Origin of the sequence: Nocardia sp. NPDC049190 (assembly GCF_040648115.1) — a bacterium.
GTDB lineage: Bacteria > Actinomycetota > Actinomycetes > Mycobacteriales > Mycobacteriaceae > Nocardia.
Genome location: NZ_JBEZDE010000040.1, coordinates 1 through 51,691, shown reverse-complemented (window position 1 = coordinate 51,691; position 51,691 = coordinate 1). Strand labels below are relative to the sequence as shown.

Sequence of the window (51,691 nt, the reverse complement as noted above, 5' to 3'; positions counted from 1 at the left end):
GTCGCGTTCGAGCTGCGTGGCGGTGTGGACGCGGGCAAGAAGTTCGTCGACGGATTAGCCCTGCACAGCCATGTGGCTAACATCGGGGATGTGCGCTCGTTGGTGATCCACCCGGCCTCGACCACTCATTCCCAGCTGACTCCGGAACAACAGTTCGCCGCCGGTGTCACGCCGGGCCTGGTTCGACTCGCCGTCGGCATCGAGGGAATCGACGATATTCTCGGCGATCTGCGTGCGGGTTTCGCCGCGGCAGCTTCCTGACGCGTCGACACCCCGGGGCGCCGCTTCGTCCCGGGGCATCGGCGATGCTCGAATACTCTGCGGGGATCGCGTGCCGAACAGCGGGACGAAATCCCGTTTCGAGCGGATTTTCATGATTTCGGGTCGAAAGACCGGCGCAGAAACAGTTGCGGCGTTATCGCCGTTCCACACACGGACCGGTAGTCGAATCGGGCGAACCGAGCCGATCGAAAAGAAATTCAACTTTCGCGCATCCAGAAGACGTCCCGGACCGAACCAGAAGGTAAGCATATGCCCGCTCCTGAATGAGGTGGTAAGTCCATGGACCAACAAACACCCGAAACGCCAGCACACCCTTTCTTTCGCCGGACGGCCTCCCTCGTCGTCGCCAGCGCGATCCCGCTGTCGATCCTCGGCACAGCTACTGCTGTGGCGACTCCGCTGGTGCCGGAGATTTCCGTCCAGAATCCCTTCGCACCGGTCCCTGCCATCGCTGCGGTGGCCCCGGTCGCAGACCCCGCCTCCCCCGGCGCTGTTCCCGCCGACCCAGGTGCGGTACCGCCTGACGTCGCTCCCCCCGCACCGGTGTCCACCGGCCGCAACGACTCGAGCACCAACCGGCCGATGCCGGACCCGAACGTGCTGGCTCCTGTCCTCCCGGAGCGTCTGCACATGCCCAACCCCGCCGCCCCCGCGCCCTCGGTCGCACCGATCGAGGCGCCCCCCGGCACGCTGCGCATCGGTTCCGTCGTGGTCGGACGTCCGGACTTTCTGCCGCCTGAGATGGGTAAACAGTTCAACGACGCAGTGGCCGGCACAGAAGCGGGTATCGCGCAGTCCTTGGACTCGGCAGGCTTCGAGCCCTCCCGCTCCGATCGCATCGCCGCGGACCTCCTCGGTTCGACCACCATCGGTGCCTCGGTGGGCGCTCTCGTGGCGGCCCCGGTCGCCTCGATCGGAGCGGTCATCGGCGGGATCAGCGGCGCCATCGCCGGCATTCCGATGTTTCCGACGGGAACGGTAGTGACAACCATATTCGGCGCCGCCATCGGTTACGCGTTCGTCGCATGGCCGGCCATGGCTGTCGGTGCGGCGATCGGTGCGGCGGCCGGCCTCGCCCAAGGGCTGCTCATGCCGCCCACCATCGCGGCGCCGTAGCCGAATTGCCCCGCCGACGCTCCGCGAAACAGGATTCGGATACGCGGAGTCGATGACGTTGGGATCGATGTCATAGCCCGCACGATTTACCCAGGCAGACCCGGTTTCAGCCGGGTCTGCCGGTTTGCTGCGAGCACCCACATGTTTGGCCCCACCGTAACGGGCTATGGCGAAGGTGACCGGCTGGATATGGCAGGCCGGTCACCGCACACGGAGGTTGTTACATGAGTACAGTCGACAAGGCGAAAAACAAGGCCCAAAATCTCGCGGGCAAGACCAAGGAAAAGCTCGGCGAGGCGACCGGCGACCGGGACCAGAAGAACAAGGGTCGGTCCGATCAGGTCAAGTCCGACGTCAAGGACGCGGGCGAGAAGGTCAAGGACGCCTTCCGACACTGACCCGAGCGCATCTGCGAGCGGATGGCCACACCACGTGGTCATCCGCTTATACGGTCCGATTATCCATCCCCGTCCGGCGCCGACGCGCCCTTGCTCAGTTCGTCGACCACCGCGAGCGTCGCGAACACCTGCGCTTGAGCCTGGAGCGCGTGCACCCGCGCCCAGCGCGCCGCGCTCGCCTCGGCGCCGCGGTCACTCAAAAAGCCGGTCGAAGTATCCCCGACACCGCGCTGAGCGTCCCTCATCGCCTGCTCGGCATCCGCCGCCAACTCGGCGGCCCGCTGTCTGTTGGTCTTCATCGTCCAACCCTATGCCGCCTCGTCGGATCGGCAACGCCGTCGACGTCGCGCTCGGTGATGCGGTGTGCCGCCGACGCATCGCCAGGTAGACACATCCCGACCAGAGCTTTCGGCGCGGCCGCCCACTCACGAAGAGTGTTGCGAGCCTTCGTCACCCTGCGCGCATCGCACGGAGCGAAAACGCCGTCGGCGGCGATGCCCGCCGCGCGGCCCAATGCCACCGCACGCGGTAGATGCCGCCGCTGGCTGACGATGATCGCGCGATCGATGCCGAACATCCGTCTCGCTCGCAGACATGTCGCTCGCGTCGACAAGCCGGCCCCGTCCGCGCGAATAAGCCTCGGATCGACGCCGTGCCGCACGAGATAGCGAGTCATGGAGTCGATTTCATCGCCGGAGGCACCGCCCGCGTCGCCGGACACCAGAATTTCGCTGACCCGGCCCGCGCGCATCAGTTCGATCGCGACATCGAGCCGCCCGCGCAGGTAGGCCATCGGTGAACCGTCCTGGCCGACCCGTGCTCCTGGCACGATCACCACCGGGGCGTAAGGCGCATCCGCTACGGCGAATCGGTGCCCCGCGGACAACATCCACAACCACCCATTCGATCCGACCACCGCAAGAACCGATACCAGCACGCCCCTCCGAACGAGCACTCGCAGTCGACGTGCCTTACCACCGGCCACGCCACCCTCCCATCGGTCTCAGTCCGTTGTGCCCAGGCCCGGGCAAGCACCACGCCGCATCGACAGTACGCGGGAAGGGCGGTCAGCCGGACTCTTCGACGCGCCACAGTTCACTCGGCCACCAGACCGGTCGCCCGATCAGGCTGAACAACGCCGGGACGACCACGGTGCGGACAACGAATGTGTCCAGCAGGATGCCGAGACCGACCACGATGCCGATCTGGGTGAGGGTGATCAGTGGCAGCACGCCGAGCACGCAGAAAACCGCCGCCAACACCACCCCGGCGCTGGTGATCACGGCACCGGTCGCCGACACCGCCCGGACCATCCCCCGGGTGGTGCCGTGCCGTGGGGTCTCCTCGCGCGCCCTGGTGACCAGGAAGATCGTGTAGTCGACGCCGAGCGCGACCAGGAACAGGAAGGCGAACAGCGGAACGCTGATGTCCAGCGCGGGAAATCCGACCATGTACTCGCTGATCCAGCTGCCCAGACCGAGCGCGGCCACGGCGCTCAGGACGGTGACCGCGACCAGCACCAGCGCGCCCGGCACCGCCCGCAACAACACGAGCAGCACGACGAGCACCACGAGCAGGACCAAGGGGATGATCACCGTCCGGTCCCGGCTCGCGGCGGACTGGATGTCCAGCGCCTGAGCGTCGGTGCCGCCGACGAGCGCGTCGGCTTCCGGCACCGCATCGACCGCGGCGCGCAGCGCTGCGATCGTGTCGAAAGCCTCCGCGGAAGCCGGTGGCGCATCGAGCACGACCGACCACCGGGCGAGCCCAGTCGGCGAGATCCCGGTCCGCCACGTCTGCGCCAGACCCGCGGTCCGGCCAAACGCTGCCTCGATCTGCGGGGCCGAACCGCTGCGCGCGAGCACGATGGTCGGATCCGAGGCGCCGGATGAGAAATGTTGTGCGAGCGTGTCGAATCCCTCCACCGACTCGGCACGGACGCGGAACTGGTCGATCTGCGAAAGACCGATCTGCGCCGTCGACAGACCGGCCGCACACACGACCAACAACGCGATCGCGCACCCCGCGACCATCGCGGGCCTACGCACAACCCAGCCGGCGACAGCGTGCCAGATCCCCTCGTTCATCGTGTCGTGGCCGTTCGCGTCCGGCACGAACGGCCAGAACACGTTCCGCCCGCACAGCGCGAGCGCGACCGGCAGCGCCAGGAGGACGAACACGACCGCTACCAGCAGACCCGCCGCTGCCATCGCGCCGAGGCTGCGGGTGTTGGGCAGCGCGGCGAGCAGCAGCACGAGCAGTGCGGCGACCACTGTCACGTTGCTTGCCAGAATCGCCGGCCCCGCCCGCCGCACCGCCTGCCGCAACGCCGCTCGGTGATCGGCGTCCCGGTGCAGCTCATCGCGATAGCGCGACACCAGCAGCAGCGCATAGTTGGTTCCCGCGCCGAACACCAGCACGCTCGTGATGCCGGCGGTCGATCCGTCGAAAGTCAGTGTGGTCATCTTCGCCAGGCCGGTTCCCACGCCGGTGGCCACCCGGTCTGCCGCGCCGACCACCGCGAGCGGCACCAGCCACAGAACGGGAGAACGATAGGTCGCGATCAGCAGCACAGCGACCACTGCCGCCGTCACCGCGAGCAGAGTGACGTTGGCGCCGGAGAACGAATCGGCGATATCGGCTCCGAACGCGGGACCCCCGGTCACCTGCAGGATCAGCCCGTCGGGCAGCCCCTCGTCCGTCGAAGCACGGATGTCCTCGACGCGGTCGGTCAGCGCGAATCCGCTCAACTCGGCGTCCACCGGCACCTGACCGATCGCGGCCTGCTGATCCGGAGACGTCAGGATGGGTCCCGCGGACGGCTGTCCCGTCGCGCGCATGATCGCCGCGGCCATGGCGGCCCGATCGTCATCGCCCAGATCACCGCCATCCGCGCGGGTGACCACTACGATCGCGGCGGTCGAGCCCGCGTCCGGGAACTCGCCGAGCATCTGCTCGACCCGCGCCGACGGCGCCGACGGCGGCAGCGAATCGGGCGCCTGCCCCGCCGCGGTGTTCTCGCCGACAGCGCCGATCAGCCCGGCCGACGCGGCAATGATCACCAGTAGCAGCACCCACGACCTTCGAGCGGTCACCAGCGACGCGTACCGGTCCCAAGGATTCACCCGGCAACTCTCTCAGACTCTCCCGGTGGGACGGCGGACCTGCCGCGCGCCGGCCGGTCCTCGCGGCCGGAATGTCGCGCCGCCCACCACGGCCTTGTCGCCGTTGCCCGGGGCGACGCGCAAGCGGCCGACGGTGCGGCCGGCGTGTCAGTCTCGTAAAGCTTGCTCGCGCAACGATTTCAGCGTTCTGGACAGGATGCGCGAGACCTGCATCTGCGAGCAGCCGATCCGCTGGGCGATCTGCTCCTGAGACATCGAATCGAAGAAGCGCATGACCAGCACCTGTTTCTCCCGTTCCGGCAGCGCGGCCAGCAACGGTTTCACCGCCATATAGTTCTCCACCGTGCCGAAGTCGGGGTCTTCGGCGCCGAGCGTGTCCAGCAAGGAGGAGCCGCCGGATCCGGTGTCGTCGACGTCGGGCGCGGCATCGATCGAGGAGGTCTGATAGGCGTTGCGGGCGATCAGCGCCTGGGTCACCTCGTTCAGGTCGGCGCCGAGCTCCTCGGCGATCTCCCTGGCCCGGGGCATACGACCGAGCCGCTGCGACAGAATCTCCACCGTGGGGGCGATCGTGGACTGGATTTCTTTGAGCCGCCGCGGGACTCGCACCGACCACGCGTAGTCGCGGAAATGTCGCCGTACCTCGCCCATGATGGTCGGCACGGCAAACGACAGAAAGGTCGCACCGTGTTCGGGATCGAACCGGTCGACCGCGGCGATCATGCCGACCCGCGCGATCTGCAGCAGATCCTCGAAGCTTTCCCCACGACCGCTGAACTTCCGTGCGATGTGCTCGGCCAGCGGCAGGCACCGGTCGATCAGCTCCGCGCGCACCGCCTCCCGGGTCGAATCGTCCTCGGCCAACGCCGCCAGCTCAGCGAACAACGGCTCGATATTGTCGTAGCTGTCTCCCCTGCCCGACCTCCGCCTGGGATTGGGCTCGCTACCCATCGGCGCCGCCGCGGACCCAGCGGAAGTCGACGACGGTCGGGTAGCCGCCCGCGGCGGCGTCGTAGTCACCGCGTGCGGTGGCGACGGAATCGGTCAAGGTCGACACGATGTGCCAGCCGAAACTGGTCTCATCCGGGGTAGCATCCGACACCGCGATCGAGGAGATCCGCACGTCCACCGCCTCGGCGTCGAGGGTGAACGCACAGTCGATCTCGGACCCGTCCACGGCGTCGAGCACCAGCGCGCTGGCGACCTCGTCCAGAGCGAGCCGGATGTCGGTCACTTCGTCGATGCCGAAATCAGCCATGAGCGTGACGGTTTCCGCCAAGGCACGCAACATCGCCAACTGCTCCGACTCCGCAGGCACCCGCACGCTGATCGTCCCGGTCCGCGTCGTAGCGGGAGGAGTCACCTCACCCTTGCTCATGCACCGCTCCCAGTAGTAGCACCGTCCGTCGGAGCGACCAGCCTACGCCTCCTGGCTCGCCACCCCGAGAGGACATGGCCTGGAGCGAGCATCTTGTCCCGCGGGCCGCGGATCCGGTCGATCACAGCGCTTCTTGGTTCACATCGGCGAAGTCAGCTCGAGCTGGATACCGTCCGGATCGGAGAACGACAGGATGGCGATGCCGAAATCCGCCATCTCGGTGATCTCGCCGTGCTCGACACCGGCCTCGGACAGTCGCGACGCCGCCGCGACAAGGTCGTCGCGAGACGCGACCGCGAAGCTGAGATGGTCCAGCCCGACACGCTCGGAATCGAAGCTGTCCGTCGCGGGCGCCACCGGGCGCAGGCCGAGCAGCATCCCGTTGGCGTGGAACACCACCCCGCCGAAGAGCTGCATCGGGTCGGCGCGCACCACCGGGTCATCTGGGCTGCCACTCGATTCGGCGGCGATCGGGAACCCGAGGATGTCCCGGTAGAAGGCTCTGGACCGAACGATGTCGGTCACGGTCAACCGAATGTGGTGAGTACCGGTTGTTTCGATCACTGTCACGAAAAACTCCCCAGATGCAGACGATACGACGGGTCTGGTTCGGTCGCGCCCGGGCCTCGATACGGGTTCCGAGCCGCCTCGGATGAGAGTAGGGCAGATCGCCGCCATAACAGAGTGTCGCAAACGACATATTCGGTACTATTTCCGACATGGATGTCGCGGTTTTCGTCGTCGACGGCGTTGCCGACTTCGGATTGGCCGCCGTGCTGGAGACTTTCAACACCGCCAACTGCGTGCGGTCCGAACTTGTCGGCCCCCCAGAGCCGTGGCAGATCCGAACCGTTTCGTTCGGCGACTCCGTGCGCACGGGCAACGGGTATGCCGTGCCGACGACGCCGCTCGACGAAATCACCGAAGAATTCGAGCTGATGATCGTGCCCGCGGTGAATGTCGTTGTCGCCGAGACGCTGATCGAACTCGTCTCCGCACCGGCCAGCCGCCCGATGCTCGACCGCCTCGTCGCGGCGCACAGCCGAGGGGTGCACCTGGCCGCCGCCTGCACCGGAACGTTCTTCCTCGCCGAGGCGGGGGTGCTGGACGGCTCACCCGCGACTACCAGCTGGTGGCTCGGCCCGAGTTTTCGCCGCCGATACCCCCACGTCGCACTGGACGAGGGCCGGACGCTGTGCCGCGGCCGCGGCATCACCACCGCGGGCGCCGCGCTGTCGCACATGGATCTCGCCCTGTCGCTGATCGCCACGACCAGTCCCGCGCTGGCCGAGCGCGCCATGTGCTACCTGGCGGTCGGTTCGGGCAGGCTCCAGCGCGATTTCATCATCCCGGAAGTCGTCGCCCGGGGGGATTCGGTGACCGCCGCCTTCGAACGGTGGGTCCGCGACCATCTCGCCGACAACTTCCGAATCGGCCAGGCCGCCAAAGCCATCGGCGTCACCGAACGCACTCTGCAACGCGCCACAAACGCCGAACTCGGTATGTCCCCGACCGAATTCGTCCACGATATCCGGCTGGAGCGGGCCAAACACCTGCTGCGCACCACCTCGCTCACGGTGGACGCGGTAGCGGCGAAGGTCGGCTATCTCAATGCGGGCACCCTGCGCAGTCTGTTCCGTCGCCGCCGCGGGATATCGATTTCCGAGATCCGGCGGGCGCGAGTCTCCCACTGAGGCCGGTAGCGGCCCGATCGAGCCGATCCGAGCGGCCGGATCCGCGGGCGAGGCCCCGCAACTCGATCGCCGACAACGCGTACACGACTATCGGTCCTGCTGAGAGAATATTCATCTGCCTTTCGGGCGTCGGTTGCGCACGCTTTTCACGACGGCGAGTGGTCTCTTGCGGTGGAAGTCGCGACCGGGGCAGCGGGGCGATCCGATCCGGATGCTCGACTGGTCGAACAGCGACGGAGGGCAAGATGCCGCTTCACGAACTCGAGTCCGTGGTCCTGCACAACGACGTCCTCCGGTTCGTCGACGTCGGCGCCGGGCCCGCGGTGGTCTTGGTGCACGGCTTGCTCGGCTCGCACGAGTCCTGGACGCCACAGATCAGGATGCTCGCCAAGAAACATCGGGTGGTGGCACCCGATCTGTTCGGGCACGGGGAGTCGGACAAACCCGCCGGCGACTACTCACTGAGTTCGCACGCCGCCACGCTCCGTGACCTGATGGATCATCTGGAGATTCCCACGGCAGCGTTTGTCGGGCATTCCCTCGGTGGCGGCATCGTGATGCAACTGTTGTACCTCTTTCCGGAGCGGGTCGACGGGCTGTGTCTGGTCAGCAGCGGGGGCCTCGGGCCGGAGGTGAGCTTGCTGCTCAAAGCAGCCACCTTGCCGGGCAGTGAAGTGGTGCTGCCGGTACTGGCCTCCACCTGGCTACGGCGCAACACCGAGGCCGCGCTCAGACGGCTGGGACGTCTCGGTTTTCCGCTGCAGCCGAGTCGCGGCGCCACCGAAACGTGGCGGACGCTCGAGACCATGTCGGACAAGTCGTCCAAAGCGGCGTTTCTGGCATCCACCCGCGCGGTCGTGGGACTGCGTGGGCAGACGGTCAGCGCCACGCAGCATCTCGCGAAGTTCGAATCGATTCCATCACTGTTGGTCTGGGGCGGCAGGGACAGAATGATTCCCGCCGCACATGCCGGCAACCTGCGCCGCGAAGTACCGCACAGTCGCATCGAGATATTTCCCAACGCAGGCCATTTTCCCCAACTCGACGAACCACTTTTGTTCTTCCACGTGCTCGACCAATTCCTCGATTCGATCCAGTAGTCGGTAACAACGTCACGGCGCGTACCCGTTGGACGTATGCGGCTCTGCTGAGCAAGGCCTGTGTCAGCTCGTCGCGCCAGAGCGTCAGTGGGCGTGTCAGGGGCGTGACAGGTACGTGTCAGGCCGGGCGCCGATGGTGGTCGGGTGAAAGATTCAGCGATCGCGGTTTCAGGGCTGCGGAAGACATACGGGGACAAAATTGTGCTCGATGGCATCGATCTAGATGTTCATGCGGGTACGGTTTTCTCCCTGCTCGGTCCGAATGGGGCGGGGAAGACGACGACGGTGAACGTGCTCAGCACGCTGACGAGGGCCGACAGCGGATCGGTCCACGTTGCCGGCCATGACGTCGCGACCGAGGCCGAGGCGGTGCGCGCGGCGATCGGGGTCACCGGCCAGTTCGCGGCGGTGGACGAGCTGCTGACGGGGCGGGAGAATCTGCAGTTGATGGTCGACCTCACCCGGGGTCGTGCCACAGCTGGCAAGCGGATCGTCACCGACCTGCTGGAACGCTTCGATCTGGCCGAGTCCGCGCAGCAGCCCGCATCGACCTACTCCGGCGGTATGCGCCGGAAGCTCGACCTGGCGATGACGCTCGTCGGCAACCCACGGATCATTTTCCTGGACGAGCCGACGACGGGACTCGATCCGCGCAGCCGCCGCACGATGTGGTCGATCGTCCGCGATCTGGTGGCCGATGGTGTGACCATCTTCCTCACCACCCAGTACCTCGAGGAAGCCGATCAACTGGCCGACCGCATCGCAGTGCTGGACCAGGGCCGCCTGGTCGCCCAGGGCACCCCCGACGACCTCAAGCGCCAGATCCCCGGGACGCACGTGCGGCTCCGATTCGCCACTGTCGCGGCACTCGATGCGGCCGCACGGCTGTTCCCCGACGCCACGCGGGACGACGAGGCACTGATCCTGCGGGTACCCGGTGACGGCGGGACGACCTCGCTGCGGGCTCTGTTGGACCGGCTCGACGAGTACGCACTGCGCGCCGACGAGTTCTCGGTGCACACTCCCGACCTCGACGACGTTTTCCTCGCCCTGACGGGCCACAACACGGAGGAGGTCGCGAAATGAGCGACAAATCCCATGCCCTGGTCATGTTGCGCCGCAACTTCAAACACATCGCCCGGAACCCGACCTCGGTGTTCAACGCGGTCCTCATGCCGATCATCATCATGTTGATGTTCGTGTACATGTTCGGCGACGCTTTCGACGTCGGTGTCGACTACATCGACTACGCGACGCCGGGGCTGATTCTGCTCGCGGTCTGTTATGGGCTGGGCGCCACCGCGACAGCGGTGAACTCCGACATGACGAACGGAATCATCAACCGGTTCAAGGTCATGGACGTGTCCCGTGGTGCGGTGTTGACCGGTCACGTCGTAGCCAGCGTGTTGACCAATCTGGTCGCCATTGCGGCCCTTGTCGCAGTGGCCTTCCTGCTGGGATTCAGTCCGGCGGCGAGCTTTCTCGACTGGCTCGGCGTCGCCGGCATCGTCGTACTGCTCGGTGTCGCGGCAGGCTGGCTCACGGTCGCGTTGGGATTGGCGGCCAAGTCTCCGGAAACGGCGGGTCTGGCCTCCGTGCCGCTGGTCATGCTGCCGTTCTTCAGCAGCGCGATCGTGCCGGCGGAGAAGATGGGGCCGGGCCTGCGGCAGTTCGCGCAGTATCAGCCCTTCACGCCGATCATCGAAACCATGCGTGGGTCGCTCAATGGCGCACCGGACACCGGCGCGGCCATCACCGCCATCGCCTGGTGCGTCGGGGTCGCTCTCATCGGGTATCTGTGGGCGCGTTCGACGTTCACGAAGCGAGCGTGACCGACACCAGCTGACTCCAACTCGTCTCCGTGCCCTCCCGAGCCGCCTCCGCGAACTCCGCGTCGCCGAGGCGGCTCCGCGCGGCCTGCTCGATCCGCGCGACATCCGGTTGGGAGCGATCCGACAGACCGCGCACGCCGACGCTCGCCGCGAGCAGCCGCGCAGCCTGTTCGTACCGGTGGTCGCGCAGTGCCAGATCCGCGACGCCGACGAGCACCTGCGCGAGCAAGGGTGCGTGCCCGGACTCGGCCGCCGCCTGGACTGCCGCGACGCGGTGGGCACGGACTTCGTCGAGATTCTCGGTGAGGTAACCGAGCAGGTCATGAATCACCGCGCGGACTATCGCCCGCTCGGCGTCATCGCCCAGCATGGCTGACGCGACGTCGAGTTGCCGGCGTGCCTGCTCGGCATCGCCACTCCAGCGGGCGAGCTCCGCCTTCGACAGCGCCAACTCGGCCAGCGCGTTCGGCCAGGCGACTCGTTCCGCGGACCGTTGCGCCTCGGCCATGGCAGTCGCGCTCGACTCCGCATCGCCCAGCAGCCAGTACAACTGGGCCTGCCGCGACCGCATCGACACGACATCCTCGATGGCGCCGACCTCGGTGACGACCGCGATCGCCTGTTCGTAGTGCCGGCACGCACTGGCGAATTCGCCACGCATCGCGATTCGATTCGCCAGCTCGGTCAGGGCGAACGAGATCCCCCAGCGTTCGCCGAGTGCCCGAAACTCGGTCAGCGCCGTCTCGAGGCAGGCGTCCGCATCTCGGCCGCCCTGCCCGAGCTGGATCCGCATTTTGCCGAGCTGCAGTCGGCCCAGGGCGCGCACCCAGGGGTCCTCGTCGACCAGTAGTGCTTCCCACGCGGGCAGAGACACCTCCGGCCCTCGCAACATGCTCTCCAGTGGGGCCGCGAACCGCAGCACCGGGTGACGACTCTGAACTCGCCGACTGATGTCATACGCTTTGCGGATCCACTCCTGCGCCTGGTACTGGTCATTCTGCGGCCCGGAGGTCACGAAGTGCACGACGAACGCGTACACCAAGGCTTGGATCTCGTCGGCCACCTCGCCGGGCACGGCGGTGGCCGCCATGATCAGCTCGTTGCCCTCCGCCTTGTGCCCGCCTAGCCACCAGTACCAGCCGGCGGCAGCGGCGAGCCGCATCGCCCCGGCTGCCTCGCCGGCCGCGAGGGCGCCGCGCATCGCGGCACCGATGTTGTCGTGCTCGGCCTCGAGCGTGGCGAGCCATGCCAGTTGCTCGGCGCGGCGCAGATGCGGATCAGCGAGTTCGGCGAGTTCGGTGAAATATCCGAGATGCGCTCGGCGCGTCGGATCCGATTCCCCCGCCTCGGCGAGCCGCTGCTCGGCGTACTGCTTGATCGTGCCGAGCATCCGGTAGCGCGGTGCCCGGTCGCCCTCGGTGAGCACCAGCGATTTCTCGGTCAACGCGGTCAGCAACTCGAGCACCTGACCCGTCTCGACCGCATCGCCGGCGCAGACCCGCTCGGCCGCTTCCAGGCTCGCCCCGCCCGCGAACATCGAGAGCCTGCGCAGCACCATCCGTTCGGCGTCGCTGAGCAGTTCCCAGCTCCAGTCGATCACCGCGCGCAGTGTTCGGTGCCGCGGCAGCGCGGTCCGGCTGCCGCCGGTCAGTAGCCGGAACCGGTCGTCGAGCCGGTGGGCGAGCTGATCGAGGGACATGGTGCGCAACCTGGCCGCGGCGAGTTCGATAGCCAGTGGCATCCCGTCCATCGCCCGGCAGACACGCGCCAACGTCGACAAGGTGTGCGCGTCGGTCGCCAAATCCTTGCGCACCGCGCCGGCTCGATCCCGCAGCAATCGGACGGCTGGAGCGGACTCGATGTCGCCGGGGCCGGCGTCCGCCTTCGGCAAGGCCAGCGGTAGGACCGGCCATAGCGCCTCGCCGGTGATGCCGAGGGGTTCCCTGCTCGTCGCGAGGATCCGCAGCCGCCGGCACTCGCCGAGCACTCGATGGGCGAAGGTCGCGGCGGACTCGATCACGTGCTCGCAGTTGTCCAGAATCAGCAACATCGTCCGCTCACGGACCGCGGCGATGAGCCGGTCCGTCGGCTCCGCGTCCGGCGCCGCACCGAGCAGCGCATCCCGCAGGCCGAGCGCCGCGAGCGTCGCTTGCGCCACGTCACCGTCGGCGCCGATGGCCGCGAGTTCGACCAGCCAGGCCCCGTCCGGCAGGTCGCCGAGCAGGGTGCGCGCGGTCTCCGTCGCCAACCTGGTCTTGCCCGAGCCCCCCGGCCCGATCAGGGTCGTGAGCCGATGTTCGGCATTGAGTTCGCGCACCTCGGCGAGATCAGCGTCTTTGCCGACGAAACTGGTCAGTTCAGCACGCAAGTTGGTCGTGCGGTTCTCCTCCCGCCGTCCCAACTCGCCGCGCAGCAGCGCGACGTGCACCGCGGACAGGTCCGGTGCGGGATCGACGCCCAGCGTGTCGGCCAGCGTTACTCTCGTGCGCTCGTACACCAGCAGCGCCTCGGTGTCCCGACCGGTCGCCGCGAGGGCGCGCATCAAGGCCGCGACCAGCCGTTCTCGCACCGGATGCAGCGCCACCACATCGGTCAGTTCCGTGACCAGCTCCGCACCGTTACCGAGGCCGAGTTCGGCATCGAACCGATCCTCCATGGCGGTCAGCCGTAATCCTTCGAGCCGGGTGACCACCGCGTCGAACGCCGCGCTCTCCTGCAGACCGATGTCCTGCATGGCCGCACCACGCCACAACGCGAGGGCCTCGCGGAGCCGCCGAACTCTCCGAGGATCCTCGTCATCACGGGCCTGCACGACGAGGCGTTCGAACCGCACGGCGTCGACAGCGTCGGATTCCACCCGCAATCGGTAGCCGTCCGCCTGCCCCTCGACCGACCCATCCGGCAGCAGCTTCCGCAGCCGGGAAACCAAGCGCTGCAAGGCATTCGCCGCGTCGGAGGGCGGATGCTCACCCCAGATCCAGTCGATGAGCGTCGCCTTCGGGACCGCGTGACCCGGTTCGAGCGCGAGCGCGATCAACACCGCGCGCAGCCGAGAGCCCGGCACGTCGACGACGACGCCATCGTCCGTGCGAACCTCGAATGGTCCAAGCATCCCGATCTTCACCCGGCTGATCCTGCCATGGGTGATCAGCAGGCCGCCGACTGCTGACGCCGCGCGGAAAGCCGCCGAGGCACTCGCCCCTGGCCTGGTAGAAGCAGCTGGTGGTCGATGGTCGTGCCGCCGGCCGGTTGTCCTGTGTGGCGGCCGGGGCTGCGTCGAACGTCACAGTGCCCCTGACCGGTTCAGGTGTCCGCCGGTCTCGGAGCAGTCGGTTCGTCCTCGGGCGAGCCGGCCGACCATGGCTTCGGCATGGTCGGTGTCAGGGCGGTGTCAGTCGAATGTCAGGCCCGTCGGCGACTGTGGCAGCACCAACCGCCACAAAAGGAAGTCCGATGAATCCCACCATTTCCATCCCGCACGGCCTCCCCCTCGAGCGTGATGCGGGCCCCTTCGATCCGCCCCGTCGGATCACCCAGCTGCGCGAGGCCCGCCCGGTCAGTCCCATGGTCTTCCCCGACGGTCACGAGGGCTGGCTCGTCACCGGCTACGACGTGGTCCGCCAGCTCATGGCCGACATCCGGTTCAGCTCGCGCCAGGACATCGGCATTCTGCACATCCCGTACGAGACCCCGAACATGCTGGCTGCCACCGAACCGTCGCCGCAGACGCCCGGCTTGTTCATCGCCATGGACCCGCCCGACCACACCCGGCTGCGGCGCAAGCTCGCGGGCGCGTTCACCGTCAAACGCATGAAAACGCTCGAAGCGCAGATCATCGACATCACCGAACGGCAACTGGACGAACTGACGCGCCTTACCCCACCGGTCGACCTGGTCAAGGAGTTCGCGCTCCCGGTGCCCTCGCTGGTGATCTGCGAAATGCTCGGCGTCCCCTACGCGGACCGGGAGAACTTCCAGATCAACTCCGCCAAGTTCTTGGTCAAGGACCAGCAGCTCGACGAGAAGATCGCCGCCTACGGCGCAATGACGACCTATCTCGCCGAGTTGGTCACGCGCAAACGCGCCGAACCCGGCCAGGACATCCTGTCCGACCTGGCCCGCCATGACGACCTCACCATCGAGGAGCTGACCGGCATGGCCTTCCTACTGCTGTTCGCGGGGCACGAGACCACCGCAAACATGCTGGCGCTCGGCACCTTCGCGCTCCTGGAGCACCCCGAGCAGCTGGCCGAACTGCGTGCCGACCCGGACCTGCTGCCCGATGCCGTCGAGGAACTCATGCGCTACCTGTCGGTTGTCGATATCCTCTTTCGCTACGCCACGGCGGACATCGAACTCGGCGGTGAAACAATCCGCGAGGGATCGACCGTCATCGTCTCGATGCTGGCCGCCAACCGCGACCCCCAACGCTTCGACAACCCCGACACCCTCGATATCCACCGCGAGGCCCGCGGTCGCCTGTCCTTCGGCCACGGCATCCACCAATGTCTCGGCCAGCAACTGGCCCGCATCGAGATGCGCGCCGGTTTCGCGGGACTGCTGCGTCGCTTCCCGACCCTCGAGCTCGCCATCCCCGCCGGCGAGGTGAAACTCCGGACCGACATGAATATCTACGGCGTCCATGAACTGCCCGTCACCTGGACGGAACCGGCCCGGTAGCACCGTCGGATGACTGTCCTCGGTAATTGGTTGCCGTACCCGGTCATTCATCCCTACTCAGCACACATTCGATGTACCCGTTGGTCGTGAAAGGACGTGAAAGGAGATGACGAAGGTGCGAATTTCCGCGGATCGGGAGCGCTGTATCGGCTCGGGCATGTGCGCGCTGACCGCGCCGGAGGTTTTCGATCAGGACGAGGGCGACGGCAGGGTGCGGGTGCTCGATCCGAGACCGCAGCGCGGGCACTCAGCGGTGCGGGATGCCTTGGACGCTTGCCCGTCCGGGGCGCTCGACGTCGACGAGTCCTGGGACTAGCGCCCGTCGTACGTCCGGTATCGACGGATATCGCGCGTTCAGCCATCGGTCTCGGCGGCGGAACGCATCGAGATGGCAGTGCCCGCGCCGACAACTGTTCCAGGCCGGGGCCGCGAGCACCAGAGCATTCACCGATCGCGCGGACCGACGAGGGCGATCGCGGATTCGACCGCCACATCGATGACGTCGGATATCTCATTGCCGTCTTCGACGGTAGTCGCGATGAGTTCGCGGAAGCCGCCGAAGAGGATCGTCGCCACCTGACGGGACGGCGGACGCAGACCCGCGGCCGCGAATTCCGTGGTACCGGTGAGTTTCTGGATCAGCGCGATGAACGCGTCGCCGGTGTCACGCTGTAGTTGCCGCGCGTCATCGCCGAGGGCAGGACCGACCCGGATCCAGCTGAGCAGAATCGAGGGATCCTGCTGCGCGAAACCGATCCATGCCTCGATGGCTTGGCGTATTTGCGTACGCCACGGGGCGTGGAGGTCGACGGCCGCGTCGATGTGTTCGATCGTCGTGGTGTTCCACTCGTTCAACAGAGTTAGGAAACAGTCCTGTTTGCTGGTGAAGTGTTCGTAGAAGGTGCGTCGCGAGGTGCGGGCGTGCCGAACCACGTCGGCGACGGTCGAGTCGCGGTAACCACGTTCGCGGATCGCGACAGCCATGCTGTCGAGGAGCCGGCGGCGAAACCCCGCTTCCGCGCTGGAATCGCCGGAGGTGCGGGCAAGTGGCTCGGCGCGTGTCACAAGAATCAGGTTAGTTACTTCCTCGCGCAGCAGCATGCCGGAAGCCGGTCCCGAACCGCATCCCGGGACCTGCTTCCGGTCAGCAACTGGTCGGTGCCGGTTCGCCGCGGAAACGAGCTTCCAAGTAGTTCCACGCACCGCCGAATCCCGTGACAGCGGCTGTCATGTGCTCGGTGGTGTCGTACGGGCGGAACTGCAGCGGAGTTCCCGCCTTGCAGTAGCGATCAGCTAGCTCGGCGACCGGACCGAAGTGGGTGAGTTCGTCGAAACGCGCCTGCCAGAAGTAGGTCGGCACGGCCGGAACGCCCTCGAAGTAGCGCAGGCTGTTCTCCCGCAAGACGGCATGCGCCTCCGGGCTGTTCATCAGGTTCTTGGACGCCGCCATCTGCTCGGCGCTGCGGAAAGCGCCGTGAAACAGCAGGAACTTCCGGCACGCGTCGTGCGTCAATTCCCGGAACCACAGGCCGTTTTCGTTGAGCTGATCGGAAACCGGCAACCGGTCCGGGTATTCCCGTTCCAGACCCATGGCGGCGGCGAACGCCAAGCCGAAGCCAGGGTGCGGCTCGAAGCCGAGCGCCGTCGCCATTTCCTCGAGGTCGGCGGGAATACCGCCCGCGACCGCTGCGGTGAGTCGGAGATCCGGGGCGTAGGTGGGCTGCAGTGCGGCCGCCCACACGGTGGCCATGGCGCCGCCGGAGTACCCGGCGATCGCCACGGGCGAGGTGGCCAGACCGAGGTCGGCTGCTTTCCGCACGGCCTTGATGCTGTCCAGCGTCATCATGCCGCTGAGCTTGGCTGCGCCGTAGGCGGACGTCGGACCGAGGTAGTCCGGCATCGATACCGCCCAGCCGCGCGCGATCGGCACCATGGCGCCCGCCACCATGTCCTCCTCCGGCATTCCGCCGTTGAGCAGCGATCGTGACGGCTGACATTTGGTGCCGAGAGAATTGATCAGCGCCTGGTAGGAGACCAGCGGCGGGTTCGGCACCCCCATCGGGCGCAGGACCGTGGTCACGCCCATGACCGGATTGCCCGTCGAGTTGGTGGAGCGGAACGCCACCTGCCAGCCTTCGCTGCCCACATAGGGGCCGGTGCCGACCCTGCGTAACCGCACGACATCCCCCGGTTGCCGCGCCGCGAGATCGGACGGCGCGGCGTAGAACGGATCAGGATCCGGTGTGGGATACAGTGGTTGAGCACTCGCGGGCAGGCCGAACAGCCCCATCGAGATGATGCTGGACAACAGGAGCACAATCCTGCACGGAATTCTGGACACGGTTTTCCTTCGAGGGTCAGCCGCCGCCGATTCACCGACGCCGAGACAAATATCCCTCGATATCGGCAACTCGGACGGAGCGGCACTTCACAGCGAGACCACGACGAAAACTTCCTCTACCGCGTACGCGGGAGGAACCGGAAGCCGGACCGAACACGAGCCAACCACGGCAGGCTAACACAGCTGTTCGGGCACGTGATTGCCTTTGGCGACAGAAAGCGGCATTCGCCTTTTCCCCGGCCGGTCACTTATCCGATGCCGACTGTCGGGCGGAGCGCGAATTTTACGCCTTCGCATGACGCCGCGACATGGATACCGGCCTATTACTGATATGTCGGGGGCGATAATTCGACACATCGGCGGGTCATGACCGCGCGGCGAACCTCGCCGGAAGAAAGTAATGACAATGACTGAAAAGACGCGCCGAATCGCCATAGGCCAGTTACTCGCCAAGGGCGCGTTCGTGAGCGCCGCGATAGCCGTTCCGATGACGGCGGCGGCTCCCGCCACGGCCGCACCGACGCCCGAATCCGGAGTCGTACAGGTTGATCGCCCCGGCGGCCATTGGGGCGGCGGCTGGGGCCACGGCCACGGTTGGGGTTGGGGCCACGGTTGGGGTTGGGGCCACGGTTGGGGTTGGGGCGACGATTGGTACGACATCATCCCCGGCTTGGACGACGGCTGGTTCGACGACTGACCGAACTGCGCGAGCCCGCGGCCACCGCTGGGATACCTCGGATAATCGCGGCTCCGTGCCGTACCCGAACAGCGTCCGCAGAATCATGACGATGGCGGTCACACCGAAAGCGGCGAGGCCGACTACCCCGAACATTCGCCGCATCGCAGGTAGACGCGACCCGAGCCAGCGTCTCCTCGGGCCCGAGTCGTTTGAAGCCGGTTCATCGTCGGCGGGGTTCGGCGCGGGCGCGATAATTCCGGGCTGTGAATGCGCGTCTTGCGTAACCTTTGTCCGATTTCCGGCAATTCACCGGGGGTCATCCGGCCAGAGCTCAGGAAGCGGTGACGCCGACCCGCTCCGCACTACGGTCCTCGGCCCGCTCGGCCGCAGTCGGCCGCACGCGCGGAACCACCCGGTGCGCAACCGCGTATCCCACGACGGCGAGAACCAAGGCGACGAATACTCCCAGGTTGCTACTGCCCAGACCGCCGGCGCGAGCGGCCGGGGTGAACAGGTAGCCGAGTAGCGGGCCGATATGCGGATCGGGCGAGGTGACCAGGCCGAGCCCGACGATCGTCGCGACGATCAGGCACCCGACTCCTGCGCGGTTCACCTTGCCGTAGCCACCGACCGGGCTGTAGAGGGCCCCACGGTCATACCCGACATGGCGACGCTGCCAGAGATCGACCAGAAAGATACCGGTCCAAGCGGCCATCACCACCCCGGTCGTGGTCAGAAACGCCTGGAACGGAGCAAAGAAACCGGGTGCGGCGAAAGCCACATACCCGCCGACGACGGCGATCAGAATCGCGTCGATCAGCACGGTGCGATGCCGAGGCATCCGAACCCCCACTGTCTGCAGCGCCAGCCCCGAAGAGTAGAGGCCGATGATAGAGCCCGACATGAAACCCACCAGCGCCAGAATCAGATACGGCACCAGAAACCAGGTGGGCAAATGGGCCGAGAGAGCACTCACCGGATCGTGCGCGGCCCTCGCCGCGACATCCGGATCACCCGCTGCCAGCAATGTCCCGAATCCCATCAGCACGATGGCAGGGGCAGCACCACCGAATGTGATCCAGCCGACCACCCCACGTTTGCCGACCTCGCGCGGGAGATACCGGGTGTAGTCGGCGGCGCAGTTGACCCAGCTCAGACCGAGCGCATTGGCGACGAGCAGTACGCCGCCCACGAACGCTCCCACACTCAGTTGACCATGCGTCGCGAACGAAATCCTGGGCAGCGTCAACACGACGTACCCGATCGACAGCCCGGTGAAGGCGAGGGCGAACCACTTCTGGATCCGCAGGATTACGTGGCAGCCATAGATTCCGACCACCGTGGTCACCAGAATGACCGTGACAAGGACGCCGACCATGATCGGTCCGGTGTCCAGATCCGGGTCGAGCCGATGCACCACGGTGCGCGCCGCGAGGGTCGCCAGGACGGCCGAGAAGGTCTCCCAACCGACCAAGGCCAGATAGCTGAGCGCGGCCGGGATCTTGTTGCCGTGGAACCCGAACGCCGCACGGCTGGCCACCATGGTGACCGCACCGCCCCGTTGGCCGGCCAACGACACCAGGGCGAGCAATAGAAAGGAGAGAATCGCACCCACCGCGGCGGCAAGTGCTGCGACATGCCAATCGAGCCCGAGCGCCATCACGTAGGGACCGAACGACACCAAGATCACGTTGCAGCTCGTGCCCGCCCACGGCCAGAAAAGGGCGCGCGATTCGCCTCGACGTTCCTCGTCGGCAACCCACTCGAGGCCTTTGTGCTCGAAAGTCCAGTCCGATGATTTCGCTGAGCTCACTGGCATGACGAATCCTCTCGAGGAGAGCAGCGACGGGCGGTGCGAACCAACCTCCCGCACGGTTCGTTCGTGCACCCATATATTGTGCCGTTAAATGATGGCACGTCGAACTGGTTTCCGGAACCCCTACTCCGTCAGCGGTCGTTGTGTCGCAAAACCTTTCGCCGAATCCGGCGCTCAGTTCGTGCGTCACGACAAACCGACGGATTGTTGCTGCTGATTCGCCGCTGATCCACGCGACGGCGGTCGGCCGGCCGGGTCGATGCCGCGCCGAATACCCAGTTGCCCGTGCGTGTTCGGCGGCACTGCTTCCGGTTGCGGCGGAGTCGCCGGTGTCCTCTAATGGGAGCGCTGCGTTCAACGCAGCAAGGTTTGACTGTGGGTGGTCCGCGCTGACCGATCCACCGGCGATGAGGAGCTCCACCATGACGACTGGGTACGTCTGGAACACCGTCTACGGATGGGTCGACACCGGTACCGGCAGCCTGTTCCCGTCCGACGTCACTGCGGGCCTACAACCCATCAGCCACCATCTCGCCCACCCCGACACCAAACGCCGCTTCCACGAGTTGGTTGCGGTATCGGGCCTGCTCGACCGGATGCGGTCGATCAAGGCGGTGCCGGCGGGCGAGGAGGACATCCTGCGCGTGCACACCGCACAACATCTGGAGCGGATCAAGGCCGAGAGCCTCCAGCCGAAAGGCGGGGATGCCGGTGACGGTTGCTCGCCATTCGGCAAGGGCGGATACGAGATTGCGGCGTTGTCGGCCGGTGGCGCGATCGAACTCGTCAAGCAGATCGTGGCAGGCACCGTCGACAACGGCTACGCGCTGGTCAATCCGCCCGGACATCACGCGACCCGAGCTACCGGCATGGGATTCTGCATGTTCAACAACGTGTCGGTCGCCGCCGCCTACGCGAAAACCGTCCTCGGCATCGAGCGGGTTGCCATCGTGGACTGGGATGTCCACCACGGCAACGGAACCCAGGACATCTGGTACACCGACCCCACCGTCCTGACCATCTCGATCCACCAGCATCTGTGCTTCCCGCCGAATTCGGGATTCCGCGAGGAACGCGGCGAAGGCGATGGGTACGGCTACGCGATCAACATCCCGCTGCCGCCCGGCAGCGGTGACGCCGCCTATCTGCACGCCCTCGATCGTGTGGTCGAGCCGGCGCTGCGCTCCTTCGATCCCCAGCTCATCATCGTCGCGTCCGGCTTCGACGCGAGCATCCTCGACCCGTTGGCACGTCAAATGGTCACCAGCGCCGGCTTCCAGAAGTTCACCCGTCGCATGTTGGATACGGCCGCCGACGTGTGCGCGGGCCGGATCGCGTTCGTGCAGGAAGGCGGGTACAGCCCGCACTACGTGCCCTACTGCGGTGTGGCGGTGCTGCGCGAACTACTCGGCGAAGAATTCGTCGACGACCCCTACACGCCGATCGTCGCGACAATGGGCGGCGATGTTCTGCTCGCGCACGAGGCCGCCGCGATCGAGGAGGCCGTTCCGCTGATGGCGCAGCTGTAGGCCGGGCACACGTCGCGCGCTGCGAGATCGGCGCGTGGAAGGATTCGAGGGATGAGCGCCACTGGGGACGACGTCCGCGCCCTCGCCCTTTCGTTGCCGGAGACGACCGAACAGTTCACTTGGGGGATGCCCACTTTCCGGGTCGCCGGCAAGCTTTTCCTCACCCTCCCCGAGGCCGAAACCTCGATGGCGGTCCGCTGCCCCATCGTCGACCGCGACGAACTCGTCGTCGCGGAACCGAACAAATTCTGGATCGCCACCCACGAGGTCAGCAACGCCTGGGTCCGGGTGCGTCTCACCGCCCTCGACGACCGGGACGAGCTGGCAGCCATCGTCCTCGATTCATGGCGACAGGCCGCACCCGGACATCTACTCGACAGCGACGGATGACGTGGTCGTCAGATGCCAGGCCACCGTGGCTGCACGGGCCGGAACTACCGAGCGCAATCCGTCACCGACGGTCGACCTGCCCCCGTCGGTGACGGATTGCGACACTCCCCTGCCCGACCTAGTCGGGCCAGGGATTGCCTTCGATCACCTCGACGAAATCGGTTCGGGTGAACCCGGGCACGAAATGAGCGAGAACATCGGCGTTGACCGTCCCGAATGTGGTGTCCGGGCGATCAGCGAAGCCGTTGGTGAAGGCCGCGAGAATCTGGCGCTTGAAGTCGGGGCGTGGATGGGCGGCGACGACCGCCTGGATGTCGGCCGGGTCCAGATCGTGGTATCCGATTCCTAGGACATCGGTTTCCACGCCCGCGGTGACCAGGGCGACCTCGGGCTCCATCCGCTCGGGGATGCCCGGTGTGGTGTGCAGCGCGATAGCGGTCCACACTCGGCGCAGGCCGTCGTCATCGATGCCGTGTGCGGCGAGGAAGCGGCGGGCCTCGTCGGCGCCGTCGAGCTCGAACCGCTGGGTGGTGGTGCGATACGCGTCGGTCAGGCCGAGGTCGTGGAACATCGCACCGACGTAGAGCAACTCGGGGTCGGGCGACAATCCGCGCCTGCGTCCTTGCAGCATTCCGAAGAGGTAGACGCGCCGCGAATGATGGAACAGCAGTGGCGGCGCACACTCGTGCACCAATGCGGTCGCTTCGGCGATCAGGCGGCTGTCGGGAATCGGAACGTCCGCGATGCGCTCTGTCACGAGTTCTCCTCGATGTTTCGTTCCGATGTGAGGCATCAGGCGGTCTAGTGGGTCGGCGGTCGCAACCCATAGCGTGACACCACATCGTCGAACCAGTCCGGGACCCCATAAGTCAGGCCGTATTTCCGCGCGAGCGCACTGAATTCGGGCGACTCGTGCAATTGCGCGCCGACTGCCGCGTCCTGGACGCCGGCGGTGAGCAACTCCCCGAGTTCCCGGAAATAGTTCTCGAACCCTCCGGGCGTGATGATCTCGATGATTCGGCCGGGCACCGAGCCGGCGTTCCACATGGCATGCATCTGGCCGCGCGGCTTGGTGATATAGCCGCCCGGCCCCAGCACCACTTCATCGGCGTCGGATCGAAACCCGATCTCACCCTCCAGCACGATCGAGTGCTCGTCCTCGCGCGTATGGCGGTGCGCCGCCGTGATGGCGCCGACCTCGAAGGGATGCTCCACTATGGCCACTTCACCGCCGTTGTCACGGCTGTAAAGCTTGAAAACCGCACCCAATCCGGGCATCTGGACAAACTCCCCGCCCCCGGGCTGCACCACCTGGACGGTCGACGCGCCGGTGATTTCCATACCGTCTCCCTGTTCATCGAATCCGCGGACAGAAGATATCGAAATCGATCGGTCGGTTACCGGCCGGAGCTGCTCAAAGCCTTCCACGCCGACAAATGCCGGCGTCACCTATCGTGCGCCGTGAGCGCTCGGGGCCATATCGGCGCGGCGACCGCATCGATTCCACGCAGATCGGATCGGTCAGCTACTGCCGAACGAGCCACCTCCGCCCCAACCGCCATTGCCCAAGCCACCGCCGCCCCAACCGCCATTGCCCCAACCGCCGTTGTCGCCGCCCCAGCCACCGCCGCCCCAGCCACCGCCGCCCCAGCCATCGTTGCCCCAGCCTCGATCGCGATCGCGGCCATCCTCGCCTCTCCCGCCACCGCCGCCGCCACCGCCGCCGGGTCCAGGTCGCTCGACCTGCACCACATCGGATACGGACGCCGGTGCGGCGTTGGCAGGAACCGTCACTGCCGTCATCGGAATCGCTATCGCGGCTCCGACGAGCGCGATCTTCGTGAGCAGCTGGCAGGTGGAATTTCGGTGCGTTTTGTTGGTCATCATCATTACCTTCTTCCGGCGGAGTTCGTCGCACTGACCCCACTCGCCGATTATCGATTTCGTTGACAGTCCCCAACACGTTTGATGGTAAGCCTGCACCGTCGTCGCCACCACCACCCGAAAAGTCGGATCACACTCGTGATGAGGTCACAATTCGGATCAAGCTCCGTCTGATCGGCGCATACGGCAACCACCGGTCCGCTCCACTCGACTCCGCGCTCCGCATCATGTGCCTCGAGAGTTTTCTGTCCGGACGTCGGGTCCGACCGATCTCGCGGTGACCTATGATCAATATGCGTCCTGCCACGACGTACCGAAAGCTCGCCCGTTCACCGGGCTTGCCGATGAGGGTTGCCGAAAATCCGTCGGAAGAAGATACCTTTATCGAGAAAGGTGCTTCGTCATGGCTATGTCTACCGTCGGCGACTATCTCCTGCTTCGACTGCGAGAGATCGGTATACACCACATCTTCGGCGTGCCAGGGGACTACCAGTTGGAGTTTCTGGACCAGCTCGAAACGATGGACGGTATCGAATGGGTCGGGAACTGCAACGAGCTCAACGCCGCCTATGCGGCCGACGGTTACGGCCGCCTGAACGGGATCGCCGCGCTTCTCACAACGTTCAGCGTCGGCGAACTCAGCGCGCTCAACGGTGTCGCCGGCGCGTTCGCCGAATCCGTGCCCGTCGTGTCGATCGTCGGTACACCGGCAACCTTCGTCATGGACGCGGGCCAGAAGGTCCACCACACGGTCGGCGACGGCGACTTCACCCATGCCGCGACCTGCGCGCACGAGTACACCGTCGCGCAGTCGTGGCTGAGCCGCGACAACGCCGCCTCGGAGATCGACCGCATGCTGCGGCTCTGCTGGCTGTTCAAGCGCCCCGTGCAGCTCATGCTTCCCGCGGACGTGGCCTACCAGCAGATCGACGCGCCGACGGAACCCCTGGTTCTCCCCGAGCCCTCCAGCGAGCCTCATGAGCTGGCACGGTTCAAGAACGAGGCCAGCGAACGACTACGCGCAGCACACACTCCGGCAGTACTGGTCGGTCACGAGGTCGACCGATACGGGCTTGCTGCGCAATTGCGCGAGCTCGTCGAAAAGATCGGCTGCCCGGTCGCCTGCCTCAGCAACGCCAAGGGCGTCTTCCCCGAAGATCACGACCAGCTCATCGGCGGATACTCCGGAAAGCTCAGCGATCCCGACGTCAAGCGGGCGATCGAACAGGCCGACTGTCTCTTGACTGTCGGCGTCATGTTCACGGACTCGGTCACCGGCGGCTTCTCCCAGCAGATCGATCCATCCCGGGTCATAGCGCTGCATCCGACGGCAGCAGCCGTCGGCGAAAGCCGACATGCCCACGTCTCCATGAAGGACGCGATGAGCGCCCTCGCCTCCGTGGTGACCCCCAAGCCGTCGAAGATCACGTCGTATTACGACCGGACCGTCCGTGGCCGGGCACCGTACCGGCCCGTCGGCTCGACCCGACTCGTCCAATCTCGATACCTGGAGCAGCTCCAAGCGTTCCTCGCGCCCGGTGACGTCGTGATCGCCGAACAGGGCACGTCGTACTTCGGATCCGCCGATCTGGCCTTTCCCAAGGACTGCACCTTCGTCGGGCAGCCGTTGTGGGGATCGATCGGCTACACCCTTCCGGCTCTGCTGGGCACCTTGCTCGCGGCACCGGACCGCCGCCACATCCTGCTGATCGGGGACGGCTCCTTCCAATTGACCGCGCAAGAACTGTCGACGATTCTGCGACACGACCTCAACCCCGTCATCTTCCTGATCAACAACGACGGCTACACGGTCGAACGCCTCATCCTGGGGCCACAAGCCAGCTACAACGACATACCCAAGTGGAACTACCACCGACTGGTCGAGGCCTTCGATCCGGACGGTCGGGCCCGCACTGCCCACGCCGGTACCGAGGACGAGCTCGCGGCCGCACTGGACACCGCCGAGACCGACAACGACCGGCTGATTTTCATCGAGGTGATCATGGAGCGGATGGACAGTCCGCAATCCCTGGTCGAACTGGGCAAGGCATTCGCCGCCGCGGACTACCACCACGCGGCCGTGTCCTGAGGTTCCGGGGCAAGAAGTACCGGGGCAAGAGTTCACGCGGGCCATGGCGAGGCAATGACGCGCTCGACCATGCCGGTACGGCGAAAATCGGGGACGAAGTGGTCGAGAATGTCGGCGTTGACGGTGCCGTAGGTGGTATCCGGCCGGTGCTCGAGTCCTTCGCGGAAGGTCTGGAGGAACTCGTTCTTGAAGTCACCGCGCGGGTGCGCGGCGGTGATCTCGTCGACCATCGCGGGATCGAGTTCGTTCAGTCCCAGACCGATGGCATCGGTAAGCACACCGAGATTGGTAGCGGCGATCTCCGGGCCCATGCGCCTCGGTATCTCCGGCGTGGTGTGCAGTGCGATCGCATTCCAGACGACTTCGACGCTCCGCGCGGAAAAGCCACGCTCGAGCAGGAAGGCTCGGGCATGATCAGCGCCATCGATCTCGAATCGCTGCACAGCCTCCGAGAACGGAGTCAACAGCCCCGCGTCGTGGAACAGCGCGGCCAGATAGAGAAGCTCGGGGTCGGGATCGAGACCCAGAGCATGAGCACGAATCGAGCCGAAGAGGAACACACGGCGCGAGTGATGGAACAGAAGTGGGGTGACCTTTTCCCTGATGAAACCGGTCGCATCGGCTGCGGTGGAGGTCTCGGGGATCTCCACTCCTGCGATAATCTCGGACATGCACTGCTCGCCTTCGGGTATTGACCACGTGGAACCGGACAATTCGTCCGACCTCCACACTGCCGACGAGCGACCCGTCCACGCCGCCTCCGCCAGGACATGAATCACCCACATCAGGACAACGCCGAGCCCCGCCGCGCGGCACGTGCCGACGCCCATCGGGTCGCAGTCCTGGTGTACGACAGTGCCAAGCTGCTCGACATCGCCGGCCCCACCGAAGTCTTCGCAGAGGCGAACCGGCTCGGCGCCGACTATCGCGTCATCTTGGTGTCGCCCACCGGCGCAGACGTCACCACCTCGGTCGGCACCCGGATCGCGGTCGATAGCGGCCCAGACGTCCAGCCCGCGCCCCACACCTTGCTCATTGCAGGCGGCGAAATCTATCCACGCACCGCCGTACCGCGAGATCTGGTCGATGCCGCACACGCCGTCTCGGTCGGCGCGAAACGAGTCGCCTCCATCTGTACCGGAGCGTTCATCCTCGCCGCCGCCGGGCTGCTGGACGGTAGACGCGCCACAACGCATTGGAAGGTCGCGCACACTCTCGCTGCGCGTTACCCGATGATCAGGGTGGAGCCCGACGCCATATATGTCCGTGACGGCAACACATACACATCGGCGGGGGTAAGCGCCGGCATCGACCTCGCGCTGGCTCTCGTCGAGGAGGACCACGGCCCGGACCTCACTCGTGAGGTCGCGCGCGCGCTCGTCGTCTATCTCCAGCGGGCGGGCGGCCAGTCGCAGTTCTCAGCGCCTTTGCAAGGTCCACCACCCCGTACGCCGGCACTGCGCCGGATCGTCGATCTCGTCACAGCGGACCCGTCGGCGAGCCATTCCCTGACCGAGCTTGCCGATCACTTGAATCTGAGCCCTCGACACCTCACTCGTCTGTTCCGCGACGAACTCTCGACGACACCGGCCAGGTATGTCGAATCGATCCGCTTCGACGTCGCCAAGGCTCTCTTGGACCAGGGGTACACCGCCACCCAGGCCGCAGAGCGTGCGGGCTTTCCCAGCTACGAGAGCCTGCGCAGGGTCTTCGCACGCGAGTTGGACCTGTCGCCCGCTGCCTACCAGCGCCGATTCCGCACTGCGCGCCGGGGCGAGTCGGCCACAGGTCGAGCGACACCGTCCTGAGTGCAGACGGCGAGTCCGGTTCGTTCGATCCGCACCAATGGCACTCAGCCGACCGGACTGAACACTCGACCCACCACAGCCCTCGATGCAGCTGTCCGGATCCGGGTGGTTTCCGACCGGATGGGCGCAGCGGCGAGAGCTGTACGCGGCCAGGCTCATCGGATAGCGCGCAAGCCGGACGTCTTCTTCGTGTCCGGTACCGCGACCAGGGCAGAGGGAGGATCGACGATGGATGCTGAATTGACCGCCGCGAACACGACACCTCTGATGATGATGGCACTGCGCGCGCATGAGCGCGGTGGACCCGAACGCCTTGTGTACGAACAGGCGCCGCGGCCGACTCCCGGCCAGGACGAGATCTGCGTCGCTGTGCGGGCAGCAGCAATCACCTTCGCCGAACTGAGCTGGCCGGAAACTTGGGAAACCGAGGGCATCGATCGGACCCCGGTAATCCCGTCGCACGAATTCGCCGGAGTGGTCGCCGAAGTCGGCCCGGGTGTCATCGACTTGACTGTAGGTGATTCGGTCTTCGGGATCGCGCCATTCGACCGCGATGGGGCAGCGGCCGAATTCGTCGTCGTCCCGTCCGCGTGCGTGGCACGGAAGGAGACCGCGGTCTCCGACCTCGCCGCGGCCGCCGCCGCCTTACCCGCTCTCACCGCCTGGGAGGCACTGTGCGACAAGACGCACTTGGCTGCTGGTCAGCGCCTCCTGATCAGGGGCGGTGCCGGGGCGGTCGGGGCATTTCTCATACAGTTCGCGCACGGGATGGGCGTAGCTATCACAGTGACGGTGACCTCGGCGTCGGCCGAGGCACGCGCGAGACGCCACGGCGCCGACGATGTCGTCGTGACCACTGCTCACTCGGAGGCGCTCGATCTACCACCGTTCGAGGTCGCGATCGACGCGGTCGGCGGCGACGTGCCGGAATGGATGTATGCCTCGGTCCGCCCGGGCGGTCGCCTCATCGTTCTCCAAGAGCCCCCGAGCCAGGAACTGGCCGACAAGTATGCCGTGCGCGCGGTCTTCTTCGTAGTCCGCACGCGCCGGGAAAGGCTGGAGGCACTGGCCACGTTGCTCGCCACGGATCGAGTCGAGGTGGCGATTGCTCAGACGTTTCCGCTATCCGCCGGTAAGGCTGCCTACGAGAGCGGGTCTTCGCCGAAGTCCCGGCCTGGCAAGACGGTCATCCTGGTTCCGTAGTTCGACCTCACCCGCATCCGACGGACACGACAGCGGTCGTCGTGACACACAAGGATTTTCCAGTAGCGCCGGTCAGCAGGAGAAGCGCTCACGGTACACGGCAGGGGCCACACCGAAGTGTTGTTTGAAGACTCGGTGCAGTGTCTCGACAGAGCCGAATCCGACAGACTGTGCGATGGAACGAAGTCCGTCACCGGTGTGCACGAGCCGGCGCGCTGCCGTGTCGACGCGGATCGACTCCACATAGCGCGCCGGTGCGACCCCCACTTGTGCGCGGAACACTCGCGAGAAGTGACGAACGCTCAGGCCGACGCGACGCGCCAGCACGGAGTTGGCGAGGTCCTCGGCGAGATTGTCGAGCATCCACGCCTGCAGACGTGCGATCTGAGCGTCGGTGGCCGTGGAGCGCACCAGCAGTTCACTGAATTGACTTTGGCCACCGGGCCGCCGCAAATACATCACCAGCCAGCGTGCGACACGGCGGGCCACCTCGGCATCGTGGTCGGCGGCGACCAATGCGAGAGCCAGGTCTATTCCCGCGGATACCCCCGCCGAGGTCCAGACGTGTTCGTCCCGGACGAAAAGGGAGTCGGGTTCGACCAGGACGGCGGGACGCTCGGCGACCAACTGGGACGTAGTCGACCAGTGTGTTGTCGCGCGGCGTCCATCGAGCAGACCCGCCGCTGCCAAGGCATGGGCTCCCGCACAGACCGACGCGATGCGTGGCGGCTGGTGGGCATGCACCGCCAGCCAGCCGATGAGCGCCTCGTCGACCAGCGCCTCCGGTGCCGTCGCGCCCACTGCCAGGCCACCGGGCACGATCAAGGTGTCGATCTGCGGAGCTACTTCGTCCCAGGATGCCTCGGCGACTACACACGTGCCCCCAGCGCATCGGACGACACCCTTCTCCGGTCCCGCTACCAGCGTCCGATAGCCGGGAGCATTCGCGTGGAGGAGACGGCTCGCCGTCGTGAACACTTGGATCGGCCCCGCGACGTCGAGGAGCTCGACTCCGTCGAAGGCGGCGATCACGACAAGATGTGGCCTCACCGGCACAGTCTTCTGGTTCGCGGCCAGGACCGCAAGGACAGGAACATGTCAGATTCGGACGGAAAGGTATGGCTGAATCCGACATAACAACGTCCTTGCCGCCATCCCGCGGGCGGGACACGATCGAGATTGTTGATATCCCCCGCACTTCAGGAGTTCTCGATGATTCCCGTGATTCCCGATTCGCCGACCGCCCGTGCGGCAGCCGACCTCGCCGCGGAGGCTGCGCCCAGGTACCTGCTCAATCACAGCTACCGCACCTACCTGTTCGGTCGTTGCCTGGTCCCCGACCGGGATATCGACGACGAAGCAGCCTTCGTCGCCGCGATGATCCACGACCTCGGACTCACCGACACCCACCGCGGCACCGGTGAATTCGGTCAGGTAGGGGCAGAACTCGCCGGCCGCTTCCTGCAGCCGCGCGGATGGGACACCGATCGAATCCGCCTGGTAGAGGAGGCGATTCTGCGGCATACCAACCTCGTCGCCGAGCAAGTTCCGCTGTACCGGTTGATTCAGGCCGGCGCGGCTGTCGATGTCGCGGGACTCGGTCACGAAGAAATCTCGCGGGACGATCTTTCCAGGATTCTCGGAAGCTATCCTCGCCTCGAGTTCGTGTCGCGGATGCGCGACCGGTTCCTCGACGAAGCGCACCGTCACCCACAGGGCGCGTTCGCCGAGCTGGAACGCACTGTGGCCTTGTCCAGTCGGTTCGGAACCAATCCCATAGACCTGGCCGCCGCGTAATCTCCGTGCCTCAACCGGTGCGATGCGCTGATACCGCAATGGTTCGGGTGCGACCGATGCGCATGGGTGAAGCGCGAATGCGGTGACCGATGGCGTCGTGGAGGTGATGCGGCGGATCGCCGAACGGGTGGCCGATCGGCTCGGCGTCTGGGCGCGGGGCGATCGGCACCATGTCGACAAGGTCGATACGACCTTGCGTACCAACGCCACCGAATTCGCGGACGCCGACCGATCGTGGATCTACACCGTGGACATGCCCGGCGGTATCAACCTGGAGGAGACCCTCGCCGCCTACATCCGATACCGAAATAGTTTTCCCCCACCGGATTCCGCCGCACCGGATCGTCGGCGCACAACAGGTCGACAGACGCGAGACACCCCGGACGTGGCTTCCGTGAAGACGGGACCGGCATTCCGACGAACTGTTCCGAACCGGCTCCATACCGCAGCATCGATCTCCAATGCCCGCGACTATCTCATGCCCAACCCAACTATCGCCCCAGGGTGACCCGCAATAGTCGTCCGGGGCCGCACACCGCAAGAGGGGCTGAGGCTGCTGGGTGATCTGAGCTTCCTTCACGACGCGCCCGGCCCGCTGATCGGGCTCGGCGAAGCCCGCCCAGCCGACCCGACCATCGTGGTCACCAAGGACGACAGCGGCGGCATCGCGGTAATCGGCGGTTCTCATCCAGCACTTTCGAGCCGGGCCACCGCGTTGTCGGTGAGCCACCGTACCTCGTCCTCGCTCATCGCAATTGCCGTGTACACGACGCTGAGATCGAGGCCACCGAGCCGCTCGTTGGCGATCACAGTCAGTGACGGCCCGAACATGTCGATCGAGATGGCCCTGGTGACGTCCTCGAGCGTGTAGGTGCCGTAACTGTCCTGAAGGCCGGATTCGCCTGCTGTGGTAACAGCAAGTCCGTCGATGCGCCGCTTGTTGCGGATCGTTGGGCCCGCTTCGTATCGATATACTTCCCACTTCGGAAACTTCAGGATCGAGGCGGACTCCTTATTCTTGGCCAGCGCGGTGATCACCTTGAACGAGGCATCGCGGGCCGTGGACCAGAAGTCGTCGGTTATCGAATGCTTGGTACGCAGTATGTCGATATAGCAACCGTAGATCTCGTGCGGCAGCGCGGGTTCGCAGAGGCGACGCAGGTCGACCGTCGTCAGCACGGTCATCGCGTCGAGCCGGTACCGCTCGCGCATGGCGAGCAGGAAGGCTGCCGTTATCGCACCGTGAAGCGTGGTTCTATTGGCTTTGATGGCATCGTCGAGCGGTGTCGTTATGGTGGAGTCGAGATGACGCGCCAGTACGCGCGTTTCTTTCTTCGGATCGGGTACCTTCTGCTTGGGTAGTCGAATGGCTGGTGTATAGGTTGTCGCCTTGCCACTGCCGGACGTGTTGGGCAGACCGGCCTCGATCGGTGGGGGCAGGGTGGTGTCCATCGGGGGTTCTTGTTGAGCAACCGCTGGATCAGCGAGAAATTCGAGAAGCTGGCGAGCGAACATATTGGCGGACCGGGCGTCGAGAGTCGCGTGATCGGCGCAGATTACGATGTGGTTGAGATCGGCGTCGGGCGACTGCCGCACTATCGTTACCCGTAAGCGCGGATGATTGCCGTTCGGGATCGGTGTACGGATCTCGGCGGCAAAAACCTTGCGCCAGGCGTCCGGGTCGGCGCTGTCGAATACCTGCAACGGGATTTCCGTCGTGCCCTCGGTGTCGAACCATGGCTGGCGATAGGCGACCGGCGGCAGGTGCCAGACAATCTTGCCGTATCGGATGTGCGCGCGAAGCATCGGGTGCTGGGCCTGTAGCCAGGTGAGCGCGCGCTTCACCAGCGCCGGATCGAGGCGGCCGCGCACGTGCAGCGCCTGCATGGCGATCAGCCCGCCACGGGCATGCAACTTGTTGAGCAGTTGTTCCTGTTCGCCCAGCGGGCGGGTTTCACCCAAGCCATCCTCCGATTTTTCGACTACCATTTCAGGTCGCGATGAAAGGGCTGGCATCCCAACTATATAAGGACTCGAGCGATGAATGATATCGAAAAAATGACAGTCGAGTATATCTCCGCCATGGTGGCCGAGACCGGCGGAGCGCCGGTCGATCGCGAGACCCCTTTGCTCGAGACGGGCGTGCTGGACTCGATCAATTTGGTAAAACTGGTGCATTTCCTCGAGGAGCGATTCGAGATCAGCATCCCGGACACGGACATACGGGAAGATCTGTTCGAATCGCCTAGGACCTTGGCGACCTACGTTTCGCAACGAGCGGCTCAGCCCGCCTAGAGCTCGCGTAGCCGCGCGCGCAGAACCTTGCCGGCCGGGCTGTGCGGCAGTGCGTCGACGAACGCGATCTCGGCCGGGACCTTCTGAATGGATAGCCTCTCGCGGGCATAACGAATCAATTCATCGGCCGACACATGTGCCCCTTTGACGACAAACGCGATCAGCCGATTGGTGTTGCGCTTGTCAGGGAGACCCGCCACCGCGGCCTCGGCGACGGCGGGCAAGGTCATGAGCGTCTCCTCCACCTCGATGGGGTCGATCTTGTAGCCTGATACCTCGATCAGCAGTTTGCTGCGGCCACGGATGAAAATGCGACCTTCTTCATCGAGCGAGGCAAGATCGCCAGTCCGGAACCAGCCCTCATCGAACGCCTGAGCATTGGCCACGTCGTCACCGAGATAGCCCTGCATGAGCGACGACGATTTTACTTCCATCTCGCCGACGGATGGACCGAGTTCGCTCTCGAACGCAGCGATGCGAACCCTGGCGTCGCCGGCCGGCTTGCCCACCGAGGCCCAGGTTGCGTCGGGATCGACGGAGTTGTTATGCGAGAACATGCCGGCTTCGGTCGAGCCGTAATCCTGACGAAGTGTGATACCGAGCCGCTCGCGCACCGCTTCGAAGATCGGCCGCTTCAGCGCGACGCCACCCGAGAAGGCCGAGCGCAGCCTGAGATCGAAACTGCCGGCTTGGCCGACGATGATTTCATACATTGCCGGAACGGCACCCATGAAGGTGACGCGTTCGCGGACCATGGTGTCGAGCAACCGCTTGCGCGAAAGCGCCAGCGGCAGCGGATCGCTCCAGTAGAGCGTCGTCGCACCGGCGGCGACGGCGTCCGTGGCGCCCAGTAGGAAACCCAACGCGAAGTTGCCCGGCAACATATCGAGGACGATATCGTCGGGCTGCAGGTCCCACGCCGTGCTGGCTCGTTCCCCATCAGCGATGAACTCGGCATGGGTGTGCGGCACCACCTTGGGCAACCCAGTCGAGCCGGAGGAGAAGAGGTAGAGCGCCGTTGTGTTGCCAGGCAGTTTCGGCAGCCTGGCTGTTGCACTTCCTTCGGGTAGGGCGCTCGTAAGGAACAAGGGAATGCCGGGGGCTGCCTCTGAGATCAGTGTCTCGGCAGCAGCGGCAGCGCCAGGAGTCGAGATGACGGACTTGGGTCCGGCCTTTTGCGCGAGCGCGGCGAGTTCGGATCGCGTGGCCGTCGCGCTCAGCGGCATCGCGATGGCGCCTATGGCGAATAGTGCGTGGGCAGTGACGAATAGATCGGGTGAGTTCGGAATCAGCAGAGCGACGGGATCGCCACTTTTGATGCCACGTTCAATCAAGCCGGCCGCAAGACGGCCGATCCGCTCGACCAAAGCGGCGTAGGGCGTCAATGTATCGCCCTGACGCAATCCGCTGGTGATCGGCGCCCGCGCTGTCCACGTGAGCAGATTGTCGTAGATCATCTCGACTCCGCAGGGTCTGCCCCTCTGCCCGTAAGGATAGAAGTGGGATGCGCTCCCGGCAAGCCAGATCGAATTCACCAACCCGGCATCCACAAGGCGTCAGCAATGACGATGGGGGCCTGAAAGGACGTTTACCAACCCGTATGCAGGAGTTCTGCGACAATGCGGTCCGGGTCGCCCGTAACCGTGCGAACGGGGTGGCTCGGGAGCAGATCGTCGCCGATTTCGGTGTTCATCCGGTGACGTTGTCGAATGGATGCGTCAAGCCGATTTCGATGATGGGAGCCGGCCCCGGCACCCCGACCGATGAGTCCGCTGAGCGGTGGGAAACTGCGCCGCCGTATTCGTCTGTTGTAGCACCAGAACTAAGTAGTGTGCCGTGCTGCGGCGTAATTGTCGCAGGCTCAAGTTCCAGGAAAAGTCTTTCCTCGCTTGTGAAAGATGCTGCCGACGACGGGATTCCCATGTCGGTGACGTGCGGGTAATTCAGCGCGCTCGCCAACCACTTTTAGCGCTGGCTCGTTGCCTCATGACCGCCGCCGAGATCGCCGAGGCGTATCGGGCAAACGCCTTGTTCGCCGCCCACCGTGACGCCCCCGAGTTCGGGCGACCTGAACCGGCCCGGTTCGATCCGATGGTGAAGTACGCCGGCGCTGACGAGATCGTCGAGTGGCCCGGCCTACAGCATGCCCGGGATCCTCGGCGATATCACCGGCGTCCCGACGAAGAGTGACTGACGAAACTCACAGCGCATGAAGCCGAGTCAGCATGTCGAAGGCCGATTCGGTGATGGCGTACAGTGCCCGGATCTCCGATTCCTTCGCGGCACGCACCCCAGGATCCTGTAGGGCAAGGCCATTGTCGAAAACGATGACGCTGTAGCCGAGGTCGACGGCGCGTCGCATCGCTGTCGTCGCGACGCCCTTGCCCACCAACAGGTCCAGTCCCTCGCCGACGAAGTAAAAACGCCACAGCGGGCCGAAGTCGGCGTTGTAGACCTGTTTGGTCCGGTCGATGACGAGCTCGCCGGTGGAGGAGACAGCGTCGATGATCTTGAAGTAATCGGGCGCGTTCTCCGGCCTGGTGGCGACAGCGGCAACGGAATACGCGAGATCGACGGTGTATTGGGCGTTGTATCCGGCCATTGCCACGCGAGCGCCGGAGATTTCGCACTGCCGCGCCAGCTCGAAATAGTGCGCCCACTGTGGTTCGGCACTGCCGCCGGTGAATTCGGCATGCAGGTTGACCAGGATGCGGCGCAGCAATTCGAGACCGAGGGCGTGCGCGAAGTCGCGGTCTGCGAAGGCGGCGGGGTCGCGCTGCAGCGGCATCACGGCCACCTGCTCGACGGCATCCCAGCCCAGTGGAAACAGGCCACGTCGATCGCGGTGCGACACCAGAATTTCGGCGATCCGGTGCAGCCGATCGACAGCGGTTTCCGACCGGTGCAAGGAATCTCCGGCGAGGGTGGTCGTATCCGAGAGGTCGGCGATCGTCCGCAGCTCGTCCCGGGACAGCGCCGTTCCACATACTGCGACATCGACGTCCGCCGAGGCCAATGTCTGAGCCGAGGCCGCCGGAGCGGCGAGCGCCAGCAGGATAGCGCAGGTCACACGGATCGCGGTTCCAGTAGGCAGCACGGGGCGGAATGGTATCGCGTGGACGCGGCCTGCACCGGGCACGACACCGACCACTCGCGTGGCGACCCCCGGCGCGGCAGCGACGACGGCGGTGGGGGTCGTGCACAGGTGCGCAGCTCAGCGGGCCCGCCGGTCGGAGTGCCGGGCCGGCTCCCATCATGAAATCGGCTCGACGCATCCAATCGACAACGCCACCGGAGGAATACCGAAGATCAGACCACCGAAGGTGTCAGGTGGATGGGTTGTCCGGCGCGCCGGTCCGGGGAATAGCCAGCGCGAGTTGCGGTTGGTCGCGGTGTTCCTGTTGGCGCGGTTCCACGCCAACAGGATGCCGGCGACCAGTTCCGGGACCGGGGACGGTGGGTGCGCTGACCCACAAGGGCGTGCGGGTGGAATCGTCAAGGAAAGCCTGACTCGCCCATCGCGACGCTGCTGCTGTCGACGATGGGCGCCTGCGCCGAGTTCGAGCGCGCCCTGATCGTTGAGCGCCACCGCGAGAGCATCGCCGCGGCTGAGACCCGCGGGGCCTTCACCGGCCGCGAACCTACGCTGACCGGTGAGCAGGCCGATCGGCTGCGCGAGCGCGCTGCGGCGGGTAAGCGGAAGTCGGTGCTGGCCAGGGAGTTCGGTGTCAGCCGCGAGACCGTCTACAGCAATCTGCGGGCCGAGCTGGCACAGGCTGAGTCGGGCCATGGGGTGTAACAACCATGGGGTGTAACAAGCTGGACAACAGCCCCGGCGGCGCCCTTGCCGCCGGAGGCTGTCGCACGTCCGGACGCTACCCGCCTACGGCCCAGCCGGGTACCCAAATGTCACGAACAGGTCACGGCCCGGATATGGGCGCACTCCTGCCGGTCGAGGTCCCCGCACGGCCAGGGGTGCGAGGAGCAGTGGCACGGAATCCGGCCCGGCGGCAGCGCGAATCGGCCTGGGCGTTCGCCGTCGCGCGGGCCTTCAAAGTCGCCGGTATCGCGCATGCGAGTAACTTCTACGGTAACTGCTCAGCGGGGATTCTTCTCGTCGATGTTCCCCGACTGGAATCGCGACGGCACACTGGCGGAGTACGCGGCCGTCGAGGCGCGCAACCTCACGCCGCTGCCGGGAGACGTCGATCTCACGGTGGGCGCGAGCCTGCCGACCTCGGGTCTGACCGCTTGGCAGGGACTGTTCGAGCACGGTCGCCTTCAGGCGGGGCAGAGCGTGCTGGTGCACGGTGCGGCCCGCGGCGTCGGATCGATGGTCACCCAGTTTGCGCATGCGGCCGGCGCTTACGTGATCGGTACCGGACGCGCTGCCGATCGTCAGATGGCACTCGACTTCGGCGCGAAGGAGTTCGTCGACCTCGACAACGCATCGCTGGAAGCCGTCGGCGGAGTCGATCTGGTGTTCGATGTGATCGGCGGTGACATCGGGAACCGGTCGGCAAGGCTGGTTCGAGCCGGAGGAACGTTGGTGACGATCGCCGGCCCGCCGGAGGCGCGTCCCGCGGACGGCCTGGCGATCGACTTCGTCGTCGTGTCCGATCGCGCCCAACCGAGTGAGGTTGTCCAGCGGGTGCGGGACCGACGTCTGCGAACGGTCATCGGCAACGTCGCGACCCTCGATGATGCCGTTGCGGCGTTCAATCCGACCGAGCGGATCAAGGGAAAGACGACCATCCGCGTTCGCCCGTAAGGACTCGACACATGGGGCGCCGGTGGTAATCGCCCATGTCAGACGAAACCTGTTGGTCACCAACGAAATCCAAGAGCAAATTTGCGACTCGCCTACAGCAGCGAGTGCCGGTGCGCGCATGTCTCCGCCACGAGTTCGCCGCCACAGCGCCTTGAAGGGCGCCCGAGATTCCTATGTTGCAGGCGATTTGGGGCGGACTTCTCGCCCACGAGTCTCAGTTATGCGAGGTCAGGGTGGTCTTGATCGGTGGCGGCACCGTCCCGGTGCCGCCAGCTGGATTCCGATGACCGGACATAGCGGGAGACGGCACCGTGCGACCCCGACTCAGTCGTGGAAGTAGTGACGTTCGGCCAGGTCCTCAAGCAGTGTGGGGCCGCTGGGCGCCCAGCCCATTGTCGCGGCGGCGGGACCACCGTCGCCGGTCATCGGCATGGCCCACATCATGCTCAGCCAACCGAAGTGGGCGGCCGCGTCGGCGGGGTCGATCGAGGTGGTCGGCACGCCGAGTTGGCGGGCGACGGCCTCGGCGATATCGCGGGTCGCCACGCCGGCATCGGCGACCGCGTGTAACACCGTTCCAGCCTCCGCCTTGTCCACCGCGAGTCGAAACAGCCGCGCGGCGTCCTCGCGATGCACGGCCGACCAGGCATTCGCGCCATCGCCGACATAGCCGGACGCGCCCTTCTCCCGTGCGATCTCAACGATTCGACGGACGAATCCGTGGTCACCTGCGCCGTGCACTGTCGGCGGCAGTCCCACCACCACAGACCGAATCCCACGTTCGGCGAGCTCGCCCAACAACGTCAATCCGTGATCGCGGCGAATCCCGCGCTGCAAGAACGGGAACTGACCAAGCTGGCCGCACTCGCGGCCAGCAGCGCCGCAGCGCTGCGCCAGCGCGGCATCCCCGAACCCGCCGCAAGCCTCACCGCCGAAGCCGCCATCGCAGTCTTCAAAATCGCCTACACCACCTGGGCCGAAGCGCTATCCCGCCGCAGCCTGGTCGAATACATCCAGGAAACACTGGCCGAACTCGAAACAGTCGCCACCGGGGCACCGCTGCACTAGTCCCGATCCACCTGGCGACGCGGGACCAGGATCATCCGCGGAACCTGCTCGATACGTACTCCGAGTACGCAGACCTCGAGATCGACCGACTCCTCTCTTGTGGTCGATCCCGCGCCTTCAACGCCCCCGTGATCGCAGAATCTGGCCCTCGTACTCACGACTCGGGCGCTACCCGTCGCGCGCCGCGCACGTGCTGTGGCGCCAAACCCCACGACCAGGTCGGGAGACCGAACTGCTTGCCCATCTGGATCGTGACCGCTCATCGCGACCGCCCGACCCCGCGCAGGAAGACTCCCGCGGTACGCGATCCCGTTCCGCGGCGACCTCGGTGCGGATCTTCCCCGCCACCTCCGGACATGCCGCTAGTCGAGTAGCCGATCCCACACCGCGATCCACTCTCCGTGTACCTGCACGCTGAGTTCGGCGTGCTGGAACCTGGACATCTCGAAGTCGTCGCCGCGGTGATCCTTCGCAACGGACGCATCTCCGGCGGCGAACCTCATGTTTAATTCCGCGATCATGATCTCGAACGCGGCAACTGGTCGGATGCGGGACGCAACGGGATCCTCACGTCAATAGTCGAACCCGGAACGCACTCCGTCATGATGAAGTCTGACCCCCGGCAGGAATCCGAACGGTATCCGTCACGGTTTAGTAGATCACGCTTGCGGTCCTCGGACCGGCTACCGGCAGGCCAGCCATCCGCGGCAACCGAGGCGCGCCATACGGATGGGTTGCAGGTGAAGGTCGCGGTCTGCTCGAGGACGCCATCGACGTTGCGGAATTTGTGTCCCTGAGCTTCCAATGCCTCGACGAGGCCGCCGTACTCGTGCTCGATCCGGCGCCATGGTTGCCGCAGCAAGGCCACTCCAGCAAGATAGGGGCGCTGGTAGAGGATCTCGGCCATGGCCTCCGGGTCGATGTCGACAATCGCGGTGAAGTCTTCTTCCCAGAACGCGAACTGCTGGCCTTCCGCGGCAGCGCAGACAGCGCGCATCGCCGCGCTGTAACCGCGGCGGCCGACGTCCACCACCCTGCCGTGCTGGGCGAGCCAGCCATGGTGACCGGCATCGCCGGAGTCGTCGACGAACACAAGGTCGCTCACACCGTGCACGTGCTCGTCGATCGAGGCGAGAGCCCGCTCGATATAGGTGCGTTTGCGATACGTACCGATGATCAGGCGCATGGCTGGATTACGACGAGCCGGCGCTGACGGCCATTCACAGCGGCCCGGTCTGTATGAAGTCGTTGAAACTCATGATCTCCCACAGGGCGGGCAGGATGATGCTGACCCTTGGCCATGGTTGCTCCGATCTGGAATCAGCGGCAATACCGCTCAGTCAGGCCTAGCGACCAGGCGTGAAGTTGACGTGTCGGGACATAGAAATACCAGAACTCCCGCAGAGAAGGTACGTCCGCCGAGACAATCCCTCGAGCTGGAGTTCACGGTGTCCGATTGACGTGAATCAGCCCTGCCCCCACACTCTTTCGCGCCGGCGTGCCCGAGCGAATTGACCAGGATGGCCTGGTCGAGATCGTCGAGGCGGTTATGGAATCGACCCGGATGATTCACTGGCCAGAAGTCCGGGTGTTCCCGCCGCGGGTGGTTCTGCATCTACTGGCGGCGGCGTTCTTTCCGGAACTGGCTATCGGCACGTGTGGACGTGGACGATTCTCTGCACTCTGCAAGTCGGGCACATAGCTCTAGTGCGGTCGTGGTTGGTCGATTGCGTCACCGTCAGCATCCATGGTCGTGACCGTCAGCAAAGCCCGTGGGCGGGTTGATGTCGTCTCACGGGGCACCCGGTTCGGTCGGTGCCGTTGGAGCAGGTGCGTGGCCAGGCGTGCACGTTGTCGCCGAGTGTGGACCGTGCGGGAGCGACGGTGGCGGCGCCTGCTGCGGCTGCTTCTGCCGTGAGTCGGCCGCCGTTCTCCTCGGAGATTTTCTGCTGACAGCGCACTACACAGTGCGCACAGCCGTGCGGCTGCGCCGGTGTGCGGTGTCGATTCACGTGAACAGGAATTGCATCTTCGCTGCCGTCTCCAGCTACGAATTTCGCTGATATTTCATCCTTTTCGCCTGCGTGAATTATCGCTTCGAAGCTGCGACCGCCGCCCAGCTCCTCGCCGAGAAAAGACTCCTTCGGCTGCGTATGACCTGTTTCCCTCAGGATGAATACCCCCATCGAAGTTTCGAGGACGAGTCTGCCGCCCTCGCCCATTCCGCCTTCCATATAGCATTCGACTCTGTATTCATCATGACCGCGACGGTGAACGAAATCCAGGAAAATTCCTGATTGCTGCAGCCTGTTGGACACGAGCAAGCCGTCGCGACATTCCGAGCATTGCTTCATTCCGAGAAGGAAGATCTTGTATCGAGGATGCAGATTCCGCTTGCTCAGAATTACTCGATTATCTATTTTGCGCACAATTTCTTTGATCAAATCCTTGTAGGCCAGCTCTTCACCCGGGTCGAGGACACTTTGCCCGGACTGCCTGATGCGCCAAGCTATGTCACTCAATATTTGACACTGCATGAATCTCTCGATGTGACCAGATTTGTCTCGCCATTCATCGAGCATGCACAGGTACGCCACTCTCGGTACTGTGGTGTAGTATTCTTTGTCGCTCAGTTTTCCGCCTGTGGCAGAGCTGCTATCACGTCTCTTTCGGTAGTAGTAGACCGTCTCCGATAGGACGCCGTAAGCCTTTTTTCTCAGGAGGAATTCGCTCAGAAATTTGCCATCTTCGGTTATTTTCAGTCTGGCATCGAATTTCAACCCTTCGAGTGCCTGCCTCCTGAAAATGCAGGTAGTGACATGAAATAGGGGACTATCGGGCTCCGACGATAATTTCAACACTCTGGTCTTGTGAAATTTGTAGTTGTTTCGATGTTCACCGGTTTGAGCATCGAAGAACTTTATCTTCGATGCGACAAGGTCGACCTCGTCATGATGACGGTCCAGAAAATCGACAGATGCGCTGAATGCATCTCTCGACCATGCATCGTCGCCATCGAAGAAGTTGACGTACTTCCCGCTCGCCCGATCGAGACCAACGTTTCGAGCGACGCTCACCCCGCGATGTTCCTGTTTGAAGTATGCGACGTTGTCCGGATATCTTTTCTTGGCGTTTTGACATATTTCATCGGAACTATCCGTACTACCATCATTGATCAATATCAACTCGATGCTGTTCTCGAATACGATCGTTTGATTTACAATGCTGTCAAGGGCCGATTCCAAATAGCTCTCGAGGTTGTAGACGGGAACTATCACCGATACCATCGGCCGGCTATGCTTCATATCGGTCACCGTAGCTTTCCGTTGCGTTCGCATCCAGCTGAACACCGCCGTCCGCTCGTTCTTACACCGCGTCCAGAAACTTCCCGGCCACGTCCGCGCCTACTTCCAGGCTCCACACACAAGCTATACGCTTCAACCATGTAATTTCGTGTCGATATTCGAGATATTCACATGGACGGTGGCATTTTCCAGCCACGCCCAGTATCCAGCGACTTCGGCCGCCGAACTCCGCTGCCGCGATTCCACCTGCATTCGCTGCGGTCAGCGCCCGAGCCAGACCCTGGTACTGCCTCGTATCACGGGCAGTACCAGGGCCGCACCGGCAATGTCCGCCAAGTGCCGCGTACGGTCGAGTATCACGCTGATGTCCTCGAGGCTCGACGCGCCGGCCCCGGACGGGGCGCAACCCTGGGCCGACCACGATCCCGCCACGATCCGCAGCCCCGAACAAACCGCGCTGGGATTCCACGTTCCAGGACTGCAGCCCCGGCCGAAACTCGGCTACAACACGGTGAACGGAGGAGAGGGCGGAAACTGGACCGGCAGGCCCGCCAAGGCCCGGTGGATGGGTCCGGGCCGCCAGGTTATCTCCCCTGCCAGCCGTAGCTCGGGCAGCGCATCCAGAAGCTGATCGATCGCGTCCTGTGCGATCAGGTAGGACATCGACCGCGCGGGGCAGGCATGTGGCCCCAAACCCCAGGCCAGATGCGAGCGATTACCAACGAGACTATCGGTGCGAATCTCGGGGTCGTTGTTGCATCCGGACATGCTGATGACGACCGGCTGATGTGCGGGCAGCCACACGTCGTCGACGAGGAGCGGTTGCCTGGGGAAGGTGACGCAGAGATTCGCCAGCGGTGGGTCGTTGAAAAGCACCTCGTCGAGCGCGTCGCGGGTGGACAGGCTCCCGCCGAGGATGCCGCCCGCGAACCGCTCGTCGGTGAGGATCAGCAGCAGGGCGTTGGCGATGAGGTTCAATTGCAGTTCGCACGCGCCGGCATAGATGCCCACAATCTGGTTGAGGACCTCCACATCGTCGAGCTCGGCCGGATGCTGTACCAACCGCGAGGTGATGTCGTTGCCAGGATCGGCTCGCTTGGACGTGACCAGTTCGATCAATGCTTCGGAGAGCATTGCGTTTCCCGCTTCGGCATCGACGCCCTCGAATACAGCAGCCAGCGCCGTCGCGGCTCGCTGACCTATTTCCGGAGGGCAGCCCAGCTGGGAATTGACGGCCTCGAAGGCCACCGGAAAGGCGTACTGGCTGATGATGTCTGCGCTACCATCCTCGCAAAAACTGTTGATGTGCGGGATGGCGATCTGCCCCACGATGGCGTGCAGCGCATGCAGATCGGCTCCGTCGATACTCGACGTGATCGCCTGCCGATAGCGTAAATAGTCGATTCCGGTGTTCTTGCTTGCGGTGGGACGCCACCCGATGATCGGCAGGACAGGGCAGTCGGCGGGGACGTTCTTCTGCCACGTCCGCGGATCGGCCGAAAAGTGTTCAGGGTCGTTGAGGATCCGCACCGCGGTGTGATAGCGGATCACCAGGGTGGCCGGCACACCCGGCGCGAGGTCCACCGGCACCAGAGAGCCGTATCGCTTGCGCATTTCGTCGTACGCGCGATGCGGATCCGCGGCGAACTCCGGGGCATATAACGGAACGCGTGGGCCGACGATGCCGTCGGGTGCGCCGTGGGCTACCGGGCAGGTTCCGCTGGGCCGCGGCGATTCTGGCACGGTCATGAGACCCGGTCGAATTGCAGGTGGAGTTTCTCGGGTGCGCCGATGCTGACACCGACAGCCGAGCGGATCGACGTTCCGGGCGCGATCCGGAAGTTCGTCAGCCGGGCAAGCAGGCGGTTGACCCCGATCTCCAGTTGCAGCCGGGCCATATGCTGCCCCACACAGCGGTGGATACCGACTCCGAAGGCCATGTGTGGGTTGGGGAAGCGGTCGAGGTCTAGTTGGTCGGGATTGTCGAACTTGGCGGCATCACGGTTGCCCGAGCGCCAGTGCACGGCGACCCGGTCGCCCTTGACCAGGGGGATACCGAGCAGGTCGTTGTCCTGCACCACAACCCGGCCCATCACCGACACCGTCGAGGTGAGGCGCAGCAACTCGTCCAATGTGCGGTTGGCCCAATTCGGTTCGCGCAGGCGCGTTTCCAAATCTGGTTGCTCGGCCAGAAATCGACCGATGTAGGCCAGTGTCCCGCGAGTGGTGTCCAGACCACCGAGGAGTAGCACGGTGACCAATCCCAGCCGCTCTTCCTGTGTCAACGGCCGTCCGCCCGCCACCGTCGCCTCGACGACGGACTGCAGGAAGTCGTCACGCCGGTCGCTCTCGCGGGCAGCCATCAATTCCGTGGCCAACTCCGCGACCGCGGCGAAGCTCTCGGGCGTGCCCTGTGACGATACGGCCGTCACCGCCTCGACCCCGCGTCGCAGCCGCTCCTCGTTGTCATCGTCGAGCACCACCTTCGCCAGTGTCCCAGCGGTGAAGGGAATGGCGAACCGGCTGATGAACTCGACCTCGCCGTCCTGGACGAAACCATCGATCAACTCGTCCGCGAGCTGCTCGAGAATCGGCTGGTAGCGCGCCAGCGCGGCGCGGGAGAGGCGATTGTTCAGAAAGCCGCGGAACTCCCCGTGTAGCGGTGGATCGAGATCGAGTGGTGGAAGCGCGACCGGCACCTCCATGATTCCGGGTTGCGCCGAGCTGAACACCTCGGGATGTACTGCGACCGTCCGCAAGTCCGCGTAGCGCGTCACAACGTGCATCCCGCCGCCGAAGTTCGTATGCACGACCGGGCACTGCTCGCGTGCCCACTTCAGTTCGTCATCGAGTCGCGTACAGTGCTGTTCATCGAAAAAGTCGAGGCCATCGAAGAATTCTTGGTGGCTGTCGATCACAGTCTGCTCCTTTGTAACCCCCGATCAGCGATGTACCGATCGGGTGCCGACGCTGTCCTGGTGTCGGCGCACTCGGCGAGTCGAACCCGTTGTGCAGCAACGAATTGCGATATCCCCGAGCGGGACGAGGATACAGCGTGGCGTCGAGACAAGGGCGTGGACTGCCGAGTTACCTGAAGCGAGAACAGCCCCGCGCCTCGTCGGGCGAGGCTCAATCCGGGGGCCCACATGTCATCGGCGAGCTCTCGAGACGCGATCCATGCCTCCGAGCGAATAGTCGCGATCCCTGCCCAAGCTGGTAACGGCCCAGCATCCGGCCTCGGAACACCCCTGCCAAGTCGGTATCGCCTTCGTCACTGGGTTGACCGGGACCCGGCCGAGGCAACGACCCCAGCCATGCGCCTTGTTGATGAATCAGCGCGTCCGCCTTGCTCGACCGGGTTCCGGAAACTCTGCCCCACCAGGCACTCCTAGCCGGGCAGCCACGCTGCGGGCTCGTTCGCGGCGGGGTGACACGCATGGCTGCACCGCCGAATCGACCAAGACCTCACTGCGGCAGTGGCCGGGAAGTTTCTGGACGCGGTGGAGGAACGATCGAACGGTGGTGTTCAGCTGATTGCGGGTGGTGATGATCTGGTCGGCGAGGGTGCGTTCGAGGTCGGCGTGCTGTTCTGGGCAAACTCGGCTGTCGATTTCAGCGTTTCCGCTGATCAGAGGCTATTTGTGGGGCGGGCGGGGCTCGAACCCGCGACCAATGGATTATGAGATCAAACACTCTGGACAGTGTGCTGACCTCGCAATATGCTGCTCAGCCACGACCAAATAAGCAAAATACCTTGCTGTCGTACAGCGACCTGCTGATCTTGAATGCTCGCCCAGGGACATACGTGCGGCTCGAACATTGAGCACCACCGGAGGACCAGGTCAACCAGACGGTTGTCGCAGTCTACGCCGCCGCTGTCTCGATAGGCCCTGTCCGTGATACAGCCCCACCACATATCGAGAGCGGAGGTCACGCGGTATATCCCACATCGCGCCGCTGTCATTCGGAGGATCCGCGCACAACGGTACGTGAAGCGCGCCAACTGTGCTATCAGGTCAACAATGTCTGCAGCTGCCGAATCTCGCTATACCTCGATCAAGAGCGCCCCGGCGGCGCAAAGTGCCGCCGGGGCACATTGTTCCTCTTCGCGTGTTCTGGCATCCGCTTCGGCGACGTGGCAGCACGCGGACTGCTCAAACTCGCCACTTCTTCATTCACCCGACAGTGCTGGGCACTCCATGAGCCATCCCCGACTTACTCTCCCGCGACCCGCCCACAAATCCGCCGACACCGCTCGTGGGGCCTGGCTGTGGTCCCGCCACCGACAACTGCTGTGAAGCGCCCGGCCAGCTTTGTAAATCTGTTGGCAGGAGCGGGGTTCCACGGACTAGATTCACTCAGTTCTGGGTTTGGTACCACACAATCGGAGATGCGCGATGGAGCCGAGCAAGGTTAATGAGCTTGAGCAAGCTCTCACCGAGAACGCTCTGGCGTTCTTGCGTCGGTCGGTTGAGGGCATAGAGGGCTCCCCATGCAACCGGGATGCCGAATTCGCGATTGTCGATCTCGCAGTGGGAGTTGAAGTCCTGCTCAAGGCGCGAGTCCTGCGACATGACTGGACGCTCATCTGCGCCGACCGTGCGAAGAAGTCGGAGGAGCAGCTCGAACGTGAACTGCTCGCCGGGACGGCGTTCACGATCACCCCGACTTCAGCAGTGAAGTACCTAGCAGAGGAAGTCGGCGTCGATTTCAAGGCAAACGGGTACGACGGACGGGTCGAGCAGGTCAGCAAACTGCGCAATAGAGCAGTGCACTTCACCCTGAGTCAGGGGCCGTTGCCCATCAGTGTCACGGTGGCGTACGGCCGTGGACTTGACTTTGTGCTCTGGTTCCTCGGCTCCGAGTTCCGTGACAGCGCACCCGGTCGAACAGCGAATCTGGTCGAGGACTTCATTGAGGATCTCACCGCAGTGGTTGGCGAGATCAACGATTTCGTTGTCGAACGCGAGAAGAGTGTGGCGGCCAACATTCGAGCGATTGAGAGGTGCCTTACATGCCCACGCTGCGACAGAAGGGCAGTCAGCTTCACAGAGCGTGACCCGATCCGTTGCGCGTTCTGTCTGTGGAACCCAGCCGACGGCGAGATAGCCGCTGCGGAATACGTCTCTGAAGTTCTCGGCACGAACCAGTACAGGACTGTTAAGGGCGGGGAGGAGTGGCCGGTCCACGAGTGCCTAAGTTGTGGCGAGTTGGCGATGGTCCAGGGCATCGAGGACTTGGGCGAGGATCCCGGCGATGCTGGCTCGCTCAACTGCGATGGATACGTAGCGCCGCATTGGGGTTGCTTCAGCTGCAGGATGTCGGCTGGGTACCCGGAGGTCGACCGGTGTAGTCGCTGCGACCAGCCGACCACTCAGGGGGGCGACGATGGCACATCGATCTGTTCTGAATGTTGGGCCGAGGTCCTCAAGAGCGACTGACAGGATCAGCGTCCACCCTCCAACGTTCGATGAGTTGAGAACAGCATCATTCGGTGCGCCCCGGGGCTGACTGGTGGTCACGACGCTCGATCGCAGCTGGAATGGGCCTTCTCCGAGTTAGACGGACAGGTGGCATACCCCTGCCTCCTCATGGCTCGATTGTCTGGCCTCACGCGGTCGTGTCAAGGGAAAGGAACACCCTTGACATGACCTCCCTCAGCTCAGGGATGGCCACTCCGAGGAAGCAGGGGAAGGGAAGTCGCCGGACGAGAAGTCGCCGCAGGCTACAGGCGACTCCTCAAATATTCGATGACGTCCTGCTCGATCTGCGCCGGAGTTTCGTCTCGTGCGGGGAATTTAGGGGCGAAGGGTCGGCCAGGGTGAAGGGTATCCCATCGGGTTCTTACACCGTTGATACGTCCGCTACCTGGATCGTGGTTGCCGAAACCGTCGAGCAGCGAGTTCCATACCGGTGTGTACCGGCGGATGAGCGCGGACTCACCAAGCGCGATCCATATGTCCTGAACGACAAGCCAGCGGACGGCGAAATCGTTGATGTCGAGATTCTGGGCCGCGCGAATGCTGTTCGCGTGTTCGCGGATCCGTTTGAACAGTGCGTTCGAGCTGTCGTGATTGAGTGTCTCAAGCCCTCGTCGGCCGCCTGCCGGTACCGCCTTGCCGACATAGATCGGGGCAGTCCACGCCTCCTGATTGTGCTTGGAGAGAGGCTCGTAGGCATTGAACGGACCCCGGTAATAGATCTCGTACACGCCTGCACCGAGGAAAGGAGACAGCTCACCCAGCGGTGTCGCCTCTGTCTCCTCCATCCTGCTAACCACCGACTGCGCGAGGTTTTCCATATCGAGCGGGTTGAACGGTGTAGTCACGCGGGAACTTTACTTCGGCGGTCCCTCGCCTGCTTCACATGCCCACGGACAGTTGCCAGTTCGAGGTGCTCGCGGACCGAGAGCGCGACCTTCTCGGCCAGCAAGACCGGCACCGCGTTACCCAACTGCCGCATCGCCTCACCCCAAGGTCCATGCAACCGGTAGCGGTCGGGAAACGTCTGCAATCGCGCCGCCTCCCGGACCGTGAAGTATCGAACGGAACCGTCGACATCCCGGAGCATGTTCTCTCCGCCGGGTACCCCGTGCACTCCGGCCTTGAGCGCCTTCGATGGCTGATCGATGTACGAACCGGTGTGCCCCGGATACGAGCGTGCACCCGGTTGGAGCACATGATTCAGGAACTTGGTGCTGCCATCTCGAGTGGGTTCCGGCAGGCCCTCGAGCGCATCCCTAACCGTTCTCCATGGCTGAAGCGGGCTCGCGAACAAGCCGGACTGCCGAGCAGTGGTGGTGCGGTGCTTCTTAGCTACCTTGTGTCGATCCCAGTACGACCCGTGCTCCTGCGAGTAGCGCAGCGCGGCGGCAGAGTGCGTAGCTTTCGGGAATGACCACTCGGCGTCGACGTCGGATCGGAAGCCAACGAAGAACACTCGCCACCTCTGCTGGGGAACCCCGTAGTCGGCCGCGTTGACCAACGTAGGCAGCACCTTGTATTGGAGGTCCGATCTGATCGAGGTGTGCTCAGCTTGCAGCCGCGCGAAATGCTCATCCCAGGCTTCACCATCGCGACTGACCAACTCAGGATGCGCTAGCCGTAGCTGGATATAGGAGTAGTAGTCGGCGAACGCAGGCCGTGTGAGCCCGCGGACATTTTCCACAATGAAGGCGCGAGGCCGCAGTTGCCGAATCACCTCGGCGGTAGCAGGGAACATGTCGCGCGCATCATCGGCAGCACGCGCCTTCCCACCTGCGCTGAACGGCTGGCACGGCGGACCACCGGTCACAATGTCAACCCCGTTAGGGATCGCGGACCAATCGACGTCGCGGACATCGCCTTCGCGGACGTCGATACCCTGTACCAGGGGATGCCCCGCCTCCCTGTTCTCACGGAGAGTGTCACATGCCCACTTGGCCCACTCGGCGACGACCTCGGTCGTGAAACCCGCTAGGTGTGACCCCAGGGCCAACCCGCCACCTCCCGCGAACAGCTCTACACTCCGCATGCCGGGCATCCTATCCGTGAGGTCCCACAAGATCGGGAATAGTCATGGTCGAAACTGAAAAAATGGGTGCGAGCTGGGCATCTACCGAATCAGTCCGATCGGTGATGCGCGCCAACCGGCGCCGTGACACCCGCCCCGAGCTAGCCATCCGGCGTATCGTCCACGCTGCGGGACTGCGATACCGCGTCGACTACCCACCCATGACGGGAAACCGACGCATGCGCGCCGACCTCGTCTTCACCCGAGCCAAAGTAGCCGTGTTCATCGACGGCTGTTTCTGGCACGGCTGCCCCGAACACCACCGACCCTCTCGAACGAATGCGGAATTCTGGTCGAACAAGATCAGCGCGAACCAAGAACGAGACTCACGGACGAACGCCCTCCTCGAGGACGCGGGGTGGACAGTGTTGAGGGTCTGGGAGCACGAACCCCCGGAACAAGCCGCAAGCCGCATTGTCACCGCCGTCCGGGGGGCCAGGTAACCAAGCCGGTCCGGGCAAACGACCGTGTCGACTACTTTCCGACTACAAACGTTCACCGCCCTCACCGAACAACCACGCACTTCGCGCGTCGATGGCAGCCGAGATATCAAGTGCCGCAGTGTTATCCGTGAACTTTGGCGGACGCTGGCGGACGTTCGGAAGTATCGGCAGGTTTACGGTTCGAGTGGCACGCACCGCGCCGCAAACTAGTTACCCCGTGGGAACCACGCGACCTTACCTGCATGCATGAGAAGGTTGGATGCACCCAGCGGCAGGAGGCATTCGGAGTACTGTCCTGCCTCATGCGCTACGTTCCGGAGTTCCTAGACGAGCGAACCCTCACGTTGCTATCGGAGACTTGCCCGCATTGCGCAACACCCTTATGGGATGACACGCGAACCGTCGATCACGTGCCTTCGAAGGTTTTTCTGCGGCATCCCTACCCGCTCGAACTTCCGACAATCCCTACTTGCAAACAGTGCAATCTGGGTTTTTCCATCGATGAAGAGTATCTGTTCACCTTCCTGGGATGCGTGCTTGCCGGATCAGCCGAAGTGGAAGATCAGGTTGACGAACGAGTCCGGAAGATTCTCGAAAGAAGTCCAAAACTGCGGGCGCGCATTGCAAACGCACGCGCGAAGACTCTACCTGAAACTGGGGCACCCTTGTGGTCTCCCGAGGAACAGCGGATAGATAATGTTCTCGTGAAGAACTCGCGCAGTCATGCACTGTTCGAGCATGGCCTTTGGGTGACGAATAAACCGGACGCTATGGTCTTTGTCGCACTTGAAGCGTTGATGCCTTCTCAGCGCGCCGAGTTCGAAGGATTTTCACGAACTTTGCTCCCTGAGGTCGGATCAAGGTTGTTTGGTCGAGTCATCCAGAGAACTGACCTGATCAATGGGTGGATTGTCGTGCAAGAGGGCAGGTATCGCTACACCGTTGATGTTGACGAAGATGCCGTTAGAGTACGGATAGTCATCTTCGAGTACCTCGCCGCCGAGGTGCTGTGGCTTCAGGATTGAGCGGTCCCCGATGACGAGACCACCCGGAAATAGAGCCGGGTGATTTCGTTCCGTGTTCAGTTGGTTCCGCAGGCCATCGGATGATGGGTGTG

The 51,691-nt window shown here is 64.6% G+C and carries 52 protein-coding genes; 26 read left to right on the top strand and 26 right to left on the bottom strand.

Annotated features, from left to right (window positions below):
- The 3 genes from AB0B25_RS26650 to AB0B25_RS26640 form a co-directional block, all read left to right on the top strand.
- Positions 1-261, top strand: a 261-nt coding sequence (locus tag AB0B25_RS26650) for a PLP-dependent transferase (protein WP_357184823.1), incomplete at its 5' end; no start/stop codon positions are given.
- 300 nt (positions 262-561) lie between these two features.
- Positions 562-1,398: a hypothetical protein gene (locus AB0B25_RS26645; protein WP_357184820.1), complete on the top strand. Its 837-nt coding sequence runs from the start codon at positions 562-564 to the stop codon at positions 1,396-1,398.
- A gap of 224 nt (positions 1,399-1,622) precedes the next feature.
- Positions 1,623-1,796 (top strand): CsbD family protein, encoded by a 174-nt coding sequence (locus AB0B25_RS26640; protein ID WP_357184817.1) that lies wholly within the window; start codon positions 1,623-1,625, stop codon positions 1,794-1,796.
- 59 nt (positions 1,797-1,855) lie between these two features.
- Here AB0B25_RS26640 and AB0B25_RS26635 read toward each other — a convergent pair whose 3' ends face one another.
- The 6 genes from AB0B25_RS26635 to AB0B25_RS26610 all read right to left on the bottom strand — a co-directional run bounded on the left by AB0B25_RS26635 (position 1,856) and on the right by AB0B25_RS26610 (position 6,869).
- The gene (locus AB0B25_RS26635; protein ID WP_357184814.1) at positions 1,856-2,095 is read right to left on the bottom strand and encodes a hypothetical protein; all 240 of its coding nucleotides are present in this window, start codon (positions 2,093-2,095) and stop codon (positions 1,856-1,858) included.
- The gene (locus tag AB0B25_RS26630) at positions 2,092-2,781 is read right to left on the bottom strand and encodes an ElyC/SanA/YdcF family protein (protein ID WP_357184811.1); all 690 of its coding nucleotides are present in this window, start codon (positions 2,779-2,781) and stop codon (positions 2,092-2,094) included. The genes AB0B25_RS26635 and AB0B25_RS26630 overlap by 4 nt, the downstream gene beginning before the upstream one ends.
- A gap of 82 nt (positions 2,782-2,863) precedes the next feature.
- Complete coding sequence (locus tag AB0B25_RS26625) at positions 2,864-4,891, bottom strand: MMPL family transporter (protein ID WP_357184809.1); 2,028 nt, start codon at positions 4,889-4,891, stop codon at positions 2,864-2,866.
- Positions 4,892-5,068: 177 nt separating this feature from the next.
- Positions 5,069-5,872, bottom strand: a complete 804-nt coding sequence (locus AB0B25_RS26620) for an RNA polymerase sigma factor SigF (RefSeq protein WP_357184806.1) — start codon at positions 5,870-5,872, stop codon at positions 5,069-5,071.
- On the bottom strand, positions 5,865-6,299 hold the full coding sequence (locus AB0B25_RS26615) for an anti-sigma factor (protein WP_357184803.1): 435 nt from the start codon (positions 6,297-6,299) through the stop codon (positions 5,865-5,867). Before AB0B25_RS26615 ends, AB0B25_RS26620 begins: the two co-directional genes overlap by 8 nt.
- Before the next feature lie 138 nt (positions 6,300-6,437).
- The gene (locus AB0B25_RS26610) at positions 6,438-6,869 is read right to left on the bottom strand and encodes a VOC family protein (RefSeq protein WP_357184800.1); all 432 of its coding nucleotides are present in this window, start codon (positions 6,867-6,869) and stop codon (positions 6,438-6,440) included.
- A 149-nt stretch (positions 6,870-7,018) separates the two neighbouring features.
- On the opposite strand from AB0B25_RS26610, the gene AB0B25_RS26605 reads away from it, so the two are divergent.
- The 4 genes from AB0B25_RS26605 to AB0B25_RS26590 all read left to right on the top strand — a co-directional run bounded on the left by AB0B25_RS26605 (position 7,019) and on the right by AB0B25_RS26590 (position 10,925).
- Positions 7,019-7,993, top strand: coding sequence for a helix-turn-helix domain-containing protein (locus AB0B25_RS26605; protein WP_357184797.1), 975 nt, complete (start codon positions 7,019-7,021; stop codon positions 7,991-7,993).
- A gap of 245 nt (positions 7,994-8,238) precedes the next feature.
- Positions 8,239-9,093 (top strand): alpha/beta fold hydrolase, encoded by an 855-nt coding sequence (locus AB0B25_RS26600; RefSeq protein ID WP_357184794.1) that lies wholly within the window; start codon positions 8,239-8,241, stop codon positions 9,091-9,093.
- 144 nt (positions 9,094-9,237) lie between these two features.
- Positions 9,238-10,179: an ATP-binding cassette domain-containing protein gene (locus tag AB0B25_RS26595; RefSeq protein ID WP_357184791.1), complete on the top strand. Its 942-nt coding sequence runs from the start codon at positions 9,238-9,240 to the stop codon at positions 10,177-10,179.
- Complete coding sequence (locus AB0B25_RS26590; protein WP_357184788.1) at positions 10,176-10,925, top strand: ABC transporter permease; 750 nt, start codon at positions 10,176-10,178, stop codon at positions 10,923-10,925. The genes AB0B25_RS26595 and AB0B25_RS26590 overlap by 4 nt, the downstream gene beginning before the upstream one ends.
- Here the strand turns inward: AB0B25_RS26590 and AB0B25_RS26585 are convergent.
- Complete coding sequence (locus AB0B25_RS26585; protein ID WP_357184785.1) at positions 10,909-14,049, bottom strand: BTAD domain-containing putative transcriptional regulator; 3,141 nt, start codon at positions 14,047-14,049, stop codon at positions 10,909-10,911. The two genes, AB0B25_RS26590 and AB0B25_RS26585, sit on opposite strands and share 17 nt — an antisense overlap.
- 329 nt (positions 14,050-14,378) lie before the next feature.
- Here AB0B25_RS26585 and AB0B25_RS26580 point away from each other — a divergent pair, with 329 nt between their 5' ends.
- Together AB0B25_RS26580 and AB0B25_RS26575 are read left to right on the top strand one after the other, a co-directional pair.
- Positions 14,379-15,605, top strand: coding sequence for a cytochrome P450 (locus AB0B25_RS26580; RefSeq protein WP_357184782.1), 1,227 nt, complete (start codon positions 14,379-14,381; stop codon positions 15,603-15,605).
- Positions 15,606-15,711: 106 nt separating this feature from the next.
- Positions 15,712-15,921, top strand: a complete 210-nt coding sequence (locus tag AB0B25_RS26575) for a ferredoxin (RefSeq protein WP_357184780.1) — start codon at positions 15,712-15,714, stop codon at positions 15,919-15,921.
- A 128-nt stretch (positions 15,922-16,049) separates the two neighbouring features.
- Here AB0B25_RS26575 and AB0B25_RS26570 read toward each other — a convergent pair whose 3' ends face one another.
- Both AB0B25_RS26570 and AB0B25_RS26565 read right to left on the bottom strand, forming a co-directional pair.
- Positions 16,050-16,670, bottom strand: a complete 621-nt coding sequence (locus AB0B25_RS26570; protein WP_357184778.1) for a TetR/AcrR family transcriptional regulator — start codon at positions 16,668-16,670, stop codon at positions 16,050-16,052.
- Between the two features lie 79 nt (positions 16,671-16,749).
- Positions 16,750-17,895: a lipase family protein gene (locus AB0B25_RS26565; protein WP_357184829.1), complete on the bottom strand. Its 1,146-nt coding sequence runs from the start codon at positions 17,893-17,895 to the stop codon at positions 16,750-16,752.
- A gap of 457 nt (positions 17,896-18,352) precedes the next feature.
- On the opposite strand from AB0B25_RS26565, the gene AB0B25_RS26560 reads away from it, so the two are divergent.
- Positions 18,353-18,643, top strand: a complete 291-nt coding sequence (locus AB0B25_RS26560) for a hypothetical protein (protein ID WP_357184775.1) — start codon at positions 18,353-18,355, stop codon at positions 18,641-18,643.
- Between the two features lie 313 nt (positions 18,644-18,956).
- Here AB0B25_RS26560 and AB0B25_RS26555 read toward each other — a convergent pair whose 3' ends face one another.
- Positions 18,957-20,444, bottom strand: a complete 1,488-nt coding sequence (locus AB0B25_RS26555) for a cytosine permease (RefSeq protein WP_357184772.1) — start codon at positions 20,442-20,444, stop codon at positions 18,957-18,959.
- Between the two features lie 419 nt (positions 20,445-20,863).
- Between AB0B25_RS26555 and AB0B25_RS26550 the strand changes: the two genes are divergently transcribed.
- On the top strand, positions 20,864-21,970 hold the full coding sequence (locus AB0B25_RS26550) for a class II histone deacetylase (RefSeq protein WP_357184769.1): 1,107 nt from the start codon (positions 20,864-20,866) through the stop codon (positions 21,968-21,970).
- 51 nt (positions 21,971-22,021) lie between these two features.
- Positions 22,022-22,360 carry an MmcQ/YjbR family DNA-binding protein gene (locus AB0B25_RS26545; protein WP_357184766.1) on the top strand — a complete coding sequence of 113 codons (339 nt, stop codon included), beginning with the start codon at positions 22,022-22,024 and terminating at the stop codon, positions 22,358-22,360.
- A 118-nt stretch (positions 22,361-22,478) separates the two neighbouring features.
- Here the strand turns inward: AB0B25_RS26545 and AB0B25_RS26540 are convergent, their stop codons facing one another.
- The 3 genes from AB0B25_RS26540 to AB0B25_RS26530 all read right to left on the bottom strand — a co-directional run bounded on the left by AB0B25_RS26540 (position 22,479) and on the right by AB0B25_RS26530 (position 24,244).
- Complete coding sequence (locus tag AB0B25_RS26540) at positions 22,479-23,117, bottom strand: HD domain-containing protein (RefSeq protein ID WP_357184763.1); 639 nt, start codon at positions 23,115-23,117, stop codon at positions 22,479-22,481.
- Positions 23,118-23,161: 44 nt separating this feature from the next.
- A complete protein-coding gene (locus AB0B25_RS26535; protein WP_357184760.1) occupies positions 23,162-23,701 on the bottom strand; it encodes a cupin domain-containing protein in 540 nt (179 codons plus the stop codon).
- Between the two features lie 180 nt (positions 23,702-23,881).
- Positions 23,882-24,244, bottom strand: coding sequence for a hypothetical protein (locus tag AB0B25_RS26530; RefSeq protein WP_357184757.1), 363 nt, complete (start codon positions 24,242-24,244; stop codon positions 23,882-23,884).
- Between the two features lie 403 nt (positions 24,245-24,647).
- Between AB0B25_RS26530 and AB0B25_RS26525 the strand changes: the two genes are divergently transcribed.
- Positions 24,648-26,333, top strand: a complete 1,686-nt coding sequence (locus tag AB0B25_RS26525) for an alpha-keto acid decarboxylase family protein (protein WP_357184754.1) — start codon at positions 24,648-24,650, stop codon at positions 26,331-26,333.
- A 32-nt stretch (positions 26,334-26,365) separates the two neighbouring features.
- On the opposite strand, the gene AB0B25_RS26520 is transcribed toward AB0B25_RS26525, so the two are convergent.
- The gene (locus tag AB0B25_RS26520) at positions 26,366-27,004 is read right to left on the bottom strand and encodes an HD domain-containing protein (RefSeq protein ID WP_357184751.1); all 639 of its coding nucleotides are present in this window, start codon (positions 27,002-27,004) and stop codon (positions 26,366-26,368) included.
- Positions 27,005-27,103: 99 nt separating this feature from the next.
- On the opposite strand from AB0B25_RS26520, the gene AB0B25_RS26515 reads away from it, so the two are divergent.
- Together AB0B25_RS26515 and AB0B25_RS26510 are read left to right on the top strand one after the other, a co-directional pair.
- Positions 27,104-28,141 (top strand): GlxA family transcriptional regulator, encoded by a 1,038-nt coding sequence (locus AB0B25_RS26515; RefSeq protein ID WP_357184748.1) that lies wholly within the window; start codon positions 27,104-27,106, stop codon positions 28,139-28,141.
- A 228-nt stretch (positions 28,142-28,369) separates the two neighbouring features.
- On the top strand, positions 28,370-29,344 hold the full coding sequence (locus AB0B25_RS26510) for an NADP-dependent oxidoreductase (RefSeq protein WP_357184746.1): 975 nt from the start codon (positions 28,370-28,372) through the stop codon (positions 29,342-29,344).
- Positions 29,345-29,416: 72 nt separating this feature from the next.
- Here the strand turns inward: AB0B25_RS26510 and AB0B25_RS26505 are convergent, their stop codons facing one another.
- Entirely contained in the window at positions 29,417-30,394 is a 978-nt protein-coding gene (locus tag AB0B25_RS26505; RefSeq protein ID WP_357184743.1) for a DJ-1/PfpI family protein, read from the bottom strand.
- Positions 30,395-30,556: 162 nt separating this feature from the next.
- Between AB0B25_RS26505 and AB0B25_RS26500 the strand changes: the two genes are divergently transcribed.
- Both AB0B25_RS26500 and AB0B25_RS26495 read left to right on the top strand, forming a co-directional pair.
- On the top strand, positions 30,557-31,141 hold the full coding sequence (locus AB0B25_RS26500) for an HD domain-containing protein (protein ID WP_357184740.1): 585 nt from the start codon (positions 30,557-30,559) through the stop codon (positions 31,139-31,141).
- A gap of 82 nt (positions 31,142-31,223) precedes the next feature.
- Positions 31,224-31,649, top strand: a complete 426-nt coding sequence (locus AB0B25_RS26495; protein WP_357184737.1) for a hypothetical protein — start codon at positions 31,224-31,226, stop codon at positions 31,647-31,649.
- A gap of 176 nt (positions 31,650-31,825) precedes the next feature.
- Here the strand turns inward: AB0B25_RS26495 and AB0B25_RS26490 are convergent, their stop codons facing one another.
- The gene (locus AB0B25_RS26490) at positions 31,826-33,157 is read right to left on the bottom strand and encodes a hypothetical protein (RefSeq protein WP_357184734.1); all 1,332 of its coding nucleotides are present in this window, start codon (positions 33,155-33,157) and stop codon (positions 31,826-31,828) included.
- A gap of 42 nt (positions 33,158-33,199) precedes the next feature.
- On the opposite strand from AB0B25_RS26490, the gene AB0B25_RS26485 reads away from it, so the two are divergent.
- The gene (locus tag AB0B25_RS26485) at positions 33,200-33,436 is read left to right on the top strand and encodes an acyl carrier protein (protein WP_357184731.1); all 237 of its coding nucleotides are present in this window, start codon (positions 33,200-33,202) and stop codon (positions 33,434-33,436) included.
- Here AB0B25_RS26485 and AB0B25_RS26480 read toward each other — a convergent pair.
- On the bottom strand, positions 33,433-34,893 hold the full coding sequence (locus AB0B25_RS26480) for a class I adenylate-forming enzyme family protein (protein WP_357184729.1): 1,461 nt from the start codon (positions 34,891-34,893) through the stop codon (positions 33,433-33,435). The genes AB0B25_RS26485 and AB0B25_RS26480 overlap by 4 nt on opposite strands.
- 529 nt (positions 34,894-35,422) lie before the next feature.
- Here AB0B25_RS26480 and AB0B25_RS26475 point away from each other — a divergent pair.
- Positions 35,423-35,626, top strand: a complete 204-nt coding sequence (locus AB0B25_RS26475; RefSeq protein WP_357184727.1) for a hypothetical protein — start codon at positions 35,423-35,425, stop codon at positions 35,624-35,626.
- Positions 35,627-35,636: 10 nt separating this feature from the next.
- Here the strand turns inward: AB0B25_RS26475 and AB0B25_RS26470 are convergent, their stop codons facing one another.
- Positions 35,637-36,533 carry a DUF5995 family protein gene (locus AB0B25_RS26470; RefSeq protein WP_357184725.1) on the bottom strand — a complete coding sequence of 299 codons (897 nt, stop codon included), beginning with the start codon at positions 36,531-36,533 and terminating at the stop codon, positions 35,637-35,639.
- 444 nt (positions 36,534-36,977) lie between these two features.
- On the opposite strand from AB0B25_RS26470, the gene AB0B25_RS26465 reads away from it, so the two are divergent.
- Both AB0B25_RS26465 and AB0B25_RS26460 read left to right on the top strand, forming a co-directional pair.
- Positions 36,978-37,235, top strand: coding sequence for a recombinase family protein (locus tag AB0B25_RS26465; RefSeq protein ID WP_357184723.1), 258 nt, complete (start codon positions 36,978-36,980; stop codon positions 37,233-37,235).
- 273 nt (positions 37,236-37,508) lie between these two features.
- Positions 37,509-38,207, top strand: a complete 699-nt coding sequence (locus AB0B25_RS26460; RefSeq protein ID WP_357184721.1) for an NADP-dependent oxidoreductase — start codon at positions 37,509-37,511, stop codon at positions 38,205-38,207.
- A gap of 324 nt (positions 38,208-38,531) precedes the next feature.
- Here AB0B25_RS26460 and AB0B25_RS26455 read toward each other — a convergent pair whose 3' ends face one another.
- Positions 38,532-38,972, bottom strand: a complete 441-nt coding sequence (locus tag AB0B25_RS26455; protein WP_357184718.1) for a hypothetical protein — start codon at positions 38,970-38,972, stop codon at positions 38,532-38,534.
- Positions 38,973-39,017: 45 nt separating this feature from the next.
- Here AB0B25_RS26455 and AB0B25_RS26450 point away from each other — a divergent pair, with 45 nt between their 5' ends.
- Positions 39,018-39,275: a hypothetical protein gene (locus tag AB0B25_RS26450; protein ID WP_357184715.1), complete on the top strand. Its 258-nt coding sequence runs from the start codon at positions 39,018-39,020 to the stop codon at positions 39,273-39,275.
- Between the two features lie 362 nt (positions 39,276-39,637).
- On the opposite strand, the gene AB0B25_RS26445 is transcribed toward AB0B25_RS26450, so the two are convergent.
- The 5 genes from AB0B25_RS26445 to AB0B25_RS26425 all read right to left on the bottom strand — a co-directional run bounded on the left by AB0B25_RS26445 (position 39,638) and on the right by AB0B25_RS26425 (position 45,498).
- The gene (locus AB0B25_RS26445; protein WP_357184712.1) at positions 39,638-39,778 is read right to left on the bottom strand and encodes a hypothetical protein; all 141 of its coding nucleotides are present in this window, start codon (positions 39,776-39,778) and stop codon (positions 39,638-39,640) included.
- Between the two features lie 14 nt (positions 39,779-39,792).
- Complete coding sequence (locus tag AB0B25_RS26440) at positions 39,793-40,461, bottom strand: hypothetical protein (protein WP_357184709.1); 669 nt, start codon at positions 40,459-40,461, stop codon at positions 39,793-39,795.
- Between the two features lie 574 nt (positions 40,462-41,035).
- Positions 41,036-42,580: a glycosyltransferase family 2 protein gene (locus AB0B25_RS26435; RefSeq protein WP_357184826.1), complete on the bottom strand. Its 1,545-nt coding sequence runs from the start codon at positions 42,578-42,580 to the stop codon at positions 41,036-41,038.
- Positions 42,581-43,081: 501 nt separating this feature from the next.
- On the bottom strand, positions 43,082-44,329 hold the full coding sequence (locus tag AB0B25_RS26430) for a cytochrome P450 (RefSeq protein ID WP_357184706.1): 1,248 nt from the start codon (positions 44,327-44,329) through the stop codon (positions 43,082-43,084).
- Positions 44,326-45,498, bottom strand: coding sequence for a cytochrome P450 (locus tag AB0B25_RS26425; protein WP_357184703.1), 1,173 nt, complete (start codon positions 45,496-45,498; stop codon positions 44,326-44,328). The genes AB0B25_RS26430 and AB0B25_RS26425 overlap by 4 nt, the downstream gene beginning before the upstream one ends.
- 558 nt (positions 45,499-46,056) lie before the next feature.
- Here AB0B25_RS26425 and AB0B25_RS26420 point away from each other — a divergent pair.
- Entirely contained in the window at positions 46,057-46,263 is a 207-nt protein-coding gene (locus tag AB0B25_RS26420; protein ID WP_357184700.1) for a hypothetical protein, read from the top strand.
- Positions 46,264-46,977: 714 nt separating this feature from the next.
- Positions 46,978-48,021, top strand: a complete 1,044-nt coding sequence (locus tag AB0B25_RS26415) for a hypothetical protein (protein WP_357184697.1) — start codon at positions 46,978-46,980, stop codon at positions 48,019-48,021.
- 284 nt (positions 48,022-48,305) lie between these two features.
- Here AB0B25_RS26415 and AB0B25_RS26410 read toward each other — a convergent pair whose 3' ends face one another.
- On the bottom strand, positions 48,306-48,908 hold the full coding sequence (locus AB0B25_RS26410; RefSeq protein ID WP_357184694.1) for an Eco29kI family restriction endonuclease: 603 nt from the start codon (positions 48,906-48,908) through the stop codon (positions 48,306-48,308).
- Positions 48,905-50,092, bottom strand: coding sequence for a DNA cytosine methyltransferase (locus tag AB0B25_RS26405; RefSeq protein WP_357184691.1), 1,188 nt, complete (start codon positions 50,090-50,092; stop codon positions 48,905-48,907). Before AB0B25_RS26405 ends, AB0B25_RS26410 begins: the two co-directional genes overlap by 4 nt.
- Positions 50,093-50,136: 44 nt before the next feature.
- On the opposite strand from AB0B25_RS26405, the gene AB0B25_RS26400 reads away from it, so the two are divergent.
- Positions 50,137-50,574 carry a very short patch repair endonuclease gene (locus AB0B25_RS26400; RefSeq protein ID WP_357184689.1) on the top strand — a complete coding sequence of 146 codons (438 nt, stop codon included), beginning with the start codon at positions 50,137-50,139 and terminating at the stop codon, positions 50,572-50,574.
- A gap of 410 nt (positions 50,575-50,984) precedes the next feature.
- The gene (locus tag AB0B25_RS26395) at positions 50,985-51,599 is read left to right on the top strand and encodes a hypothetical protein (protein ID WP_357184686.1); all 615 of its coding nucleotides are present in this window, start codon (positions 50,985-50,987) and stop codon (positions 51,597-51,599) included.
- Positions 51,600-51,691: the final 92 nt, after the last annotated feature.

Excerpts from the sequence above, each read along its gene's own strand:
- AB0B25_RS26645 (WP_357184820.1), top strand. The coding sequence starts at position 562 with ATGGACCAACAAACACCCGAAACGCCAGCACACCCTTTCTTTCGCCGG.
- AB0B25_RS26640 (WP_357184817.1), top strand. The coding sequence starts at position 1,623 with ATGAGTACAGTCGACAAGGCGAAAAACAAGGCCCAAAATCTCGCGGGC.
- AB0B25_RS26635 (WP_357184814.1), bottom strand. The coding sequence starts at position 2,095 with ATGAAGACCAACAGACAGCGGGCCGCCGAGTTGGCGGCGGATGCCGAG.
- AB0B25_RS26620 (WP_357184806.1), bottom strand. The coding sequence starts at position 5,872 with ATGGGTAGCGAGCCCAATCCCAGGCGGAGGTCGGGCAGGGGAGACAGC.
- AB0B25_RS26615 (WP_357184803.1), bottom strand. The coding sequence starts at position 6,299 with ATGAGCAAGGGTGAGGTGACTCCTCCCGCTACGACGCGGACCGGGACG.
- AB0B25_RS26605 (WP_357184797.1), top strand. The coding sequence starts at position 7,019 with ATGGATGTCGCGGTTTTCGTCGTCGACGGCGTTGCCGACTTCGGATTG.
- AB0B25_RS26600 (WP_357184794.1), top strand. The coding sequence starts at position 8,239 with ATGCCGCTTCACGAACTCGAGTCCGTGGTCCTGCACAACGACGTCCTC.
- AB0B25_RS26590 (WP_357184788.1), top strand. The coding sequence starts at position 10,176 with ATGAGCGACAAATCCCATGCCCTGGTCATGTTGCGCCGCAACTTCAAA.
- AB0B25_RS26580 (WP_357184782.1), top strand. The coding sequence starts at position 14,379 with ATGAATCCCACCATTTCCATCCCGCACGGCCTCCCCCTCGAGCGTGAT.
- AB0B25_RS26575 (WP_357184780.1), top strand. The coding sequence starts at position 15,712 with ATGACGAAGGTGCGAATTTCCGCGGATCGGGAGCGCTGTATCGGCTCG.
- AB0B25_RS26565 (WP_357184829.1), bottom strand. The coding sequence starts at position 17,895 with ATGGGGCTGTTCGGCCTGCCCGCGAGTGCTCAACCACTGTATCCCACA.
- AB0B25_RS26560 (WP_357184775.1), top strand. The coding sequence starts at position 18,353 with ATGACTGAAAAGACGCGCCGAATCGCCATAGGCCAGTTACTCGCCAAG.
- AB0B25_RS26555 (WP_357184772.1), bottom strand. The coding sequence starts at position 20,444 with ATGCCAGTGAGCTCAGCGAAATCATCGGACTGGACTTTCGAGCACAAA.
- AB0B25_RS26550 (WP_357184769.1), top strand. The coding sequence starts at position 20,864 with ATGACGACTGGGTACGTCTGGAACACCGTCTACGGATGGGTCGACACC.
- AB0B25_RS26545 (WP_357184766.1), top strand. The coding sequence starts at position 22,022 with ATGAGCGCCACTGGGGACGACGTCCGCGCCCTCGCCCTTTCGTTGCCG.
- AB0B25_RS26535 (WP_357184760.1), bottom strand. The coding sequence starts at position 23,701 with ATGGAAATCACCGGCGCGTCGACCGTCCAGGTGGTGCAGCCCGGGGGC.
- AB0B25_RS26530 (WP_357184757.1), bottom strand. The coding sequence starts at position 24,244 with ATGACCAACAAAACGCACCGAAATTCCACCTGCCAGCTGCTCACGAAG.
- AB0B25_RS26525 (WP_357184754.1), top strand. The coding sequence starts at position 24,648 with ATGGCTATGTCTACCGTCGGCGACTATCTCCTGCTTCGACTGCGAGAG.
- AB0B25_RS26520 (WP_357184751.1), bottom strand. The coding sequence starts at position 27,004 with ATGTCCGAGATTATCGCAGGAGTGGAGATCCCCGAGACCTCCACCGCA.
- AB0B25_RS26515 (WP_357184748.1), top strand. The coding sequence starts at position 27,104 with ATGAATCACCCACATCAGGACAACGCCGAGCCCCGCCGCGCGGCACGT.
- AB0B25_RS26510 (WP_357184746.1), top strand. The coding sequence starts at position 28,370 with ATGGATGCTGAATTGACCGCCGCGAACACGACACCTCTGATGATGATG.
- AB0B25_RS26500 (WP_357184740.1), top strand. The coding sequence starts at position 30,557 with ATGATTCCCGTGATTCCCGATTCGCCGACCGCCCGTGCGGCAGCCGAC.
- AB0B25_RS26490 (WP_357184734.1), bottom strand. The coding sequence starts at position 33,157 with ATGCCAGCCCTTTCATCGCGACCTGAAATGGTAGTCGAAAAATCGGAG.
- AB0B25_RS26485 (WP_357184731.1), top strand. The coding sequence starts at position 33,200 with ATGACAGTCGAGTATATCTCCGCCATGGTGGCCGAGACCGGCGGAGCG.
- AB0B25_RS26480 (WP_357184729.1), bottom strand. The coding sequence starts at position 34,893 with ATGATCTACGACAATCTGCTCACGTGGACAGCGCGGGCGCCGATCACC.
- AB0B25_RS26475 (WP_357184727.1), top strand. The coding sequence starts at position 35,423 with ATGACCGCCGCCGAGATCGCCGAGGCGTATCGGGCAAACGCCTTGTTC.
- AB0B25_RS26465 (WP_357184723.1), top strand. The coding sequence starts at position 36,978 with ATGGGCGCCTGCGCCGAGTTCGAGCGCGCCCTGATCGTTGAGCGCCAC.
- AB0B25_RS26460 (WP_357184721.1), top strand. The coding sequence starts at position 37,509 with ATGCGAGTAACTTCTACGGTAACTGCTCAGCGGGGATTCTTCTCGTCG.
- AB0B25_RS26445 (WP_357184712.1), bottom strand. The coding sequence starts at position 39,778 with ATGAGGTTCGCCGCCGGAGATGCGTCCGTTGCGAAGGATCACCGCGGC.
- AB0B25_RS26440 (WP_357184709.1), bottom strand. The coding sequence starts at position 40,461 with ATGCGCCTGATCATCGGTACGTATCGCAAACGCACCTATATCGAGCGG.
- AB0B25_RS26435 (WP_357184826.1), bottom strand. The coding sequence starts at position 42,580 with ATGAAGCATAGCCGGCCGATGGTATCGGTGATAGTTCCCGTCTACAAC.
- AB0B25_RS26430 (WP_357184706.1), bottom strand. The coding sequence starts at position 44,329 with ATGACCGTGCCAGAATCGCCGCGGCCCAGCGGAACCTGCCCGGTAGCC.
- AB0B25_RS26415 (WP_357184697.1), top strand. The coding sequence starts at position 46,978 with ATGGAGCCGAGCAAGGTTAATGAGCTTGAGCAAGCTCTCACCGAGAAC.
- AB0B25_RS26405 (WP_357184691.1), bottom strand. The coding sequence starts at position 50,092 with ATGCGGAGTGTAGAGCTGTTCGCGGGAGGTGGCGGGTTGGCCCTGGGG.
- AB0B25_RS26400 (WP_357184689.1), top strand. The coding sequence starts at position 50,137 with ATGGTCGAAACTGAAAAAATGGGTGCGAGCTGGGCATCTACCGAATCA.